The sequence below is a fragment of the Paraburkholderia aspalathi genome (assembly GCF_900116445.1).
Taxonomy (GTDB): Bacteria; Pseudomonadota; Gammaproteobacteria; order Burkholderiales; family Burkholderiaceae; genus Paraburkholderia; species Paraburkholderia aspalathi.
Window position 1 is genome coordinate 1 of record NZ_FPBH01000026.1, and the last position, 57,166, is coordinate 57,166.

The following is a 57,166-nucleotide window of genomic DNA, read 5'->3' on the forward strand; positions in this document are numbered from 1 at the left end:
GCCGACGCGGTACGAAGCTTCGACTTTTTAAAAATACCCTTTGCCGGTGTCCAGGATCGCTTGACCACTACAGTGCCGCCCCGCACAGGGGCAACGCTAATAGACCACTAACAATACAAGGAGAGGCACCAAAGCCAGAACAAGGAAAGCCCAAATCCCTAAGCATACTGACAAGAAGCGTCGCGCAGACAACCAAACCCCATATGACAAGCCCATCACCCAGCGCCCCGCGCAAAAGCATACTCATGCAGAGCATCGATCACCCGATCAAACTCGAACGACTTGTCGTAGAAGTGCCGAACGCCATACTGTTCACAGCGCTCCCGATAAGCCGGCAACGCATGATTCGTCAACACCGCAGCGAAAATCGACTCGACCATTCCCTCGCGCTGCAGATAAGCGAGCACCGGCACCCCCGAGCCCTGCTTCAACTGCAGGTCCACAATCACCGCATCAAAAGCCTCATCGCTCAACAAGGCAATCGCCTGATCAGCCGAATCCGCATATGCAGCCACCTGCAGCAAACCCGATGCATCGATGGCCTCGACGAGACTTCTTCGTATCAGCGGCGAATCCTCGATCAGCAGCACGCGCAACGGTGCGCGACTGGCTGGTCCGGCATCAATGTTCGATTCGCTGTTCATCGGTGTATCTCGACCATTCATTATTCGATCAAGCCGTTCTTGATCGCGTAATAAGTCAGATCGGCGTTGTTCGCCAACCGCATCTTCTCCAGCACGCGAGCCCGGTAAGTACTCACGGTCTTCACCGACAAATGCAATTCTTCCGCAATGTCGGTCGGAATCTGTCCCGCGGCGAGCTTGCAGAATATCTGGAATTCGCGCTCGGAGAGTGCTTCGTGGGGCCGTCCCACCGCCGGCTTGTCGAGGTTGTCGGCCAGCGTGTCGGCGACGGCCTCAGACAGATAACGATGCCCGCGCGCCACCGCGCGGATCGCCCGCACAATCTCCTCGGGCTCGCAGTCTTTATTCAGGTAGCCGTTGGCGCCCGCGCGCAGCAGGTTGATCGCGTATTGGCTCTCCGGATATCCCGACAGAATCAGTACGCCCTGCTCCGGGCGCACCTGCCTGATCACACGCAACGTGTCGATGCCGTTCTTGTCCGGCATCGCGATGTCGAGCAACACCACGTCGAACGCCTGCTCCCGCACAAGGCTGATGGTTTCGTCGCCGGTCGAGGCTTCGGCCGCAACGCACATGTCCGGCTCGTCAGCGACGAACTGCCGGAAACCACCTCGGACGATCGCATGGTCGTCAGCTATCAGCACTCGAATCATCAGTTTGGCGTCCGTGCTACAGGATTGCTCCAAAGCAGACATTGTAATGATCTCCGGCACCGTCTTTGCCGAAGACCGATGTGCACAGCGTAGCGGTGCATCGAGCCATACCGGCGCGGGAAAGCATCCAGCCCTTCCGCGCCGCCCGACCAGGCGTCCGCCTTTCAACCGTATTTACTCGCGGCCGTCAAGCAGGTCCGCCATATCATCGGCGTGCTCCTCTTCGACAGCAAGAATTTCTTCAAACAGCCGGCGCGTCGTCACGTCCTTCTCGCCGAGATAATGCACAATCTCGCGATACGTATCGATCGCAATACGCTCGGCAATCAGGTTTTCGCGAATCATGTCCGTCAGATTACTGCCTTCCTTGTATTCCGAATGCGAACGCGTCTTCAGACCGTCCGGTGCAAAATCCGGCTCGCCGCCAAGCTGCACGATACGCTCGGCGATGCGGTCGGCGTGTTCCTGCTCTTCCGCGGCATGCGCTGCGAATTCCGCCGCCACGCCCTCGGAGTTGATGCCCTTGGCCATGAAATGATGCCGTTTATAACGCAGCACGCAGACGATTTCAGTGGCCAGCGAATCGTTGAGCAGTTTCAGCACCGTCTCACGGTCCGCACCGTAGCTTTGCGTGACCGGACCATCCGACATATGCTTGCGGGCGTCTTCACGGATCTTTTTGATGTCCATCACGAACGATCCGCTGGATTGAGATGCTGCGCCTTGGGCGCCAGAAACCTTCGCCATTGAGATTCTCCTTTATCCGGTATTGGGGGAACTGCGTATCCCGCACGAATCGCGCCTGATACGCCGGTTTAAGGAAGGCGCATTCGTCTACGTTCGAAATACGCCGAGCAGCAGCGTAACCACGAACACGACAAGGAAGATGTAGAACAGGATCTTCGCGATTTCGGCCGCACCCGCGGCGATTCCGGTAAAACCGAACACGGCTGCGATGATCGCAATGACGAAAAAGACGATGGCATAGTGAAGCATGGCGACTCTCCTTGTTGGTATCTGCATCAAGAGACCCTGAGGCGAATCCGAAGCGAACCGTTCCCTCACAATCAACGGAAACAGCACGCAAGCGCCTCATCGAACGGCGCTAATCGACGATCTTCTTCGTGACCACGAAGCCGAGCACGAGAAACACCACGCACAGAATCACGAACACCATAAACAGGAACTTTGCGATCACCGCTGCGCCCGCAGCTACGCCGGTAAAGCCAAGAAGGCCGGCGATCACCGCCACGACGGCGAAGAACAATGCCCATTTCAACATGATGGCTTCCTCCAGAATCAGTCAATGAACGATCAGGTTCATCCTATCGATCGTCGACGCTGGGCGCATTCCGACGTGCTCCGTTTTTCGTGTGAGAATCCGCTTACACGGGATTACGGCGGCGTTACGCCGCCTGCTCCATCGTCGAGCCCGGCGGGCGTTACACTGATGCTCACCTCAGGAGCCAAAAGTGCTGAACGTGTCGAACACGCATAAATCAGGGGCCACCGTGCGGCTGGGCGACTGGATGCGCAATCGCAGTTGGGCCATCGCGATGACCGTGGCAATCGTCATCACCGTGGGCGGGCTCGTGATTCTCGAAACCGCGCGCCAACGCATTGCCGCTGAATACGAAACGGCACTCGAAGCGCGCGACGTCACGGTTCAATTGAGCACGCTCGCAAGCCAGCTATCCCGCCTCAACGCCCACCAAAGCGATTTTCTTCTGACGAAGCAGGACTCATCTGCTCAGGGCTTTTGCGCAACCGCCGTGCAGATACGGCAGAACGAACAGCAGCTAAGCCGGTTTTACCGCGGCGGCAAGGCGGACAGCGCCGAGCTCGCGAGCTTCACCCAGATCGTCGCGCTGATCGACGCACGCATCGGCGCGGGCGCTGCTGCATTGCAACGCGCGACAACGAATTCGCTCGATCTCTCCGCCTGCGGCAGTGCGGGCGAGGCCAATCCGGCGGATGCCACACTGGTCGACAGCACGCTCACGCTGCTGCGCGACAACGAGGAGCGCCGCGCGCAGCACGCGCTCGACGCAAGCCGCGCCGACCAGCGTATCTCCACGCTGTGCGCGGCGGCGCTGTCCGCGCTCAACATCGTGCTGTTCATCCTGCTGTTTCGCAATCTCGGCATCCAGATGAACCGGCAGGCGCGCGTGCAGCGTCAACTGATCACGCAACAGGAAGAGCTCGACCAGCTTGTCAACGAACGCACGCGTCAGCTCGAGGCGCTCGGCTGGCACTTGCAGGCCGTCAGCGAAAACGAAAAGACGCAGCTCGCGCACGAACTGCACGACGAACTCGGCGCCATTCTGACTGCGAGCAAAATGGATGTGGCCTGGGCCAACCGCAAACTGAAGGACAGTGCCCCGGATATCTCCGAGAAACTCAAGCGCGCGCTCGCCAATCTCGACCAGGGCATTGCGCTGAAGCGCCGCATCATCGAAGACATGCGGCCCACCGTGCTGGCGAACTTCGGGCTCGTTACTGCCTTGCGCACGCTTGCCGACGAAGCCGCGCAGCGCAACAACTGGACGCTCGAATCGCACTTGCCCGCCGACGATATCCAGCTCGACGAGCAAACCGAAATCGCGCTCTTTCGCGTCGCGCAGGAGTCGCTCACGAACGCCGCCAAGTATGCACGAGCCTCGAAGGTGTCGATCGCCTTGCAGGTCGGCGACGGCGAGGTGGCACTGCGTATCGCGGACAACGGCGTCGGCATCACGCCCGCCGATCTGCAGCGCACGCACACCCATGGGCTGCTCGGCATGCGCCAGCGGGTTGCCGCGCATGGCGGGCGCTTCGATATCCAGCGCGGCGCGCCGAATGGCACCGACATCCATGTGGTGATGCCGAGTGTCAGCACGGCCACGCCGTCAGTGGATCTGCCGCCGTCGACCCCGTCGCGAACAGCCGTCTAGCAGGGCCTTGCGGCACATTGCAATAGCCTGTGTAGGACTGCGCCGACGCAAACACCGGAGCACGCCTACAACAAAATCGCAGCGCAACCGACAGCGCCGCCTCCGCCCTTTTTTTAACATGCAATCAGACCGGATCGACTGGCGTAAGCCCCGGTCGGACGACAGCTAGCCGGGCTAGCGCGTGCCGTACAGGATGGGCACGTCAACCGATGCATTCTCGACAAGGAGAACTTTCATGAATCGACTGATCGCTTTGCTTCTCATTGCAGGGACGGCTGCGCTCGCCGGTTGCAACACGATGGCGGGGGCTGGGCAGGATATTTCGAAGGGTGGCAACGCCATCACGAATTCAGCCGAGCAAGCCAAGTAAGTTAGCGGCAACGCATCGACTGCGCGGCGCCTCACGGCGCCCTGTCATGAAGGAATTCCACAGCCCGTCGCGGGAAACCGCGGCGGGTTTTTTTTATAGTCGGCTCCGCAAACAAAACAAAGCGGCGACCCACTTTCGTGGATCGCCGCTCTGTCCTCCCTGAGACTGCCGCTTATCGTATCTATCGACTGCTATGCACGCATGCGGGTTCGCGAGCTTATTGACCCGTCAGCGTGTTCGTGAGTTCAACGCTCGGCGTGCCGGTGTTGCCGTTCTGTGCGATCAGCAAATGGATCTGCCCCGGCACGAGTTGGCTCAGCGCACCGGCGATCGGCACCGACGTCACCAGCCAGTCGGCGTTGTTCGCCAGCGAGAAAGCCGACGACTGGAAGATCGGCGTCTTGCTGCCCGCCACCGTCGCGATCAACACGTACTGGCCGCCGGACACATAGATCGAATCCTGGCCGCTTGCCGGCACCGCGTTCTTGAACGACACGCCCGCCATCGTCGGGCTGACATTGCTGATGTCAGTGCTGGTCGACTGAACCAGATACAGGTCGAGATTGGTCGCGTTAGCCGATGCATTGAAGCCGCGCAGGCGCGCGCTATTCGAGAGCAGCCCCTTGTCGAACGGATCGTCGATCAGGCCGATATCCGGCGCCGTTGCACCCGGCAGAGCCAGCACCGTGTATTCATGGCCCTTCGCAACATCGGGGAAGTTACCGCTCGCCAACGCGGTCGTCGTGCCGGTGTTCGAGTACGCGACGGAGGTCGAACCCGTGTTGATGTTGGTCAGGTTCGTTACGCCCTTATAGCTGATGTTCGTCTGTCCCGAAGGTGCGGTACCGTTCACGAGAAAGTCCACTGCTGGCCCGCCAGGAATTGCGTGGATGAAATGGATCTCCGGATTCGTCAGACCGAGTTCCTTGCCTACGTCGCTGCCGCTGCCACCGCATGCGGCAAGGACAGATGCAACAGCGGCCACAGCCGCCATGGTTCGGATCGTTTTCATTGTGTTCCACCTATATCGATGTTGGGCTCTCGAGCCGTTAATTTGCGAGCGCCCGGCCTCGGACATCGCGCCGCCTGGAAACCTTGTTCGTTGGTCGTTAGAACGGCTCCAGGCTGGCTCTCCGAAATGAAGCGCCCCCTCCCTCTCCCTGCTGCACATCGCGCCCGTGCTGGTGAGCGGCGTGGTCCGTGTCGATGGACGCTCGAACTCAGCAATGCGTGTGCCGCGGGTTCGATAGGGCTTCCGGCATCAGACGAATGGCTTACGGAGCAACGCGTTGCGCGGATTAGAATTTTTCCTCGGAGGGTTGGCACGTTTCGCGGTGTATTGTTCGCGCACAACCATACTTACACGGTCCCCTGCATGTCTTACCAACACTTACTCGCTGAACTCGACCTCGGCTTTACCCGCTTGCGCAATCGCGTGGTGATGGGCTCGATGCACACCGGCATGGAGGATCGCTTCTGGAATTACCCGAAACTGGCCGAGTATTTCCGTGAGCGCGCGAAAGGCGGCGTCGGTCTGATCGTCACGGGCGGCATCTCGCCGAACCGGCAAGGCTGGCTGCTGCCCTTCGGCGGCACGCTGAACTCGGTGTTCGATCTGCGCAATCACCGCTTGCTGACCGAGGCCGTGCATGCCGAAGGCGGCAAGATCGCGTTGCAGATCCTGCATGCGGGCCGCTATGGGTATCAGCCTTTTGTCGTGTCGGCCTCGGCGCTCAAGTCGCCGATCTCGAAGTTCAAACCACGCGCGCTCACTGAAGCCGGCATTGCGCGGACCGTGCGCGACTATGCCCGCTGCGCGCGCCTTGCCCAGCGCGCCGGCTACGACGGCATCGAGATCATGGGCAGCGAAGGCTATCTGCTCAACCAGTTCCTCTGCCCGCGCACGAACCGGCGTACCGACCGCTACGGCGGCAGCATCGAGAACCGCATGCGGCTCGCGCGCGAGATTGTCGAGCGCGTGCGCGCGGTGTGCGGCGAACGCTTTATCGTGGTGTACCGGCTCTCGCTGATCGATCTGGTCGAAGGCGGCAACACGTGGGAAGAAACCGTGCAGGTCGCCCAGGCGCTCGAAGCCGCCGGCGTCACGATGTTCAACACGGGAATCGGCTGGCACGAAGCGCGGGTGCCGACTATCGTGACCTCAGTGCCGCGTGCTGCCTTCGCTGCGTTGAGCGCGCGGCTGAAGGCGGCGGTCAAGGTGCCGGTGATCGTGTCGAACCGCATCAACACGCCCGAGGTCGCCGAAGAACTGCTCGCTCAGGGAGCGGGCGATCTGGTATCGATGGCAAGGCCACTCCTTGCCGACCCCGAGTTCGTGCTGAAAACCGCTGAAGGACGCGCGCACGAAATCAACACCTGTATCGCCTGCAATCAGGCCTGCCTCGATCACACGTTCAAGAACCAGCGTGCAAGTTGTCTCGTGAACCCCCGTGCGGGGCGCGAAACCGAGTTGATCTACCGGCCGGTCTCGGGCTCACAGGCCGCGCGTTCGGTTGCCGTGGTCGGCGCGGGTCCGGCGGGACTTTCCGCTGCGACCGTCGCGGCCTCACGCGGGCATCGCGTGACCTTATTCGATGCGAGCGCAACGATCGGCGGCCAGTTCAATCTCGCGATGCGCGTGCCGGGCAAGGAAGAGTTCAGCGAAACGATCCGCTATTTTCAGAGCCAGTTGGAACGGCATCGCGTCGACGTGCGGCTCGAGACGCGCGTCGATCCCGCCCTGCTCGCGGCAGGCGGTTACGACGATGTGATCATCGCCACGGGCATCGTGCCGCGGAGCCCGGCAATCGTCGGCATTAACGGGCCTAACGTGCTGTCTTATGTGGATGTGCTGCGCGGTGCGCCGGTGGGACGCCGCGTGGCGGTGATCGGTGCGGGCGGGATCGGCTTCGATGTCAGTGAGTTTCTGCTGCATCGTTCCGGCGACCCTCTGCCCGTGCCACGCGATACATGGCTCGATGAATGGGGTGTCGATCTTACGGTGAGGGAACGCGGTGGTTTGAAACCGCCGGCGCCGGCAGAGCCATTCCGTGAGATCTGGTTGCTGCAGCGTAAGGCCGGCAAGCTCGGTATGGGGCTCGGCAAGACCTCCGGCTGGGTGCATCGCGCGACGCTGGCCAGAAACGGCGTGAAGATGCTCGGCGGCGTGTCGTATCAGCAGATCAGCGAACGCGGGTTGAAGATCGCGCGTGAAGGGATCGAGGAATGGCTTGAAGTGGACACGATCGTCGTGTGCGCGGGACAGGAATCGCTGCGCGATCTGCATCCGGAGACGGCGGCACAAACTGCGGATAGGAAAAACAGCGCGAATGGTGCGAACGACTCAAACGCTCCGCGCTATCACCTGATCGGCGGCGCCAAGGTCGCGACCGAACTGGATGCGAAACGCGCGATTCGCGAGGGTGCGGAGGTAGCGGCGGCGCTCTGAGCCACTGTGGCAATGGCGAGCGGAGGCGGCCGCGCCGCCCTCCTTAAGCCAGCCCCTTCTTCCGGTAATCGAACCAGAAAGACAGCCCCACGCTGGCCAGAATCACGATCGTCGCGATGACCGTCGAACGCGTTACCGGCTCGCCGAGCAACAACGCGCCGAGCGCCACCGCCACCACCGGATTCACGTACATGCAACTGCTGGCGATGATCGGACTTGTATGCCGGATCAGAAAGCCGTACGCGACGTAGGCGGTCATCGTGCCGACCAGCATCAGGTAGACGAAGGCCAGCACCGGCAGAAAATGCACTTCCATCATGCGCTCGCCGGACACCCAGGCGACCATCGTCGACATCGCGCCGCCGAGGCCGATCTGCAGCGACGTCGACAGAAACAGGTCCGACGGCAGCTTCAGCCGCCCGGCCAGATGCGCGCCGCCGGCCCAGAAAAGCGCACCGCACAGGATCGCCAGACTGCCGCCCGCCGATCCCGGCGCAGTGTCGCCGTGACTCAGGATCGCGATGCCCACCAGCCCAAGGCCAACTGCGAACCACTCGCCTCTGCCGATCTTGCGCCCCGCCACCGCCGCGATCACCGTCGCGAACAGCGGCACGGTCGCGACCATCACGGCTGCGGTGCCGGTGCCGACCGTGCGCATGCCGTAGGCCAGCATGCCGCTCGACAGGCCGACCAGCATCGTGCCGACCAGGCCGGCATTGCGGATTTCACCCGCGCTCGGCCAGACCGGATTGCGGCGCGCCGCGAAGATGAACAGTCCTATCCCGGCAAACAGGTTGCGCAAGCCGGAGAGCAGCAAGGGCGGAAACGAACCCAGCGCGACATGCACGGCGAGATACGTCGAACCCCATACGAGATAGACGACGGCGAGCGCGAGCGCGATCTGTCCATTGCGGGACTGCGGCAAACGGATGGGGAAACCACGCGGGAAACTACGCGAAAAGCGGCTGGGGAGTTGCGGCGCCATACGTTCAAACCGCCCATGCCGCTCGAGGTGCTGCGCCCCCGCTGAAGACCCTGTGACGGGATGGCGGACACCGCATCGGCGATGCGGTCTGACGGGCGAGGCTGGCGGACATGTCGGTGGAACGGAAGGACGATAGATGGCCAATGGGGCCACAACGCCGCGGCAATCGATGGGAATCGAGCCACGGCTGACACACGCCAAATGTTGGGCGCGCATCGCATTATGCAGTAAGCGCCCACCGCGTCGCCTGAAAGAATCGTAACTTTTTTGCGTGCTTGCAACAGAAAAGCCGGGGACGTATCCCCGGCTTTGGGCTCAGCTGTGACACGGCGCTCAAGCTATGCAACCGGCATCGCCGGCAATGCTCAGTTGGCCATGGCGCCCGATGCCTCGTGCTTCATGCCCATCGCGTCGCTGCCCTTTTTCATCTTGTCGTGCTTCATCGTGTTCTTCTTCATGCTGTCCTTCGACATGGTGTCTTTGGACATCGAATCCTTCGACATCGTGTCCTTGGACATTGCATCGTTGGACATCGCGCCGCTGGCCTGCGCGAACGCGGCGCCGCCGCTGGTCAGGAGGGCGACAGCCATTGCTGCGATTGCGAACTTTTTCATGGGATGACTCCGTTTTGTAGTGGATAAACCTGAACCGGCTTCTGGCTTCTACCTTGCGCCGGGTACTTCCGAAGCTTCTGCCGCCCGGGGTCGCGCGTCCGGCATTGCACGCGCCGACCCGCGCGCGTCAGGAGCCTCCGAACCAGTTGTAGCCCTGGTCGACCCAATAGCCGCCGGGATACGTGTTAGTGACGAACATCTCGACGATGTGCTTCGGATTCTTGTAGCCGAGCTTGGTCGGCATGCGCAGCTTCATCGGGAAGCCGTATTTCGCGGGTAGTCGCTCGCCGTCGTATTCGAAGGTCAGGAGCGTTTGCGGATGCAGCGCGGTCGGCATGTCGATGCTTTCGTAGTAGTCGTCGGCGCATTTGAAGCCAACGTACTTCGCGCTCGTATCCGCACCGATGCGCCGCAGAAAATCGGCAAACGGCGTGCCGCCCCAGCGGCCGATCGCGCTCCAGCCTTCCACGCAGATATGCCGCGTGATCTGCTCGGCATGCGGCAGCGCGTACAACTCGGGCAAGGTCCAGACGCGCTGACCGGTGACGAGGCCGCTGATCTTCAGCTTGTAGTCGGAGGGGTCGACATCAGGGACGTCGTCGATACCGTAGAACGCATTGAACGGAAACGGACGCGTGATTTGCGCTTCCGTGTAGGTCGGCGCGAGCTGCTTCGGATCGAATAGTGCGGCCTGTGCGCGGTCGTTCAGGCGCGACACGGCCGTCAGGAATGCAGTGACCGAATCGTTGTCGGTGAGCGAGCAGCCCGTCAGCATCGACAGACCGCCGAGCGTCAGAAGCCGCTTGCCGAACAGGCGCCGCGACGGCATTGCGAGTTCGCGCCGGGCGTCGATCAGGATCGATTCGCGGTCGAGCTTGTTGTCAGGCATGGCGGCGAACTTTCGATCGGGTTGTGTATTGGGTCGGGTCATGATTCGATGTCCTTAGGCTTGGCGTGTCCGCTTATCCGTGTATCCGCGGCCTAGCGTCCGCGCAGCATCGCCAGCAGCGAGCGCGGCACTAGGGCTACCATCACCAGATGCACGACAATAAACGCAGCCATCAGCGACATGGCGCAGAAGTGGACGATGCGTGCGTTGTCGTAGCCGCCCATCAACTCGCGCAGCAGCGGAAACTGCACCGATTTCCAGATCGCGAGGCCCGAGAGCACCAGCACGATCAGATCGCAAACAACAAACAGATAAGCGAATTTCTGCACCGCGTTATAGACGCGCAGATCCGCGTGCGAGAGCTTGCCGGTCAGCGCGGCGATGAAGTCGTGCAGCACGGCGCGCGGCGAGACCGGCAGAAACTTGCGCACGAAGCGCCCGCTGGCCAGATTCAGCGCGAGATACAGCAGACCGTTGAAGACCAGCAGCCACATCGCCGCGAAGTGCCACTGCAGCGCGCCGCCAAGCCAGCCGCCGAGCGTGAGCGCCGGTGGAAACGTGAAGCCTTTGAAGATCGGCGAGGCGTCATAGATGCGCCAGCCGGACAGCATCATCAGGATGGCCGCGAGTGCGTTGAGCCAATGCGTGACGCGCACCCACACCGGATGAATCGTGCCGCTCCTCGGCATGACGGGCGGAGCGGTTTTGCTAAGAGCATGAGGCGTGGCCATGAGAATCTCCGATGAAATAGGGAGCGCTGCGGGGTCGTCGCGCGCTCAATTGCAAGCGGCGAGCTCGCCCACTTGCAGCACGTCGCCGGTCGCAGCGTTTTCGACAAAGGCGACGACGCCGAAGTGATCCGCCGGAGCATTCGCATCGGCATCGTCGATACGGATATCGCGGCGGATTTGCGCGTTACCGGCGACCAGCGGCACGGGTCCGATCCATTGCCGCACGACGCGTTCGTGATGCAGCGTTGCGCCGCTGTTTTCCCCGGCTCTGACTTGCGAGTTCAACGCGTTCTGGTAAACCGCGATGTAGGCATTCAGCGGGGCCGTGGTGTTTGCCGCCTTGCTGCTGAATTGCGCATCGACATTGAAGGCGCCTTTCGCCTCAGGTTTCAGTTCAAGCGCCACGTTCGCCTGCGCCGGTTCGGCGACGACCTGGCCGATGCGGTTCTGGAAACTGTCGCGTTGCGACCAGCTGCGCAGTTCGCGGCCTGATACGAAGATTTCAGGCGTATAGATGGTGTGGCCGCCGGCGAGGTCAGTGAGGGTTTGCTGACGTTCAGTAAAGCGATGCTGCGAGAAGCGGTCGGTCCAACCGAGGCTATTCCAGTAGTCCACATGCAACGCCAACGGCACGATGCTTTGGCTTGCGCCGCTGTTTTTCCACTGGCTCAACCAGTTGTCGGCGGGCGGGCAGCTGTTACAGCCTTCGCTGCTGTAGAGCTCCACCAGCGCTACGCGGTGCGATGGGCTGTGCGACGCACACACGGCGCCGGCCGCGCTTGCAAGGCCGCTGGCGAAGAGGGTTGTCAGCGCTACGGCTAGCGCGATTGCGCGAGTGACATACCGATTGTCTCGGCGGGTTCGTGCGGTTTGCATGGCGTGCTCCATCAGGATCTGCACGTTTGTCGAACCACAAGCCCGCTTATGACAGCCGGTTTTGAATTTTTATTTTTGTCTGCGTTGCTCGCCTACGGTCGAGACCGTTCCATGCTGTTTATCCCCGCGGGGCGCGGTGTGTCTGTACGCTTGCGGGCGAACCGCCCCAAAGCGCCCCGCGGAGGGTGTCTCAGTCGTAACTCACGACAACCGTCACCCGCGTATCCTGCCCGGCATTCTTCGGTGCGAGCGACAACACCCCGCCTTCGCGGCCAACGCGGTAATGGCCGTCGCTAGCCGCACGGAACACACGTCCGCGGCTGTCGACAAAACGCTCAGTCAGCGCGTCACCGTTACGCGCTGTCGCGGCGCTATTCACCTGAAGCGCGACATCGGCGCCCGTCGCCACGCCCGGCTCAGCGCTAAAGATCAGCGTGACCGCTGAACCCGACTGATCAAGCCGCGCGCTCCTGGCATCGACACGCGCCCCGGCGGGCGCCACCGAAATCTCCAGTTGCGGCGCCACGATCGCGCCCGAAAAACTGATCGTTCCGCCATTCGCGGCCACCGCCGGCATTGGCGCCGCAACGAGCGCAACCAGCGTTGCCGTCGCCGCGACCGCGCTGAGCCCCTCAAACCGCCCCATTCCAGTTTTCATCAGCACCTCTCCTTAAGCCGTCTCGAATCGCATCGCGCCATTGACGCGCTGCCCACCGCCGCTCACTCGACTGGGCAACGGCCGCCCCTACAGGCGGATTAACGGCAGCGCGACGGCGGTCTTGAACGACCCCGTGCGATATCGACACGCCGCAACGCGTATCCACGGCGCCTCCCAGCGGCGATTAAGAAGACGCCCGGCCCGTGCTAACATTCACCTTTCGATTGCGTCGATCAAGCTTGCTTTCCGACGCTCCCGCACTACTTTTCATACTCTGCCGGCTACCCCAATGCGCGTTCCGTTTTCCCGAGCCCTCACCCGTTTGCGCCCCCGCCGCGCAACCGGCTGCGCGCGCGTGGACATCGCGACGCCACACGCCGGCCAGCCGTCCCGAACGCTCCCGCTTCTCGCTGCCCGGCGCCCGATCTGACGCATTTCCCCTCCATTACCGGGGCCGCGTCGTCGGGCTCCGGGCTGATCTCATCCGTACGCCATTCCCTTACATGCAGATCAATTGGAGAACCCGTCATGAAAAAGACGAAAACCTGTTATCTCACCGAACTCGACGTCGCTCGTCTTGAAAAGCACGCAGCCGCGCCCGGCGCTGACACCAAATTGCAAGACATGCTCGACGACGTCCTGGAGCGCGCTGTGATCGTCGAATCGCGCGACATCCCCGCGAACGTCGTCACGATGAATTCGCAAGCCACCCTGGTCGATGAAACCAGTGGCGAGCAGATGACCTGGACCGTTGTCTATCCGCCCAACGCGGACTTCGCGCACGGCCGCCTGAACGTGTTTTCGCCGGTCGGTCTTGCGCTGCTCGGCGCCAAACGCGGCGAGCGCATCCGCTTCACGCCGCCGAGCGGCACGGAGAAGGTGTTGAAGCTCGAGAAGATCCTGTTTCAGCCCGAAGCCGCCGACGATTTCACGCTGTAAGCCAAAGCCATTCACGACGCAGAACGCTGCGCCGCATCATCCCCGGCAGCCCTATCACAATAAGAATAGTGCGTGGCTGACGGGCGTTATCTCCGACATCTGACTTTTTCAAGACGGGTTGCCAAGCAGCGCCCGGGCGGTGTATTGTGTGCGCTGCTAACGCGGGGGTCCTGCGTAGCGCGGAGGTTGGAGGTCCGTGTTGCGTGGGTGAGAAATACCCTTTGAACCTGATCTGGATAATGCCAGCGCAGGGAAGCGTACGGATTTCGCACCTGGTCTACCGTTTCATCTCTCGCGAATTCCGACAACTTCCGTCTCGTCTCCTGCTTAGCGGCCCCACATTGCTATGCCGAGGAGATAACGCATGAACGCCAACCCGAAGTTCCTTTCCGCCGACGCCCACGTCGATGCCGCCGCTGTCGCGCCGCTGCCGAATTCCCGCAAGGTCTACGTGACCGGCTCGCGACCCGATATCCGCGTGCCGATGCGCGAAATTTCCCAGGCGGATACGCCGGATAGCTTCGGCGGCGAGAAGAATCCGCCGGTCTTCGTCTACGATACGTCGGGCCCCTACTCCGATCCGGAAGCCAAGATCGACATCCGCGCCGGTCTGCCCGCGCTGCGTCAAGCCTGGATCGAAGAGCGCGGCGACACCGAAGCGCTGACGGGCCTCTCGAGCGACTTCAGCCGCGAACGCGCCGCCGATACCGCGACTGCCGATCTGCGTTTCAAGGGCCTGCATCGCACGCCGCGTCGCGCCATCGCCGGCAAGAACGTCTCGCAGATGCACTACGCGCGTAAAGGCATCATCACGCCGGAGATGGAATACATCGCGATTCGCGAGAATCAGCAACGCGCCGCGTATCTGGAAAGCCTGAAGACGAGCGGTCCGAACGGCGAAAAGCTCGCCGCGATGATGGGCCGCCAGCATCCGGGCCAGGCGTTCGGTGCGAGCGCATTCGGTCCCGATGGCCTGAAGGAAATCACCGCGGAATTCGTGCGCGAAGAAGTTGCGCGCGGCCGCGCGATCATCCCGAACAACATCAACCACCCGGAAAGCGAGCCGATGATCATTGGCCGCAACTTCCTCGTGAAGGTGAATGCGAACATCGGCAACTCGGCGGTGACCTCCTCCATCGGCGAAGAAGTCGACAAGATGACTTGGGCGATCCGCTGGGGCGGCGACACGGTGATGGATCTGTCCACCGGCAAGCACATTCACGAAACGCGCGAGTGGATCATCCGCAATTCGCCGGTGCCGATCGGCACGGTGCCGATCTATCAGGCTTTGGAGAAGGTCAACGGCAAGGCCGAAGATCTGACGTGGGAAATCTTCCGCGACACGCTGATCGAACAGGCGGAACAAGGCGTCGACTACTTCACGATTCACGCGGGCGTGCGTCTGCAATACGTGCCGCTCACAGCGAAGCGTATGACGGGCATCGTCTCGCGCGGCGGCTCGATCATGGCGAAGTGGTGCCTCGCTCACCACAAGGAAAGCTTCCTGTACGAGCACTTCGAAGACATCTGCGAAATCATGAAGGCGTACGACGTGGCCTTCTCGCTCGGCGACGGCCTGCGCCCTGGCTCGATCTACGATGCCAACGACGAGGCTCAACTCGGCGAGTTGAAGACGCTCGGCGAGCTCACGCAGATCGCGTGGAAGCACGACGTTCAAACCATGATCGAAGGCCCCGGCCACGTGCCGATGCAGTTGATCAAGGAGAACATGGATCTGCAACTGGAATGGTGTGACGAAGCACCGTTCTACACGCTGGGACCGTTGACGACCGACATCGCGCCGGGCTACGACCACATCACCTCGGGCATTGGCGCGGCGATGATCGGCTGGTTCGGCACGGCGATGCTCTGCTACGTCACGCCGAAGGAACACCTTGGGCTGCCGAACAAGGACGACGTCAAGACCGGCATCATCACGTACAAGCTCGCCGCGCACGCCGCCGATCTGGCGAAGGGCCATCCGGGCGCGCAGGTGCGTGACAACGCATTGTCGAAGGCGCGTTTCGAATTCCGTTGGGAAGACCAGTTCAATCTCGGTCTCGACCCGGACAAGGCACGCGAATTCCACGACGAAACCCTGCCGAAGGATTCGGCCAAGGTCGCGCACTTCTGTTCGATGTGCGGCCCGCACTTCTGCTCGATGAAGATCACGCAGGATGTGCGCGAATTCGCCGCGCAACAAGGTCTCTCCGACGACGACGCGCTGAAGAAAGGCATGGAAGTGAAGTCGATCGAGTTCATGAAGAAAGGCGCTGAGATCTATCAGCGGCAGTAAGGTAAGGATCGCGGGCGCACTAGCACGCGCCCGCCATTCGAACCGTCTGCGTCCGGTATTGCAGCACCGAAGCCCGCCACTGGCGGGCTTTTGCGTTTCTGAGCAGCCGGGCACGCCGCATGCTGACAGAAGGGAAACATTTGATTACGAAACCGACACCTTGCTGACAAGCTCACACATCCGGATACGGGCTGCGGCGATAAGATCAAATGTAAGGACGGGGGTGATTCATCCATTTCCACGAAGCATTGTCCAGACACAATGAATGGAGTCAGCATCATGAAATCGATTCGTCAACTCAGTACGTTCGCTGCGATCGTCGCGGTTGTCGCCAGTCTTTCCGCGTGTGACAACATGACCACGCGGCAACGCGATACGGTGATCGGCGCGGGTGTGGGCGGCGCCGCAGGCGGACTGATCGGCGGCAATGCACTGTCGACGATTGGCGGTGCGGCTGCGGGCGGCATCATCGGCAATCAGGTCGGCAAGTAAGCGCACGAACAGGACCAGCGTCATACAGGGGCTTCGCGAAATGCTTTGCAATGGCGTGAAATAAGCCGTTACGGTTTTGCAATCCTGTTGACGCTGCGGCGGCGTAAGCTCAAGCCACTACGCCCCGGATGGCGGCGTGTGATGTAACCAGGAGCACGTCATGAAGTCCCCCGTCGTCAAGTCCCTTCGCGCAATCAGCCAGCGGCTGCCGCGCGGCTTGCCCCGTCTTTCCCAAACCGGCATCACGCTGGCCGGCGTGGCCTGTGTGCTGACGCTGTCCGGCTGCTACTACCCGTACGGCTACTATCCAGGCGCCTACCCGTATTACGCTTACGGCACTGTTCCAGCGAATGGCGCCCAGCAGGATGTCCCCGTAGGGACGGCCGGGGATTCGGCCACTTCGCAACAGCAGGCGCAGGCTCAGGCGGCGCAGCAGGCGCGAGCCAATTCGCAATCCCAGCCGGCCACCTACGCAGTCGCTCAGCCGCCTCCCGTGTACGTTGCCCCCGCTTATCCCGTCTACTATCCGCCGCCGGTCTACCCGGCTTATTACGGCTATCCGGGCTGGTATGGCCCGTCGGTTTCGATCGGCGTCGGTTTCGGCTGCTGTTGGGGAGGCCATGGCGGCTGGGGTGGTCACGGTCACTGGCACTGAATCCCGCAGCCGGATCTTGCTGATCTGCTTTGTCCGTCGCGTGCCCGCTGCTATCGGGGCACGGGATGAACCCATGCCTTGCAGCATGCGTCCGCCGTTGCCCGAAAGCCGGCATACCGCCACTCAGCACGCGCCATGCCGCGCCGGACGGGCCTCACGCGCATCATGCCGCGACAATCCCGCCACGCAAGACGCGGCGCCTCCTTCCCTCCTTCGCCCGTACTTTCCCTTCTTGACGCGCTCCAATCGGGCCCTATGCTTGGGAAAGCCACACGCAGTACCTGTTTAAATAAGCGACCCGGCTCGTCTTCGACGCGCCGCCGGCGCCCATCCGTCCTGCCAGAGCGACGCGCCCCGTAGTGCGTAGTCCCGCGTCGAATCGAACAACAACGAAGGAGACGTGATGTTTCACCAACTACTCACACCCGTCGGCAATTCGCTACCGCTCTCGTTCCTCGTCGCCGCCTTGCCGATCATTGTCGTGTTGCTGTTGCTCGGCTGGGCCCGTCGGCCGGCCTGGCAGGCGTCGCTTGCGGGCCTGATCGTCGGGCTGATCGTGGCGATTTTCGTCTGGCAGTTTCCGGTTGGACTCGCGGCCGCTTCGGTCGCCAACGGTGCGGTGTTCGCCTGCTGGCCGGTGATGTGGATCGTGTTCGCAGCGATCCTGCTCTACAACATTTCGCAGCGCTCGGGCCGCTTCGCCGCCTTTCGCATGTGGATGATCGATAACCTGCCGAACGATCGCCGCGTGGTGCTGGTGGTGATCGGCTTTTCGTTCGGCGCGCTGCTCGAAGGGATTTCCGGCTTCGGCACGCCGGTCGCGATCACCAGTTCGCTGTTGATCCTGCTCGGTTTTCCGACCCTCGAAGCACTCACCTTCACGCTGATCTTCAACACCGCGCCGGTTGCCTTCGGCGCACTCGGCGTGCCGATCACGGTGCTCGGCGCGGTCACGCATCTACCGGCCGATTCGCTCGCCAAGATGGTCGGCCGCCAGTTGCCGTTCTTCGCCTTCCTGCTGCCGTTCTATGTGATCGGCGTCTATGCGGGCTTTCGTAACATGCTGCGCGTGTGGCCGGTCCTGCTGGTGTCCGGTGCGAGCTTCGCGCTGACCCAGTTCATCGCGTCGAACTATGTGAACTACAGCCTGACCGACGTGCTGTCGTCGATGGTGTCGCTGATCCTCACCATCGCGTTCCTGCGCGTCTGGAAGCCCGCCGCCGATCCGAAGTTCGCGATCAACATCGATCGGGTGGGCGAGGTGCGCGGCAAGATCAGCGGCGGCCAGGGCTGGTATCCGTGGATCATCGTCTCGGCGGTGGTGATCGTCTGGACCGTCGCCAAAATCTTCCTGATCGGCGACGTCAAGCTACCGTGGCCGGGCCTCGACAAGGCCGTGTTCATCACCCTGTACAACACGCCGTACGGCGCGGTGTGGGACTTCCAGCCACTCGCGACCGGCACGGCGATTCTGGTGGCCGCCATCATCACGACGTTCGTGACGGGGCTGAGCGCGCGCGAATTCGGCAAGGCCATTGCCGACACGTGGGTCCAGACGCGCATTGCCATTCTGACAGTGGCGACCATCGTGGCGCTCGCCTATCTGATGAACTACTCGGGGCTTACCTACACGCTCGGGCTTGGCGCCGCGTCGGTCGGACCGTTCTTTCCGCTGGTGTCGGCCTTCCTCGGCTGGGTCGCGGTGTTCCTGTCCGGCAGCGATACCTCGGGCAACGCGTTGTTCGGCAACTTGCAGGTGGTGGCGGCCAATCAGCTGAATCTGAACCCGATCCTGATGGCCGCGACCAATTCGTCGGGCGGCGTGATGGGCAAGATGATTTCGCCGCAAAACATCTCGACCGGCGTGGCGACGACCGACCTCAAGGGCAAGGAAGGCGTCGTGTTCGCCAAGACCTTCAAGCATTCGATACTGTTGACGGTGATCCTCGGCGTGCTGGTCTGGCTGCAGCAGAATTTCCTGCAGTGGATGATTCCGCATTGAGGCGCGCCTGGCCCATCGACGCAACTATTCGCGCCCACTAATTCCTTGGAGCGGGAGCGTGTGTGATGGGCCAGGATCACTGGTGCATTGCCGCAATATAATTCACGCTCCCCATGCGCCCGCCCCGCCGGGCCTGCACCGGGGGTACTCCCCGCGCCAGTCTCATCGCAATTTTTCTCACATTAGCGTGAGAATTGCTCGTTTTGCGGCCGGCGCGACCGCGCTTACGATAACGGCTATCAGACGTCCTCCATCCCCCGAATCTTGCCGTTTCATTCCAGCCTGAAACGTTTCGCGTGATCGCGCTGCTACGATGCGCAGGCGTCTCGACTCAACCGCGCGCGGCGCTACGACAATGAATGCCAAAAACCTGCTGCAACTGCTGATCCTGGCCGCCCTGTGGGGCGCCTCGTTTCTGTTTATCCGCGTCGGCGTAACCGACTTCGGCGTCGCGCCGCTGATGGCGTTGCGCGTCGGCATCGGCGCGGCCTTTCTCGCCGTCGTCCTGATTGCGCGGCGGCCGCTGCGCGAGTCCGCGACGATCCTGCGCGCGCGTGCTTTTCCCTTGCTGGTGGTCGGCATCCTGAATTCCGCGGCGCCGTTCTGCCTGTTCGCGTATGCCGAGTTGACGCTGTCGGCTGGCGTGACGTCCGTGATCAATGCGACCACGCCGCTGTGGGGCGGGCTCATTGGCTTCCTGTGGCTGCGTGACCGCCTGAGCGCGCTGCGCACGCTCGGTCTCGTGATCGGCTTTCTCGGCGTCCTGATGCTGGTGTGGGATCAGATCGCCACGCCGAACGGCTCGGCCGCCACACCGGCGACCACCGCGCTCGCGGCCGCCGCCGCGCTCGGCGCCACGCTGCTTTACGGCATCGCCGCCAATTACACGAAGCGCCATCTGACCGGGGTCGACGCATTGACCGTTGCGACCGGCACGATGACCGGCGCCACCATCGTGCTGCTGCCGCTCGCCGTGATCTACTGGCCAGCCGCACCGATCTCGCTGCACGCGTGGGCCTCGGTCATCGCGCTGGGTATCGCGTGCACCGGCGTCGCGTACATGCTGTTCTTCCATCTGATCGCGGTGGCCGGGCCGGCACGCGCGATTACGGTGACCTTCGTGATTCCGATCTTCGGCATTCTGTGGGGCGCCCTGTTTCTCGGCGAAACCGTGTCGCTGGGCATGCTGGAAGGCTGTGGCGTGATTCTCGTCGGCACCGCGCTTGCCACGGGCGTGGTCAAGCGTCTGCCGTGGTTCGGGCCGCGCCGCGCCGATACCTGAAAACCGTCTCACACGATCCGTTCGGCGCGATCGGTTTCCCGCCTCCGCGAGGGCCGCGCCGACACTGAACACCGCCTCGCGCGACGCCTTCAACGTCACGGCCTCCCAGTCCTGCACCGCCCGCCGCGTCAGCGGCCCGACAACCCATTTCAAGCACCCAAAAAAATAGCCCGCACTCCGTTGGAGTGCGGGCGAAACCGTCGCCCTACGAGGATAGGCGACGGGGCCACCGAGGCCGCGCGCCGTGCGCGCAGGCCATCATCGGGCTAAGCACAGGTTCGTTCGCCGGTGCTGAAAGGGTCTGGGAATCGCCGATTGGACACACGCCGCAAACTCACGTCGGATGTTACGAATCCGGCCCCATGAGTCTTTAAAAGCAGCTTGTGTGCCAGTTATAGCGAATTACAAGAAATTGTTCGCAAGGCATTGATTTTTATTACATTATTTTTCGAGCAAGGGAGCTGACAGGGTCTACGGAAGGGGCTTCGCGAGTTACGTCACCGGGGTAACGTCACGTTACATGCGGCCGCACACGGGCGGCCGCGCCGACTCGTTTCATGCGTTTGAAGCAAGCCGACCATCACCGCACCGGCCATTTCGTGCGTTGCGCGGCCGTATGCCGGACCCGCAAACCCGTTGGCCGCTGCGTCTCGCGCCGCTCCAGGGCTGCGCCGCAGACAAGCGCCAGGACGAGCAAGCTCGCCGCCCACATCCAGTAAGGAATCACGTCGAACATGGCCATCTCCCCGTTAAGCGTCGCCGGTTCATACCGGTGTTTCAGACAGAAAGCAAAACACGTGCGCGCTGCGATAACGGTCTACGGCTCACTGCCCCGACAATAAATTGCGGACATAAAAAAAACCCGCCCGGAATTGCCTTCCGGGCGGGTTTTGAGACAGCGTTCGCTGTTTGCTACAGCTTCGTTCAGTGCAACTGGTCGACCATCAGACCCATGATCTGCTTGGCCTGCGGGCTCTGATCGATAGATCCCTTGTCGTCGACCACTGCCACGCGGGTCTGGTCAGGCGTCACCGCGCGCACGTTCACGAGATACTGCTTGGCGACCTTTTCCTTCTTGCCGTGGAACACCTGGCTCCAGAAGCCCTGCTCCGCCGAGCTCAGATCCTTCGGATCGACGTAGCGCACGAAGTACAGGCCGCGGCTCGCGTCGCGATCGTCGACCGTGAAGTTGCTGCGATCGAGCGCGAGGCCCACGCGCAGCCACGCACGGTCATACGGCTCGCTGAGCGTCAGCTCGGTGGACGAGAACTGTGCCGCCGTGGTGTTCGCCGCGTCATCCGGCATAGGCTGTTGCGCCGACAACGCCACGTTTTGCGCCGCCGTGGCCGCAGCCGCCGATTTCGCGCCCGCCGTAGCCGCGTTCGGCGCCGTTTGCGTCCCTGCCGGCGAGAGCTGGGCGCTTTGCGTCGTGCGCGAATCGGCCAGCGCCAGCGCTGCCATCAAGCGCTTCAGATATTCCTGCTCCAGCCCCGGATCGTTCGGCTTGGCTTCCCACTTGGTCGACTCGTTGTTCGTCCCGGTGATCGCCTCGCGCATGCCTTTCTGGCTGATGAACACATAGGTTCCGCCGTTCGGCGCCGTTTCGAGACGCGTGCGGTACTTGTTGCGCTCAGAACTCACGTAGCTGTTGCCCATTGCCTTGGACAGCGTGTCGCGGATCAGCCCTTCATTGATCGAAGCGTGCGTTTCGTTCCAGTCCGTTTCCATCACGCCCTTGTCGCGCTGGTCGACCACCAGCAGGAAGCCCTGTTCCTGCCAGAAACGGCGGATCGGCGCCCACGCCTGGTCGGGCGCCTTGTTGTCGATCACAAGCCAGCTTTCCGTGCCGTCGCGCTGGATGTGCATGCCGGTCACCTGCGGCACCACCGTCAGGGTGTTCGCGGCCGGTGCTTGCGCCTGGACCTGCTGGAGCGTGGACAGCGAGGTTTCGCCGCCTTGCGGGGGCAACGAACGCTGATCGGCCGTCTCATCGATCATGTTCGGCGGTACGGCAAGTGACACTTGCTTCGATTTCGAGTCGCTTTTGTAGTCGATTTTGGTCGGCGACGAGGTGCCGCAGCCGGCGACCAGACCGCCTGCCATCAGCATTACTGCAAACCGCTTGGTAAGACGAAGATCAGTCATGTTCGGGGAATCCTTCCGCTACGCCACGGCAAGTTTCCGTGGATCAACCCAACATTTTACCGATCCCGGCGAGTCATGTGCAAAAACCCGGCTTTGCCCGTGAATTGAGCAGCGCGCGGACGGCAAATCCTGGGGTGCGTCGAAGGGTCTGGATACCGATGAATCGCTGCGCTGCGTGTCCCTTTCGTCTCGGAAAAACGCGCCGCTTCACGGCGGCGATCATGTCCTTCCGCGGCAAATTTAACAGTTCACAACGTTTCTCAAACGCCTGTAGGTCGTGACGTAGCTCCTTGTCAGATCATTGTTTTAAAAGACACTTTTCACCTTCGCCACAGACTATTTCCGAGATTCGCTGAAGCGCCGCGCGCCGCGCCTGACAACGATCAGGAAACCTGAGTGTTATCTTGAATTGAACATCTCAATAAAAATTTAGCGCCCCGGGTTTTCCAATAACGAGACAGGTTGCCATGCCAAATTCCTCTTTCTTACTAGCCTTCGCTGTCCCGGCAATGGTGGCTGCCCTGTTGTCTGTCAGTGCCGATGTGCGTGCCGAATTGGGCGGCACGATGCCCAGCCAGGCGAATTCGACGGCCGCGGCGCCCCAAACCTTGCTGAACGGCGCCTTACGCCTGCGCACAATGACCGACGCAGGCAACACCACCATCAACGAGTACGCGACGAATAGCGGCCAGATCATCGCTTATACGTGGCAAGGCCCGACCATGCCGGATCTGCGCGCGCTGCTCGGCCGGTACGCCGACTCCTACAGGGCGGGCGCCGCCGCCTCGGCTCCGGACGGCAATCTGCACGCCTCGCGGGTTGCCAGGCCGGATGTGATCGTGGAATCGGGTGGTCCGATGCGCGGCTATGTCGGACGCGCGTGGCTGCCGGCGGCGCTGCCCGCCGGTGTCACCGCCGACGACCTCCGCTGACGCGGGCAAGCAGGCAAAAAGCCGCCCCGAAAACTCGCCCCCCTACATGCCATGAAGACCTCTTCCCGTCTCCGCACCCTGCTCCTGACTTGCGCCGTGCTCGCTGGTTGTGGTGGCGGCGGTGGCAGCAGTACGCCGGCTGCCTCCACCCAGGCGGGCTCGACGAGCCCGGCCAGCAGTCCGAACGCCGCGAGCGCGCCATCCGGAAACGTTGGCGCCAGCGCAACGAACTCCGTGCCGCAGTCGAATACGCCGAATGTCCAGCCGATCACGGTCAGCGCCGCGCCGGGCCTGACGCGCAACATGCTGACCACCAGCGTCACCGTCTGCCGGCCCGGCACCAGCAATTGCGCGACGATCGACAATATTCAGGTCGACACCGGCTCACAGGGCTTGCGGATTCTCGCCTCGGCGCTGCCGGCTGATCTTTCGCTGGCGGCCGTGGCCTCGGGCCGCGGCATCGCGGGTGAGTGCGCGGTATTCGGCGGCGGCTATACGTGGGGCGCGGTGCGCGGCGCGGACGTGCGGATGGCCGGCCAACTGGCCACCTCGATTCCGATCCAGCTGATTGCCGACCCCACGCTGCCCAATGTGCCCACCGATTGCGCCGGTTCAGGCAGCGCGATGCTGACCGTCGCGAACCTGCGCGCCAACGGCATTCTCGGCGTCGGACTGTTTGCGGCCGATTGCGGCAGTGGCTGCGTCAACTCGGCGCTGCCACGCTGGTATTACAGCTGCGACGCCAGCGGCGCCTGCCTCGCGAGCACGCAAGCGCTCGCCCAGCAGGTGACCAATCCGGTCAGCCGCTTCGCGCTCGACAACAACGGCGTGGTGATCGATCTGCCGGCGATCGCCGACGCGGGCGCGCCCAGCGTGTCGGGCTCCTTGATATTCGGCATCGGCACTCAGGCGAATAACACGCTGGGCGGCGCGACCATCTTCAGGACCAACACGCAGACGGGTTATGTGCGTACTACCAGCGCCGGCCAGACTTACGGGCAAAGCTACCTCGACAGTGGCTCGAACGGCCTGTTCTTCAACAATAGTCAATTGCCCCGATGCGGTTACTGGTACTGCCCGAGTTCCACGCAAACGGCGAGCGCCTCGATTGCCGGCACGGATGGCGTGTCGAGCACGGTGTCGTTTTCGATCGGCAATTCGAGCGCACTGTTTGGCTCGTCGAATAACGCCTTCGACAACCTGGCCGGCATTGCGAGCAACAGCTTCGGCTGGGGCCTGCCCTTCTTCTTCGGACGACGCGTTTATACGGCGATTGCATCGAGCGTGACGTCGGCCGGGCCGGGACCGTATTACGCGTTCTGATTGGTTGATGTCGGGGCCTCCTTGCGCGGACAACCGCGTCGGGCGGATTCGATTGAGTGCCCGAGCAGACGTGGCCTATTGAGCGTCAACCCCCGCCTCAAACGGAAAAGTCCTACAGACAGATCGGATTCCCCTGCGAGGAAAATTCCCAAACTCACATCTCGCGCTTATTTGATACGCCCTGACAGCAATAATCGTCGTTTCCGGCTAGCGTCATCTCGATATCGTTAGCTCTGCATACTCTAATAACAGTGAAACGATGGAAGTCACCTTTTCGCTCGACAATTTCGAGCAACTCGTCTACACGCGGCAGCATACGCAAGCCTCACTTCAGCTCATCGCGGCACTCGCACTCCTCCAGCAAACGCGCGGTGAGTTGAACGCGAGCTTCAAAGCATCGGGCATGACCGACCTGTCTCCCAATGAGCAACGCGAGCGTTTCTGCACACGTCTGACAAGTGCGGCGTCTACGTTGTTCGCCGACCCGGATTTCCGGCCGCCCACCGCGTGCGTCAGATTGTTTTTCACGTTGCATGAATGGATCGGCACGCTGTTCTCGGCCACGGCGTTCGGCAATGCGGACCACGTCGTCCGTCATCTCAATCCTCGCGGCGCGGCGGACACGCAGTTTCTGCCGGGAGACAGCTTCATCGAGAAGCTGTGCGTGCTCTATTCGACCGAGTCCGAACTGGAACTCGATTTCGCCGCACTCTGGGCCTACGACAAAACGATCGCGGCCTGTCTCGCCCTCGCTTTGCTGGCACCGGTCTTCAATGGCTCGCCAAGCGCGCATCTCAAGCGCGAGGCGCTGCTGGAGTGGCTGCCCGGCAAGCTGCAGCTCATCGACGATCTCGACGATCTGCCATCGGCCGTGCTGCACAACGCCTATATGTTCTGCAGCTATGCCGATACGCCGCGTCGGCACGCGATCAAGCAGGACATCAACGTGCTGGTGCGCCGCAAGCTGGCACAACTCGGCCTGACCGACTTGCCCGCACCAAAGCGTGTGCCTGCCAGAGCCAAAACGCGGCGCGGCAAGAAACCGCTGATGGTGGTGGTGCTGGAATGGTTCAGCGGCGCCCATTCGATCTACCGCACGCACTCGCGTACGCTCGAAGCCGCACGCGAACATTTCGAGGTGGTGGGCTTCGGCTTCGGTTATGCGCTCGACGAAGTGGGGCGGGACGTTTTCGACCGTTTTATCGAACTGGAAGAGCCCGACTACATCGGCGAGTGCCTGAAAAAGATTCGCGATTTCGCCGATGCCGAGCAACCGGACGTGTTGTACATGCCGAGCGTCGGCATGTTCGTGCTAACCGTGTTCATGTCCAATCTGCGCATCGCGCCGTTGCAGATCGCTGCGCTCGGCCATCCCGCTACCACGCACTCAGACAAGATCGACTACATCAGCGTCGAGGAAGATTATGTTGGCGACCCGGCCTGCTTCAGCGAGCGTCTGATGAAGTTGCCGAAAGACGGGCAACCGTACCGCCCGTCCGTCGCGTTGCCGGACATCGTCGCGCAGATTCCGTCGCGGCGCGAGACGCTGCAGATCGTCATCACCGCCAGCGCGATGAAACTCAATCCCGGCTTTCTCGACGCGTGCCGCGAAATCGGCGCGCGTGCGGCCACGCCCGTTGAGTTTCACTTCATGACCGGTGTGCCGTCGGGTCTGCCGTTCGACCGTCTGCGCGACGCCATCGTGCGTGCAGTACCGGGCGCTGTCGTGCATGACTTTCACGACTACGCCGCGTATCTGGCGCGCGTCAACCAGGCCGATCTGTTCCTGAGCCCGTTTCCGTTCGGCAACACCAACGGTATTGTCGATGCACTGACGCTTGGCTTGCCAGGCGTATGCAAACGCGGGCCGGAAGTGTTCGAGCAGATCGACGGGGCGCTATTCGAGCGCGTGGGCATGCCCTCGTGGACCACCTCGGACAGCGTCGAGACGTATATCGCTGCGGCCGTGCGCATGATCGACCAGCGCGACGAGCGCACGGCGCTGCGCCAACGTCTGATCGACACGCAGGCGGTGCAGCGCTGCTTCGAAGGGCGGCCGCAGGCGTTCGGCGAAAGCGTGCTGAAACTGATGCGCCAAAACAAAAGCCGCCTCGCGGATGGGGCGGCTTGAGCTTTGTGTTTCGCGATTCGCGGTTGAGCAGGCGTTAGCGAAAGCTGCCCGCGCCCGTTGCGAGCAAGGCTTTATTCAGCGGCGGCTTCGCTCGCAGCAGTGGGGGCCGGCGTGGCGAGCTTTGCCGGCGCCAACCAGCTGAATACGCTCAGCGCGGAGCCGTGGAATGTGCACTCAGCGGCGGCTGCCGTATTGACCTTCTTCGGCTTGGCCGATTTGAGCGAAGCTGCGTCACTCGCCGAAGCAGCGAGGCTCGCTGAAGCGGCCGTCGCATCCGAAGCCGCTGCAGCCGTCACGCGTGAGGCAGCAGCCGCGGCCGAAGCCGAGGAAGCCCCCTGCGCCACGGACACGCCGGACGCCGCGCGCACGCCCGAAGCCGGGTGAGGCGCATTCGCCAATTTCGCCGCGGACGCCGCCGAAGCGGCCGCAACCTCCGAAGCCGTCATCACATGCTCGATCGATCCCTCGACGACCACCCGCGAGCCGTCGATAGCGGTGCCCGTATGAGCGATCCTCAGCGTATCCGGCGACGACGTTTCAGCCAGCTTGCTTCGCATCAACTGCTCGCATGCATCCGAGTTCTTGTAGACGGCCGTGCAGGCCGCCAGCAGCGCTGCAGCAGTCGTGACGCAGGCGATAGAGAGAATCCGAACTTTCATTGGTGTTCCGTTTTGCAAGCCGTCGGCAATTGTAGCTTACGGGCTGGCGGATCGGCACCGCCGCCGCTCACGGGGACCGCACAGGGAGAAGAACGGAGACAGTGGCGCGGCACCTCGCAAGGACGTGCCGATCCGCACATCACACAAGACAAAGAGACGGCTTGACCGCGACGCCTTGCATCGGCATCGTGTTGACCGGTCGCCATACCTGCGGCACGCCACCTCTTCAGCCAAACCCGCTTGATGGGTGCGGAACCGTTTTCCCACTGCGCATTGACCGGCTTTTCCGCATGTTCAGCCTTGCCCTGCTCGCCGTCGCCGCCTACGCCGCGACTAACATCGACAACCTTTTCGTGCTGCTCGCCTTCCTTGCGGAAACGGGCGGCCAGCGTCGGCGCGTGATCGCCGGGCAGTTTGCCGGTTCGCTGACCTTGATCGTAGGGTCGATTCTGCTCGCCGCACTGTTGACACGCCTACCTTTCGGCTACGTCGGTCTGCTCGGTATCTTGCCGATCGGCGTGGGCCTGAGCAAAGCATGGGCGCGCTTTCGCCCCGGCCACGTGGATCAGGTGCAAGAGGCGCAGGCCACGGCGGGCACGCGTGCACCAGCCACGCCAACTAAGGCCGGCGCAGGCTCGTCATGGTGGACAGTGGCATGCGTGGCGGTCGCCAACGGCTCGGACAATCTCGCTGTCTACGTGCCCCTGTACGCGAGTCATTCGCATAGCGAGGGCATGTTCATCTCGCTGGTGTTCGTCGTCATGATCGGCCTCTGGTGCGCAGGAGCGGTGTGGCTGGTGGAGCATCCTTTGCTGGGCGCGCCGATCCGGCGCTATGGCACCGCGTTGCTGCCGCTGATCCTACTGGTCATTGGCGTCTCGGTGATCGTGAATAACGATACCTTGCGGATCGTGTTCGGTATCTGAGGCGGACCGACGGCCGAAGATCCGATCGCCGGGCGGTGCGATGGTCGCGCCTCGCACCTGAAAGGCTGAGTCTGAGCCAAAGCCTGAATCCGGGTCCAAACCAGAAACCTTACAGTCCGTGCCGGGATGCGCTGCTGCCAGCGCGCGATGCAGCACGACCGACTGTCGCCCACGCCAACGGTCAGTTCGACGGCATTTGCGGCTGCACGTAAGTGCGCACGCCGGCGAGCGGCGACCCGTAACCGCCCGACTGGGTATTATTCGGCAATCCATTGACCAGTTGCGCGCGCGGATCGGTCGGATTCAGATTCAACTCGCCCGCCTGCTGGTTGCCGTGCGTCGGATATTCGCTGCCGCGCGCCGCGCTCGGCATCACGCGCGTACTGTTTTGCGGCGCGTTGATGTCGTCCTGCACGCTCAGGCCCTGTGCGCCAGCCTGCGCGGCGACGCCGCAAGCGAGCGCATACAGCAGAACCCCCACTACCCTCGACGTCCTCGATGTTCGCTTCATACCGACCTCCGGCAAGTGCAAAGTGAAATGAAAGGCGATCATGTCCGCGATTCCAGTACAGGCGCGGCAGACGCTGATCACATCATTTATACGCGCTACCTCCTCTTTCGGATTCGGCACAATCTGCCCGCCCACCGTAAAAGTGCCGACCCGGCATGCCCCGTGCGCTCACCAAAGCCACGAGGGACACGGGATCACAGCAAATACCCCAAGCGCATATCGTTATGCCGATTGGCGCTTTCTTTCCAGGACGATCGCGCCCGATAATGGCTGCCATGAACACCCACCCCACTCCCCAAGCCCGCGCGCTGCGTTCCGCGCTCGCGGCACTGAGCGCGGCACTGCTGCTAGCCGCCTGCGCCGCTCCAACGGCATCGACCTCTCTCTCGGCGGCTGATTCCGCCTCGCTCGATGCCGCCATTTCGGGGCCGCAGCGTAGCGACAGGAACCGTGCACGCGATGTCTACCGCCATCCGAAGGAAACGCTGCAGTTCTTCGGCGTGACGTCGTCGCAAACCGTGCTGGAGATCGCGCCCGGTGGCGGCTGGTACACGGAGATACTCGCGCCCTATCTGCACGACCACGGCAAGCTGTACGAGGCGCAATACGACAGCCCGGACGCCGCGTCGTTGGCAGAAGAGCAGGCTGGCCGGGCGTCGTTCGCGCGCAAGCTGGCGGCCACTCCCGCTGTCTATAGCAATGTCGTGGTCGGCACACTGCGAGCAGGTCAGTTCAGCGGCTTTCCGGCCGACGGCAGCGTTGACGAGGTGCTGACCTTCCGCAATATCCACAACTGGATCAAGGACGGCCAGATCGACGCCAATCTGCGCGCCTTTTACGCGGCACTCAAGCCGGGCGGCATCCTCGGCGTCGAGGAACATCGCGCGGCGCCGGGCACTTCGCTGCAACAGACCATCGACAGCGGCTATGTCACCGAAGCCTATGTCATCGAACACGCCCGAGCGGCAGGTTTCGAATTGGCGGGCCAAAGCGAGGTGAACAGCAATCCGCGCGACACGAAAAACTATCCGCACGGTGTGTGGTCGCTGCCGCCCACGTATGAGGGCCACGACGTCGACCGGGCGAAGTACGCCGCGATCGGCGAGTCGGATCGCATGACCTTGCGCTTCGTGAAACCCAGGTGACACGTATGACCGGCCCGGGTTTCAGCGCGCGCCGGCCGGTATAAGCCCTTCCGGCCGGTACGCGCTTCGCCGCACCGGCGCTTGACGGGATCCCAATAATATGTTCCTATTGCGCACTATGTACCGCGCCCAGACCATCCTATCGCTACTACTAGCCCGCTCTACCGGGCTAGGTCTGCTGCTGCGCGCTTCCATCTGATACACCCGAAGCACCGCTCAATTCCCCAGTAACTGACCCAGCCCCGGTTTCCGACCGGCGGCCATGCTTTGTCTTTTCGTCGTCCGGTCGACAACCCAGGTTGTTCGATCCCAAGGATGATGAAAATGTTGAAGAACCCTGCTACCAAGTACCACTCGTTCAAGCCCATCAATTTGACGGACCGCCAGTGGCCGTCGCGGGTCATCACGCGTGCGCCGATCTGGATGAGTACCGATCTGCGTGACGGCAACCAGGCGCTGTTCGAGCCGATGAACGCGCAACGCAAGATGCGCATGTTCAAGACGCTGGTGCAGATCGGCTTCAAGGAAATCGAAGTCGCATTTCCGTCTGCCTCGCAGACCGACTTCAATTTCGTGCGTGAGTTGATCGAAGGCGGTCACATCCCCGACGACGTCACCATCGAAGTGTTGACGCAAGCCCGCGACGACCTGATCGAACGCACCTTCGAGTCCTTGCGTGGCGCGCCGCGCGCCATCGTCCATCTGTACAACGCCACCGCGCCGGAATTCCGCCGCATCGTGTTCGGCCTCGAAAAGAGCGGCGTGAAAGAACTCGCGCAAAACGCCGCGCGTACGATGAAGCGTCTCGCCGACGCTACGCCGGAAACGCACTTCACGTTGCAATACAGCCCGGAAGTGTTCAGCGGCACCGAACTCGAATTCGCCAAGGAAGTATGCGACGCCGTGTTCGATATCTGGCAACCGACGCCCGAGCACAAAGCGATCGTCAACCTGCCCGCTACCGTCGAAATGGCTACGCCGAACGTCTACGCGGACCAGATCGAATGGATGCATCGTAATCTCGCGCGTCGCGATTCGTTGATTGTTTCCGTGCATCCGCACAACGATCGCGGCACGGCCGTGGCTGCCGCTGAACTGGCGGTGATGGCGGGAGCGGATCGGGTCGAGGGGTGTTTGTTCGGCAATGGCGAACGTACCGGCAATGTCGATCTCGTGACGCTCGCGTTGAATCTGTACACGCAGGGTGTCGATCCTGAACTCGATTTTTCGAATATCAATGAAGTCGCGCGGACTGCTGAGGAATGCACGCAGTTGCCGGTGCATCCGCGCCATCCGTATGTCGGCGATCTGGTGTTCACCGCGTTCTCCGGCTCGCATCAGGATGCGATCAAGAAGGGTTTTGCGGTGCAGAAACCGGACGCGGTCTGGGAAGTGCCTTATATGCCGATCGATCCTAGCGATCTTGGGCGCACCTATGATTCAGTTATTCGCGTGAATAGCCAGTCTGGCAAGGGTGGGATTGCTTATTTGCTCGAGCAGGGCTATGGGGTTGTGTTGCCGCGGCGCTTGCAGGTTGATTTCAGTTCGGCCGTGCAGCGCTATACGGATGATAGCGGGCAGGAAGTGACGCCTTCGCAGATCTGGGAATTGTTTCAGCAGGAGTATGTGCATAGTGTTGAGCCGATTCGCTATATCGGGCATAGCCTGTCTGAACGCGGCGATCGGGAGCATATCAAGCTCACTGTCGATATTCATGGCTCGCGGCGCGTGTTGAGCGGTGAAGGGAATGGGCCTCTTGATGCGTTGATGCATGCTATGGGGGTGCCGGTGCGGATTCAGCATTATGAGGAGCGTGCTTTGACTCAGGGCGCCGATGCTCGGGCTGTTGCTGTTGCTGAAATGGCCGGCGCTGATGTGGCTGGGAGTGCGTTTGGGGTTGGGATTGATGCCAATCTGGTGACGGCTTCTATTCGGGCTGTTATTAGTGGGGTTAATCGCGCTTATGAACGCGCTAGTTCCGGTGCGCAGGAGCGGTTTTTTGAAGTCGCGCTTAGGGATGACGCGGAGCGTGTGGCGGTTTGAGTTTCTTTTCTTTGGTCTGGCTTTGGTGCCTTTCCTTGATTTGTTAGTGGTCTATTAGCGTTGCCCCTGTGCGGGGCGGCACCTACTTTTCTTTGCCGCCGCAAAGAAAAGTAGGCAAAAGAAAGCGGCTCAAACCGCTAATGCTAAGTGGGCACCGTGGTTTGCGCAGGGTAGTGGTGCATCTGGAATCTGGGTTCGTGCTCCCGCATACGCTAGTGACAAGGGAGTCATACTTCCCGACTTGCACTGTGTGCTCGTCGGAAGAGTCTGCTAGAAAACCAGTGGGCTCGGATTGGGACTGTTGTGTGTTTTACTTGAGGGGCGCTTTGGCGCCCCTCTTTTTTTGTACTGCGTTACCGGAGATCGATACGCTGGCTTTGCTCCCGCCCTTCCCTCTCCCAGGTTAGCCTCGCTCTGTCCATGCGTCCGGCAAGCTGTGCGTCAGTGTCGATACGAAACGCTCTGTTTCCGGTTGGCTCGGGTTCATGAAAATATCCCTTGATGGGCCGGCCTCGATCACTACGCCGTTGTTTAGAAACACTACGTCTCGTGCGATTGTCGCGGCGAGGCGCAAATCGTGCGTCGCCATTAACATCGTCATGCCTTCCGTCGCGAGCTGTTTCAGTACGTCTACTACCTCCGCGGCTAGTCCGGGGTCCAGTGCCGAAGTCGGTTCGTCGCACAACAATACTTCCGGCGATGGGGCTAGCGCCCGCGCTATCGCTACGCGTTGCTGCTGGCCGCCGGAAAGTGTTGAGGGCCATGCGTCTGCTTTTTGCGCGATGCCGACTTTCTCCAGCAATTCGTCTGCTCGTACGCGCGCTTTTTCCTTGTCCCACTTCTGTACGGTCAGCAAGCCTTCCATGACGTTCTGGCGGACCGTCAAGTGCGGAAACAACTGGAAGTTCTGGAATACCATGCCGGTGCGGCGGCGGATCGTCAGCACCTCCTCGCGCGGGGGCTTGTGGTCGCGGCTGAATTCGAGGCGTTGGTCGCCAACTTGAAGTGATCCAGATTCCGGGATTTCCAACAGGTTCACGCAGCGCAACAGCGTACTCTTGCCACTGCCAGATGGGCCAATCAGCGCGGTGACGTTGCCCGAGGCGAGTTGCAGATCCACCGAGTTCAACACCCGGTTCTCGCCGAAGTACTTGTCGATTTTTTCCAGTCGAATCATCAGTTGCCCGCATGGAAAAGTGCGTGACGGCCGAACTTGCGCTCGAGCCGGACTTGCGCCGACGACAATACCGAACTGAACACAAGATAAACCAGCGCCGCCTCTGTGTAGAGAATCAGCGGTTCATAGGTCACGGATGCGATTCGCTGCGCTGCCTGAAATACCTCAGGTACCGTCAGCACCGCCGCTAGCGATGTGTCCTTCACCAACGCGATGAACGAGTTCGACAGCGGCGGTAGCGCCACACGCGCCGCCTGCGGCAAGATCGCGCGGCGCAGCGCCTGCTCGCGTGTCATACCCATCGAGTACGCTGCTTCCCACTGGCCCTTCGGGATCGACTCGATCACGCCGCGTATCACTTCCGAGTTATACGCGCCGACATTCAGCGAAAAACCAATGATCGCCGCCGTCAACGGATCGAGCACAATGCCCACGTTCGGCAGTCCGTAGAAAATCACGAACAGTTGCACGAGCAACGGCGAGCCGCGGAACAGCCATACGTAGAAACGCACGCACGCGATCGCCCACTTCGGCCCGAATAGCCGGACCAGTGCGACGATAAACGCGAGCACGATTCCGATCGCGAAGGATGCCAGCGTGAGCGGCACGGTAAAGACCAGCCCCGCATACAGCAGGGGCCACAGCGACTGCGCCATCAGATGCAACCATGCCGGCATGATTCAGACTCGCAGATGACGCTTATTGGGAGACGTCTTTACCGAAGTACTTCTGCGAAATCTTCGCGTAAGTGCCGTCTTTCTTCATGTCAGCGAGCGCCTTGTTGATGGCCGCCTGCAATTCCGGGCTGCCCTTGCGGATCAGCACCGCGGATTTGTCGCTGCTGTCAGCCGACGTGTCGAGCGCGGCGATCTTCACCTTCGCGTCCGGCTTATGCTTCTTGAAGTCGAGGAACGACAGCGAATCGTTGACGGTCGCATCGACGCGCCCCGAGGTCAGCAGGTCGACCGATTCGTTGAAGCCCTGCACGGGAATCACCTCGGCGCCGTGCGCAGCCGCAATCTTGCCGAAGTTGCTGGTCAGCGTATTCGCCGATTTCTTGCCCTTCAGGTCGTCAAACGTCTTGATCGTGGTGTTGTCCGAACGCACGATCAGCGCCGCGTGCGATGTGATGTACGGGTCCGAGAAATCGTATTTCGCTTTGCGTGCGTCGGTGACAGCGACTTCGTTGATCACCGAGTCGTAGCGGTTCACATCGAGACCGGCGATCAGGCCGTCCCATTTCCCTTCGACGAATTGCGGCTTGACGCCCAGGCGCTTGGCGATCTCGGTGCCGATCTCGACGTCGAAGCCGGTCAGCTTGCCGGATTCATCGTGGTACGTGAACGGTGCGTAGGTGCCTTCGGTGCCGATCTTGAACACGCCCGCGGACTTGATCTGCGCGAGCTCGTCAGCAGCGAATGCCGGGCTCAGGGTCACCGCTTGCAGCAGCGCGATCAGCAGAATGGAACGAATCGACTTCATCTGGTGGCTCCGTAAAGTTTGCTACGTCAGTTGCATGGTTTTGTGTGCGGCATCCCGCCGGCGGTCAGACCCGGCAGAGTGGGCGGACTGTAGCAAACGGTTTGCGTTTTTACAAAGGATCAGGTTTCCGATCAATATGCGCTTGCGTGCTAAGCGGACAGCCAAGGTGGCTCATACAACGTCGAATTCGACTTTACAGCAGATATGGCAGACGCGGCATGCATCGCACCACGGAACACGTGCCGGGCGCCATCGGGGAAAACGCGGGAGGGGTATCGCCGCGGCGAACGCGCGGCGTTGAAAAATGGTCGGTACGGGCGGCATTGCGAGGCCGCCCGTCAGTTTGCAAACGGCTTACCGTTCTACCGGATGCGGCTCCTTGCGCTTATTGGCCACCCGGATCGCGTCGAAGTAAGCCGGATTCGGCGGGCGCTTCAGATAACGCCCTGCGCCACGCACTGCCCGCAGTTCGCCTTCGGTCCATGCGAGCGCGCCGCGCGTGAGCGTGTGCTTCGCCACGCCCTGCACCGTCATGCCTTCGAACACGTTGAAGTCGACCTTCTGGTGATGCGTCTTCACCGAAATCGTCTTGCTTGCCTGCGGATCCCACACGACCAGGTCTGCATCGGCCCCCACCTGAACCGCACCCTTCCGCGGATACAGGTTGAAAATCTGCGCGGCGTTAGTTGAGGTAATGCGCACGAATTCGTTCGGCGTGAGACGCCCCGAATTCACGCCGTGATGCCAAAGCACCGCCATACGATCTTCCACGCCGCCGCAGCCGTTCGGGATCTTCGTAAAGTCCTCACGACCCATGGCCTTCTGCGACGCGCAAAACACGCAGTGGTCAGTCGCGGTGGTGTGCAATTGGCCCGCTTGCAAACCCCGCCACAATGCTTCGCGATGCTCCGCGGAACGGAACGGCGGGCTCATCACGTGCGCCGCCGCGCGGGTCCAGTCGGGATCGCGATACACCGCTTCATCGATCACCAGATGGCCCGGCAACACTTCGCCGAATACGCGAAGGCCTTCGCTGCGGGCACGCGCAATCGCGTCGACCGCATCCTTCGCGGACACGTGGACGATATATACCGGCACGCCGAGCACTTGCGCAATGCGAATCGCCCGATTGGCGGCCTCGCCCTCCACTTCAGGCGGCCGCGACAACGGATGCGCCTCGGGTCCCGTAAAGCCCTTGGCAAGCAACTGACGCTGCAGTTGAAACACCAGTTCACCGTTTTCCGCATGCACGGTGGGCAGCGCGCCGAGTTCGAGCGAGCGCGAGAAGCTGTTTACCAGCACTTCGTCGTCGGCCATGATGGCGTTCTTGTAGGCCATGAAGTGCTTGAAACTCGACACGCCGTGTTCATGCACCAGCGTGCCCATGTCCCGATAGACCGAATCGTCCCACCACGTCACCGCAACGTGAAAACCATAATCCGCCGATGCTTTCTCAGCCCAGCCGCGCCATTCCTTGAAGGCCTCCATCAGCGATTGCTTCGGGCTCGGAATCACGAAGTCGATGATGCTGGTCGTGCCACCGGATAAACCGGCGGCTGTACCGGTGTAGAAATCGTCGCTGGCCGTGGTGCCCATGAACGGCAATTCCATATGCGTATGCGGATCGATGCCACCGGGCATCACATACTGCCCGCCCGCATCGACGATCGTCGCGCCGGCCGGCGCCTCCAGGTCCGCTCCGATCTGCAGGATCGTGCCGCCGTCCTGCGGGTCCGCACACAACACGTCCGCACGATACGTGTTCTCCGCGTCGATAATCGTGCCGCCGCGAATCAGGGTCGTCATGGTGCCGCCTCCTTATGAACTGCTGGTTTCGGTGCTACGTGCTTCATCTGCTTCGTGCGTGGCTTATGGACACTCTCAGGCACTCGCCACGCGCGCACTCGGTCCTTTGCTCAACCTCATCCACGCGCTGTATACGATCGACGCCAACGCGAGTCCGACAAACCATGCATACGTATAGAGCGTGTTGAAAATCGCCGGCACGTTCGGAAACGATGCCGGAAACGCGGTGTGCAGGAAGCCCGGCAGATTCGGCAGCACGCCGACCACGAGCGCCACCACCGCGCCGATATTCCAGCCGCCCGTGTAGCTGTACTCGCCATGCTCGTCGAACAGTTCGCGCGTGTCCAGTCGTGTGCCGCGAATCAGGAAGTAGTCGACCATCAGAATTCCCGCCACCGGACCGAGCAAAGCCGAGTAACCGACCAACCAAGTAAAGATATAACCCTGCGTGGTGGCGAGAATCTTCCACGGCATCATCACGATGGCAATGGTCGCGGTAATCATGCCACCGACGCGATACGAAATACCCTTCGGCCACAAGCTCGAAAAGTCATAAGCCGGGCCGACGAGATTCGCCGCCAGATTGCAGCACATCGTATCGAGCGTCAGGATGATCAGTGCAATGCCGACGCCTATGCCCGTCATGCGGCTCGTCAGATCGATCGGGTCCCAGATCGCCTTGCCGTAGATCACCACGGTCGCCGATGTCACCACCACGGAGATCACCGAGAGCAAGGCCATCGGCACCGGCAAACCAATCGACTGGCCGATGATCTGGTCGCGCTGCGTTTTGGCAAAGCGCGTGAAGTCGGGAATGTTCAGCGCGAGGGTCGCCCAGAAGCCCACCATTGCCGTGAGGCCGGGCCAGAAAGTCGCCCAGAACATTCCTTCTTTCTTGCCGCCCGGCACGAATTGCGACGGCGCCGACAACATCGAGCCGAGACCACCCGCCTTCGAGGTGGCCCACCACACCAGCGCGATACACATCACGATCTTGATCGGCGCGGACCAGCTTTCGAGCCAGCGGATCGAGTCAGTGCCGTGCACAATAAAATAGATCTGCAGCGCCCAGAACACGAGGAAACACGCGAGCTGCGTGAGCGAGATGTCGAGGAACGGCAACGCCGCGCCGTGCAGCGCGTTGCCGGTCAGAATATTCAAGAGCGTGTAGATCGCGCTGCCGCCAAGCCATGTCTGAATGCCATACCAGCCACACGCGACGATCGCCCGCAGCATCGCCGGCAATTTCGCACCCTGCGTGCCGAAGGAAGAACGCACGAGCACCGCGTACGGAATGCCGTGTTTCGCGCCCGCATGCCCGATCAGCAACATCGGCACCAGCACGATCAGATTGCCGAGCAGTACCGTTGCCACCGCCTGCCACGGCGACATGCCCTCTTCCGTCAAACCGGCCGCGAGCATGTATGACGCGATGTTCATCACCATCCCCACCCACAGCGCGGCGAAGTGATACCACCGCCACGTGCGCTGTGCGACGCCGGTCGGCGCAAGGTCGTCGTTGTAAAGACTGCTGCCCTGCGCGCCGGCCGCAAACTGCGGATCGACGGGTTGCGCTGTCTGCTTCATCGAAAGATCTCCACTGATCGTTGAGGCCCGCGCGGCTTCTGATGGCGCGTCAGGCCCTAAGGGAAAATTACAGGTTCAGTACAAGCGCTTCGCTTCGCTTCGTTTCTTTTCCTACAGGTCGCTCACGTTTCAGGCTGCTTTTGCTGCGTGGGCATCGGCATGCTCGGCGGTTTCAACGGCGTCCGACTTGCCGCCTTCACCGGCATCCACCCGCGCTGGGTTGTTCGGATGCGTAGTCCAGTTCGCGTACTCGTCGCTGTCCACGCGTTCCATCGTGATGCACTGCTCGACCGGGCACACATGCATGCACAGATTGCAGCCGACACATTCGGAGTCCATCACTTCAAAATGCCGGACGCCATCTTTTTCTTTCATGATCGCCTGGTGCGCAGTGTCTTCGCAGGCGATATGGCAGATGCCGCACTGAATGCACTTGTCCTGATCGATGCGCGCCTTGATGTCGTATTTGAGGTTCAGGTACTTCCAGTCGGTGACGTTCGGCACGGCGCGGCCGCGAATGTCGTCGAGTGTCGCGTAGCCTTTTTCGTCCATCCAGTTCGAGAGACCATCCGCGAGATCGGACACGATGCGGAATCCATAGTGCATTGCCGCCGTGCAGACCTGCACGCTGCCTGCTCCGAGCACCATGAATTCGGCCGCATCGCGCCACGATGAAATGCCGCCGATGCCGGAGATCGGCAGATTCGGCGTTTCGACGTCGCGCGCAATTTCAGCCACCATGTTCAGCGCGATCGGCTTCACCGCCGGACCGCAATAGCCACCATGTGTGCCTTTGCCGTCGACCATCGGCAGCGGCGACATCGCATCGAGATCCACCGCGACGATCGAATTGATCGTGTTGATCAGCGACACGCCGTCGGCGCCGCCCTTATAGGCAGCACGCGAACCGAGGCGGATGTCGCTGATATTCGGCGTGAGTTTGACGAGGCAAGGCAGCTTCGAGCCTTCCTTGACCCAGCGCGTGACCATCTCGATGTACTCGGGCACCTGGCCCACTGCCGCACCCATGCCGCGCTCGCTCATGCCGTGCGGACAGCCGAAATTCAGTTCCACCGCATCGGCGCCCGTATCTTCGACGAGCGGCAAAATCCACTTCCAGTCGCGCTCGTTGCACGGCACCATCAGCGAGACGATCATCGCGCGATCCGGCCAGTCGCGTTTGACCTGGGCGATTTCCTTAAGGTTGACGTCGAGCGGACGATCGGTGATCAGTTCGATGTTGTTCAGGCCCGCCATGCGCTGGCCGTTCCATTGCACCGCGCCATAGCGCGAGCTGACGTTCACTACATGCGGGTCGAGGCCCAGTGTCTTCCACACGACCCCACCCCAGCCTGCTTCGAACGCGCGGTTCACGTTATAGGCTTTGTCGGTCGGCGGCGCGGAAGCGAGCCAGAAAGGATTCGGCGACGTAATGCCGGCAATCGTACAGCGCAGATCGGCCATGTTCGGCTCCTTGGGGACTGCTTGTTTTATCTTGGTGTGATACGCGGCTTAAGTGGCTCTGTCCTGTCTTACGCGGCTTTGACTGCCGTGCGGGCGAACTGGGCGTCGATCGCGGCGGCGGCAATCTTGCCGTCCTGCACCGCTTGGACTGTCAGATCGATCCCGCCAGTCGCTGCACAATCGCCACCCGCCCATACGCCTGGCAGCGAGGTTTGTCCGTTTGCATCGACCGCGATGCGGCTGCCGTCCAGCGTCAACAGTTCGCGCTCGATGCCGACCGGCACCAACGTCTGTCCGATTGCCTTGAGCACCATGTCGGCTTCGGCCACGAAGCGCTCCTGACTGCCATCGCCTGACGTGCGCTCGAATTCGACGCCCGTCACCACGCCGCCTTCTCCGATCAAACGCACCGGCTTTGCATGCGTGACGAGCGTGACGCCGTTGGTCTGCGCGAAATCACGCTCGGCCCACGTCGCGCTCATCGACTCGACGCCGCGCCGATACACCATCGTCACCGAGGTCGCGCCGAGCTTGTGGCTTTGCACGGCGGCATCCACTGCCGTATTGCCGCCACCGATCACGACAACTCGCCGGCCCACCGGCACCGTTCCGAAGTCGCTCGCCGTGCGCACCTGTTCGATGAAATCCACTGCGTTCATCACGCCGCTCAGGTCCTCGCCTTCCATCGCCAATGCGCGCACGCCCGTGAGACCGATCGCGAGGAAAACCGCGTCATGCTGCTTGCGCAGCGCGTCGAGATCCACGTCACGTCCAAGCGCGACGCCGTTTTTTATCTCGATGCCGCCGGTCGAGCACAGCCACGCCACTTCGCGCTGCGCAAAATCGTCGACGGTTTTATAGGCAGCGATGCCGTATTCGTTCAGGCCACCCGCTTTCTCGTGGGCGTCATAGATCGTCACGTTATGGCCGGCCAATGCAAGCCGATGCGCACAGGCAAGTCCGGCCGGTCCCGCACCGACCACTGCAACATGCCGACCCGTTTCAGCCGCGCGCTTGAACAGCACTTCACCGCGCGCCATCGCCCAATCGGTCGCATGACGTTGCAACGCGCCGATCGCCACCGGCTTCGCATCCTGATGGTTGCGCACGCAAGCACCCTCGCAAAGAATCTCGGTCGGGCAAACGCGCGAGCACATGCCGCCCAGCGGATTCGCCGACAGAATGTCGACAGCCGCGCCCTTCAGATTGCCGTTGCTGATCTTGCGAATGAAACTGGGAATGTCGATCTGTGTCGGACACGCGTTCACACACGGCGCGTCGTAACAGTAGTGACAGCGGCTCGCTGCTGCGGCCGCGGCACTCGCGTCGAGCAACGGTGCGATATCGGAGAACTCGCACGAGAGTTGATCGGCCGATAGGCGCTGAGGCGCAATATCGCCGGTTTGCTTGATGGCCATACACGTTCCTTCTTCGATGTGAGGACGTAGCCGGTCCCGTCGGCTGCGCTGAAGCGGAGCCGGGGCGGCATGTTTTATAGGCACTACGGTGAGGCTAGGGAATAACTAAAACCCGCCACAGCTACCGCTAAAGCGTTATGAAACCGGCTCGCACGCTCGTCCGAGCATGGCGTGCAGCAAGACGTTCGCGCCCGCTTCGATCCATTCGAAGGTCGCGTCCTCGATCTCGTTGTGACTGATCCCGTCGACGCACGGGACGAACACCATCGAAGTCGGCGCGACTTGCGACAGATAGCACGCGTCATGTCCCGCACCGGACACCATGTTGCGATGCGGATAGCCGAAGCGTTCGGCCGCGGCGCGCACTGACTTCACGCAGGCTTCGTCGAAAGCGACCGGCGCGTAGTAAAAGATCTGCTCGAGTTCGGTTTCCAGACCGATGGTGCTGGTGATTTTCTTCACGCCCTCACGTAACGCGGCATCCATCTTCGCGAGTACCGCGTCGTCCGGATGACGGAAGTCGACGGTGAAGAACACGCGGCCCGGAATCACATTGCGCGAGTTCGGATAGACCTGCATCATGCCGACCGTCGCGCAGCCGAACGGCGCGTTATCCAGCCCGATGCGATTGACCAGATCGACCACACGCGCGGCCCCGAGCAACGCATCGCGACGGCGCGGCATCGGCGTCGGACCCGCATGCGCCTCCTGCCCCGTCAGCGTGATCTCGTACCAGCGTTGACCTTGCGCATCGGTCACCACGCCAATGGTTTTGTGCTCGGCTTCGAGAATCGGCCCTTGTTCGATGTGCAATTCGAACGCGGCATGCAGGGGACGTCCACCGCAAGGCAGATCGCCCGCATAACCGATACGTTTGAGTTCCTCGCCGATGGTCTTGCCGTCCACATCCTTGCGCGAGAGGCCGTAGTCCAGTGTGAAGACGCCGGCGAACACCCCCGAGGCAACCATGGCGGGCGCAAAGCGCGAGCCCTCCTCGTTGGTCCAGATCACCACTTCAACCGGATGCTCGGTCTCGATGTCGTGATCGTTGAGACTGCGGATCACTTCGAGCCCGCCTAGCACGCCGTAGATACCGTCGAAGCGGCCGCCGGTCGGCTGCGAGTCCGCATGCGAACCGGTCATAACCGGCAACGCATCAGGGTTGCGCCCGGCACGGCGCATGAACACATTGCCCATCTGATCGACACTGACCGTGCAGCCCGCTTCTTTCGCCCAACTGACGATCAGGTCACGCCCCTGTTTGTCGAGGTCGGTCAGCGCCAATCGGCAAACGCCGCCTTTGGGCGTCGCGCCGATCTTCGCCATCGTCATCAGGCTGTCCCACAGCCGCTTGCCGTCGACCTTGATCGACGTAGCGGGTTCTGCGTGCTTCAGCGCTTCGGATACCGCGTTCATTCGTCTCGCTCCTTTCGGTGAACCGACATGAAACTGGTGCATCGGCGGCGGGTTTTGGGGCGTGGCCGCACGGCGGCGGTGCACACTCGATGCCTTTGATCGCCTCTTATACAGAGGGCAAACCCTGGGGCATCTCCCGCTCTCTCAATCCTGTCCAGTTGGACAGGTTGTAGACGATTAAGCCCGCCAAATCAACACCTTTCGTACGGTGACAAACATAGCGAGAAGCGTGCCATTGCACTGCACCACGCATTTTTCGACGGCCTCGAATGCGCGTGTCCATCCGCGCTCAAACGACTAGAATGAAGCGCGACGCGGCACACATGCCGATGAAGGCCAACATGAGAGACGACAACGTGGCTGCCGACATCACGGAAAACGACGAGACACTGGACGAAACTCGCGCGCCTTTGCGGCGGCGCAAGGCGCACATTCGCGAGTCGAATGAAGCGCATTTGCTGGCGTGCGCCGAAGCGGTTTTCGCCGAGCGAGGACTCGATGGAACCAGCACGGCGATGATCGCTGAGCGTGCAGGCTTACCGAAAGCTAACCTGCATTACTACTTCCCGACAAAACTCGCGTTGTACCGGCGCGTGCTGGAAGACCTGTTCGAAGACTGGCATCGCGCGGCGGATACCTTCGAATGCAGTGACGATCCGGTCGAAGCGATTGGCGGATACGTACGCGCGAAAATGGAGTTATCGCGCCGCCGGCCTTTAGGTTCGAAGGTGTGGGCGAGCGAGATCATTCACGGCGCAGAGCATATGGAGGACATTCTCACCGGGCGCGTGAAGCCTTGGCTGGATAGCCGGGTGAAGGTGATCGACGACTGGATTGCGCGCGGGCTGCTGGCGCCGGTGGATGCGCAAACGCTGATGTACATGATCTGGGCAACCACGCAGCATTACGCCGACTTCGACGCGCAGATTCGCGCGCTTAAAGGCAAACGCGCACTGACACAGAAGGCGTTTGAGGTGACGACGGAGGAAGTCGTGCAGTTGGTGATTCGTGCGTGTGGGGCGGTGTCGCCGGCGCAAGGGAAAGGGTCAGCCGTTCAATGACTACTTCCATCTAGTCATTTTGGAGTACAATAGTGACTATAGGCAAATGACTATAGGAGCTACTGTGCAAGGCAATCTGGTATCGAAGTCTGAATTCAAGGCCAAGGCGCTCGAATTGTTCCGGCAAGTGGAGGCGTCCGGTGAAAGCTTGATTGTCACCGACCACGGCAAGCCAGCGCTTGAAGTCCGGCCCTATCGCGGTGTAGAACGCAGTCCGCTAGACGTGCTACGCGGCTCGGTCGTGCGTTACGACAATCCCACCGCTCCCGTTGGAGAGGATGACTGGGAGGCGACGCAGTGATCGTTCTGGATACCCATACTTTGGTCTGGTGGGTCACCGGCGATCCGACGTTAAGCAAGAAAGCAAAGACTGCCATCGCGCACGAAATGGCCGGCGGGGAAATCGTCGTGTCGGCCATTTCCGCATGGGAAATAGCCATGCTGGTGGAGCGCGAGAGGCTCCTACTCTCGATGGATGTCAGCAGTTGGCTCGCCACCGTCTCGGCAATCGAAGCTGTGCGCTTTATACCTGTCGATGTGGAAATCGCAACGAAGTCCGTCGATCTTCCCGGTGAGTTCCACAGAGACCCAGCCGACAGGATGATCGTCGCGACCGCTCGCAAGTTTGCCGTACCGCTAGTGACAAAAGACGAAAAAATTCGCGCGTATCCACACGTCAAAACGATCTGGTAAAGACCATGAGGCCCGCAGGCATGCGGGCCAATTCATGGCCAGACATCAGTCAATCAATACGTCTCCAGATGCAACCGCCCTTCCCGCTTCAGCTTCATCCATAGCGCTTCCCAGTCGAGCTGGTGCTGTTCGCCGATTTCCTTGAGCGCTTGCAGCACGCCGTCTTCCATCCCCTTCAAGCCGCACACGTAGATATGCGTGTTGTCGTCCTTGAGCATCTGTGCGACATCGACCGCACGCTCACGCATCGCGTCCTGCACGTAGCGTTTGGGCTGCCCCGGCGTGCGAGAAAACGCCAGATTCGTGTCGATGAAATCCTTCGGCAGATTCGTCAATGGACCAAAGTACGGCAACTCTTCTTTTGTACGCGCGCCGAAGAACAACATCAGCTTGCCGGTCGCGCCTTTCAGACGACGCCGCCTACGATATTCGGTCATCGCGCGCATCGGCGCCGAGCCTGTGCCCGTGCAAATCATCAGCAGATGCGAGTTCGGATGGTTCGGCATCAGGAAGGTGCCGCCGAACGGGCCTATTACGCTGACCACGTCGCCCTTCTTCAGATCGCACAGATAATTCGAGCAGACTCCATCGAGCGCATCGCCGTGCTGCTGGGACACGCGCTTCACGGTGAGAGAAACATTGTTATAGCCGGGCCGTTCGCCATCGCGCGGGCTCGCAATCGAATACTGCCGCGCGTGATGCGTGCGGCCATCTGCGGTCGCGCCCGGCGGCAGGATGCCGATCGACTGCCCCTCCAGCACAGGGAAAGGCATCGAGCCGAAATCGAGCACGATGTGATGGATGTCGCTATCCGTCGAGCCGTCCGTGAGCCGGTAGTTGCCGACCACCGTCGCGGTAGTCGGCGCCTTGTGAGTGTAGAGATTCACGTACGGTTTCGCTGCGGACCACGGCGGGACGACCGAGCCGCGCACGGTATCGACTTCAATACCGCTTGCATCCGCTGGCGTATCGCCTGACGCTCCGGCCGCGACCGATTCATCTTCAGCAGCAGGTACTGCCATCGTGTTCTGCTCAGGCAACACGTCCCACTTGAACTGCTCGTCGATGGAATACGCATCGGCTTTCAGCACGGTGCGCCAGTTATCGATCGAGCCAGTCGGACACGGTGGCACGCACGCCATGCAGCCGTTGCAGACATCCGCCTTGACCACATAATTGTTCTCGTCGTGCGTGATCGCATCGACCGGGCAAGTCTCTTCGCAGGTATTGCAGCGAATGCAGATTTCCGGATCGATCAGATGTTGCCTGAGAACTTCGATCGATACTGGGCCGTTCATGACTTCCTCCACCAGATATTCGTGCGAATACGACGCCGCACGTTTTCAATCGCCGTGCTCAGTTAAAGCGCACGTATTCGAAATCGACCGGCTGACGGTTCACGCCCATTGCCGGCGGCGCAATCCAGTTCGCGAACTTGCCCGGTTCGACGACGCGACCCATCAGCGAGGCGACATACGCACGATCTTCCGGCGAGGCGAGCCACTTCGCTTCATTGGCGGCCCATTCGGTCTCGCTGATCACGCGGCCGTCCGGCGACACACGCGTACCTGCAAACGTGCCGATCTGCCGGTTGAACGCTTTATGCGGCACTGTCATGCGGAAATCGATGCCAGCCTTTTCGAGCACCTTGTTCCAGCGGCCGACACCCGCCACCGAATCTTTAATGTAGTCGTCGCGCAGCACTTCATTCATCGCGTTGAGCATCGGCACTTCGCGCTCGACCAGTTTGCCGTCCTGCACGTCGAGCAGCTTGTAGCTTTGACCGTTCAATTGATGATCGTCGTCGCGCTTGTTCTCTTCATAGCGGCCCTTCAGGCCCGAGCTGTAGAACGTGGCCGCATTAGACGAATGATCGGCGCCGAACAGATCGATCGTCACCGAGTAATGAAAGTTCAAGTAGCGCTGGATGGTCGGCAGATCGATCACGCCGGCCGCGCGAATCTTCGCGACGTCGTCCGTGCCCAGTTCGTTCATCACTTGCGCCGTGCGCTGGATCACGCGCGACACACCCGATTCGCCGACGAACATGTGATGCGCTTCTTCGGTCAGCATGAACTTGGTGGTGCGTGCAAGCGGATCGAAACCCGACTCGGCGAGCGCCGACAACTGGAATTTGCCGTCGCGGTCGGTGAAGTACGTGAACATGTAAAACGCGAGCCAGTCCGGCGTTTTCTCATTGAAGGCGCCGAGAATACGCGGATTATCTTCGTCACCCGAACGGCGGCCGAGCAGTGCCTCTGCTTCCTCGCGACCATCGCGGCCGAAGTAACGGTGCAGCAGGTACACCATCGCCCACAGGTGGCGGCCTTCTTCCACGTTCACCTGAAACAGGTTGCGCAGGTCGTACATCGACGGCGCGGTCAAACCCAGATGCCGTTGCTGCTCGACCGAAGCCGGCTCCGTATCGCCTTGCGTGACGATAATGCGGCGCAGATTCGCGCGATGCTCGCCGGGCACGTCCTGCCACGCAGCCTCACCCTTGTGCTCGCCGAAATGAATCTTGCGGTCCTGTTCACCGGGCGTGAGGAAAATGCCCCAGCGATAGTCCGGCATCTTCACGTGATCGAAATGCGCCCAGCCGCCCGCGTCGACGCTCACCGCCGTGCGCAGATACACGTCATAGCCATGCGAGCCTTCCGGGCCCATATCGCCCCACCACGACAGAAAATTCGGCTGCCATTGTTCGAGCGCGCGTTGCAATGCACGGTCGTCGGCGAGATTGACGTTGTTCGGAATCTTTTCGCTGTAGTTGATCGTTGACATGGTCGGTTCCTTGGTCGGAATACAGAGCTTGCGGATGAGAGGCGCGTATCAGGCAGGGGGCGTCGGTTTCAGTTACGTTGTGTCGCGTCGAAAGAATCAAACGCGCGAGACGTCGAATTGCGCCTTGCTGCCTTTGCCGTACACCTTGAGCGCGCCCTTCTCGCCCACTGCGTTCGGCCGGTTGAAGATCCAGTTCTGCCATGCGGTGAGACGCCCGAAAATACGCGTCTCCATCGTTTCCGGGCCGTTGAAGCGCAGATTCGCTTCCAGTCCGGTCAATGCATCCGGCGACATCGCCGCGCGTTCTTCGAGCGCGATGCGGATTTCGTCGGCCCAATCGATATCGTCGGGCGACGCGGTCACGAGACCCAGGCGCTCGGCTTCAACAGCTTTGATCGCCTGGCCGATCTTCGAGCGCACCGCGTCGAGCGGTTCGGCTTCTTCATAGAAGCGACGAGCCAAACGTGATTGATGCGTGACCATCGGATAGAGACCGAAGTTGACTTCCGAGAGCGTGATCGCCGGCTCTTCGTCTTCGTTGCTCGTCAGTGCCGCCATATAGCTGCGGTCGCAGGCAAACGCGAGTTCGGCGAAGGTGCCGGCAAAACACGAACCCGGCTCGATCAGCGCGAACAGCGAACGCGACGACACGTCGATACGTGCCAGCGTGCGGCGCAAGAGGCCGATCGTCTCGCGCACGAACCAATGGTCCTTGTGCTGCATCAGGGTAGCGTCGGTGGCGAGCAGATTACGGGCATCGCCTTCGGTCTTGAAGACCCAGGTGCCAACCTCGAGCTCGTTAGTGCGCATCGAGAGGATCGCGTCGTCGAGTTCGCGGGCGAACTGCAATGGCCACCAGCTCGTGCCGGCGGCGACGATCGCGTCGATCTCGGTAGGTTGTCCGGCTTGTGGCGCTTTCGCCGTGAAGGTGGCGATGCGCTTCGCACGATCGATCGTAACGTCGAGTGTTTTATAAGTCAGGCCGTCTTCGCGGTTGGTGCGTTCGATACGCGTGAGCATGACGCCTGGTGCGTCCGACGGGCGATCGCTTTGTTCGGCGAGTTCAAGCGCGCGCGCCTGAATCGTCTGATCGAACTGATTCGGCTTCACGACTTCATCCACGAGACGCCATGCTTTCGCCCGCTCACCGCGAATGCCTTCGACCACAGTACAGAAGATGTCCGCACGATCGTGACGCACCTTGCGTTTGTCGGTAACACGCGTCAGGCCGCCCGTACCCGGCAGCACGCCCAGCAGCGGCACCTCCGGCAGCGAAACCGACGACGAGCGGTCATCCACGAGATAGATCTCGTCGCAAGCGAGCGCGAGTTCGTAACCACCGCCGGCGCATGCACCGTTCACGGCGGCGAGAAACTTCAGACCTGAATGACGCGATGAATCTTCGAGACCGTTGCGCGTTTCGTTGGTGAATTTGCAGAAGTTGACCTTCCAGGCGTGCGTGGACAAACCCAGCATGAAGATATTCGCGCCCGAGCAGAACACGCGATCCTTCAAGCTCGTCAGCACCACCGTTTTGACTTCAGGATGCTCGAAGCGGATGCGTTGTATCGCGTCGTGCAGTTCGATGTCGACGCCAAGGTCGTATGAATTCAGCTTCAGCTTGTAGCCGTCCCGGATCCCGCCGTCCTCGGCGATGTCGATGCCAAGGGTCGCGACAGGACCGTTGAAACTCAGCTTCCAATGCTTGTACTGCGAAGGATCGGTGCGGTAGTCGACCGGCGCGATGGCGGTTTCTGCTGTGGACATGGGGCGTCTCCTGACTGGACGATGCAAAACTTGTTTTTTGAACAATAGTGCATCGTCATCCCCGAGTAAAGCATTTTAGTGCATGTTTGCTAGTAAACCCTAGGCTCGCACTGCATTTCAGCTCACCCGTACTTCATCCGGCGATTCTGCAGCGAGCCTTGCAGCCAGCCGGTCGCGCAGCTGCAAGTAGGCGTCGGCCAAGGTTTTTTCGCTGGTGTCGAAGGTCATGTCGGCGCGGCCGTACAGTTCGCTACGCCCGGCCAGGATGCGCTTCAGGTCATCCATCGCCTCCTTGTTACCGGACATCGGCCGCAGATCGCCCTGCGCGACGACGCGGCGCATATGCTCTTCCGGCGTGGCCTGCAGCCATACGGTAAAGCAGTGTGACAGGAGTGCATTGAAGGTGCCCGACTCCGACACCAGCCCGCCCGGCGACGCGATCACAGCGCGCTCATGCTCGTGAATCACCGCCTCCAGCGCGCGGTGCTCATAACGCCGGTAAGCGCTCGCACCGTAAAGCGAATGAATCTCCGACGGCGGACAGCCGGCGAGTTGCTCGATCACCCGCGTCAGCTCGACGAACGGCACTTTGCGCTCCTGCGCCAGCATCCGGCCGAAGGTCGACTTGCCGGCCCCGCGCAGGCCGATCAGCGCGATCCGGTCCTTGCGATGCGGGTCACGCGGCGCCTGCGCGAACATCTCGGCAAGCGCCACGCGGGCGCGCTGCAGCGCCGCCTGGTCGCGACCCTGCAGCAGTTCACGGATCAGCAGCCATTCGGCGGAAGCCGTGGTTTCGTCGCCGATCACTTCGGCCAGCGGGCAGTTCAGCGTCGCCGCGATTTGCCGCAACACCAGCACCGATGCGTTGCCCATGCCCGACTCCAGATTCGCCAGATGACGCTCCGACAAGCCGGTTTCAGTCGCCAGCGTCTTGCGTGTCATGCCACGGCGCGCGCGCAGCAAACGCACGCGATCACCCATCGCGGTTAGAAAAGGATCGCGCTCCGCCCCACGCTCAGCCCCGCTGTCGGCACCGCGGCTGGCCCCGGTGGCGCGGCTCGCGTCCTCATCGGCAGGATCGTCCAGCGGCGCGGAAGAGTAATTTTGGTTCATGTTTAACTGCCTATTGAATACGTTACATGTACTATAGTGCTTGACATGGCATTGGTGAACAGTTAATTTTCGCCAAATATTGATCCAATAACAAACGCTGTCGAGGTTTTTCGGCGGCGTCACGGAGACGGCGCAACGGCACGCATGAATTAAGGTGCGTGCGCGTGCTGATCTGGAGGCTTGCATGTCCCCACATGACTTTCAACGCCTGATTGCGGGCGTGACAGAGCAACTCGCCGGCCGCCCGCTCGACGGCACGCTGACCACGTGGCTCAACGACACGTATCCCGCAAACGGCGCGACCTTCCGCGAACTGGCGGATGCCTGCCGCACCGGCGTGGCCGAAGGCTGGCTGTGCAATCGCGAAGGCGGCGGCATTCGTTATGGCCGGATCTTCAAGGCCTTGCCGGAAACCCACGGCTTTTCCGTCGACGTGGTCGATATGAAGGATATTGCCGGTCCGCATCATGTGCATCCGAACGGCGAAATAGATCTGATCATGCCGCTCACCGAAGGCGCTACCTTCGACGGTCATCCGGCAGGTTGGTGCGTGTACGGTCCCGGCAGCGCGCATCGGCCGACCGTTGCGAATGGCCAGGCGCTGGTGCTGTATCTGCTGCCGCAAGGCGCGATCGAATTCACGCCCACCGCAGCGTAGCGGCACGAGACAAGCTTCACACGATCAGACAGTAAGCATCGAGCGGATCAAGAGCACATAACCGCCAGACCGCCCCCACCCGATGGAGGAGACATATGGAAGCCCTGCTGGAAACGGCTGCGAGTCGGCCCGCGCCGACTGTCGAAGCGCCGCCCGCGATATTCAATTTCGCGGCCTACCTGTTTGGATTGAATGAAGCGCGCGCCGCCAAGACTGCCTATATCGACGACACCGGCACGACCACCTACGGCGAACTCGAAGAACGGGCCCGGCGCTTCGCAAGCGCATTGCGCACGCTTGGTGTGCATCCGGAAGAACGCGTGCTGCTGGTGATGCTCGACACCATCGAACTGCCAATCGCCTTTCTCGGTGCGCTCTATGCGGGCGTCGTGCCGGTCGTCGCGAACACCTTGCTCACCACGGCCGACTATGTGTACATGCTGACGCACAGCCATGCGCGCGCCGTGATCGCATCCGGCGCATTGCTGCCGAATGTCACGCAGGCGATGGATACCACCGAACACGACGGTTGCCAGTTGATCGTTTCACAGCCCCTTGACGGCGAGCCTTTGACGGCGCCGCGCCTCAACGATCTGATCGACGCGGCCACACCGGCCACCAAGCCTTCTGCGACAGGTTGCGACGATATCGCGTTCTGGCTGTATTCGTCCGGCTCGACCGGCAAGCCGAAAGGCACCGTCCATACGCACGCGAATCTGTACTGGACCGCCGAGTTGTACGCGAAGCCGATTCTTGGCATCGTCGAAAGCGATGTAGTTTTCTCGGCGGCCAAGTTGTTCTTTGCATACGGTCTGGGCAATGGGTTGACGTTCCCACTTTCGGTTGGCGCCACGGCTGTATTGATGGCCGAGCGCCCCACCGCCGACGCGATTTTCACGCGCCTCGTGCGGCATCGCCCGACCATTTTTTACGGCGTACCGACGCTCTACGCGAGCATGCTCGTCTCGCCCAACCTGCCCGAGCGCGCCGCTGTCGCGATGCGCGTGTGCACGTCGGCGGGCGAAGCGCTGCCGCGCGAAATTGGCGAGCGCTTCACCGCGCATTTCGGCTGCGAAATTCTCGACGGCATCGGCTCGACCGAGATGCTGCATATCTTCCTGTCGAACCGCACGGGTGAAGTCGAGTACGGCACCACGGGCCGCCCCGTGCCCGGCTATGAAGTCGAACTGCGCGACGAAGCCGGACATCCGGTGCCCGACGACGAAGTCGGCGATCTGTTTATCAAAGGACCGAGCGCGGCACTCATGTACTGGAGCAATCGCGAGAAGTCGCGCGCCACGTTCCTCGGCGAGTGGATCCGCAGCGGAGATAAGTACCGTCGTCTCGCGAACGGCTGTTACGTGTACGCGGGCCGCAGCGACGACATGCTGAAAGTGAGCGGTCAGTACGTATCACCCGTCGAAGTGGAGATGGTTCTGGTGCAGCACGACGCGGTGCTGGAAGCCGCGGTGGTCGGTGTCGATCATGGCGGCCTCGTGAAGACCCGCGCGTTCGTGGTGCTGAAGCGTGAATTCACACCGTCTGAGATACTCGCGGATGAGTTGAAGAATTTCGTCAAGGGACGGCTCGCGCCGCACAAGTATCCGCGCGATATCCTCTTCGTCGACGATTTGCCGAAAACCGCTACCGGCAAGATTCAACGCTTCAAACTGCGCGAACAGTCATAAGGTGATCCATGCAGAACCCCGCAACCGCAACCCTTGCTAGCGAATTCGCAGAACTGCCCGCCACGGCATCGCATGGGCCCTTGCGCATCGAATATCGCTGGGTGAATGAAGCGGCGGCCAATGCACCGATCGCCGTCTTCCTGCACGAAGGACTGGGTTCCATCGCGATGTGGCGCGACTGGCCGCAAGCCTTGTGCGAGCGGCTCGGCATGCGTGGTCTCGTTTATTCGCGACCCGGCTATGGGCTATCCACGCCGCGTGCGCACGACGTCAAATGGCCGGTCGATTTCATGACCTCACAAACGCGCGACATCCTGCCCGCTTTGCTCGATGCGCTCGATATCGGCGCACAGGAACGCAAGCGCATGTGGGTGATCGGCCATAGCGACGGCGGCTCGATCGCGCTGCTCTATGCGGCGCAGCATCCGGATGAATTGGCAGGCGCGATAGCAATCGCGCCGCATGTATTCGTCGAAGACATATCTGTGGAAAGCATCGCGCAAACCAAGCAACTCTACGAGACCACCGATCTGCGCAGCAAGCTAGCCCGCTATCACGCCGACGTCGATTCCGCGTTCTATGGCTGGAACGATATCTGGCTGAATCCGGCGTTCAGGGAATGGCGCATCGTGGATGAACTCGCCGCCATCCGGCAACCTTTACTCGCAGTGCAAGGCCACGACGACAACTACGGCACCATGGCGCAGATCGATACGATCGGCGAGCGCGTGCCGCATGCGCAATTGGTGAAGCTCGATGCTTGCGGACACTCGCCACATCGCGATGCACCGGATGCGTTGAATGACGCGATTGCGGGGTTCGTTGCAAAACAGCGCTAGCCCGAAACGACCGCACCGAAACGCCGTACAACTGCGCCGCCCCCGGCGCAGTTTTTTATGCGACATAAATAGAAAAGCGTGCCACTCGCAAAGCACCTCCACGATCAAGCGCTTTAATCCCCCGCTCTAAAAGATACCGTTGCGCAAGCATTCAATATGCTTGTAGACTTCGCCACAACCTCGCTGATTTCTTTAATCGCCAGAAACATAAAAAACAACAAATTCGCTTAATGATTTCGCACCGCTTCAATGCAAACGAACAAACTGGCGTTCTTTGATAACACTCGGCCATACGGTCTATTGAGTGCGCTCATCGCGCTGCGTCGGGCGGCTCAGCCAGTTCGTTCCCATTTCAGATTCGCCAAACGCTCTTTCCGCTTTCCGTCTCACCTCCGCATGAGGCCGGTCGAACGACGTGTGTAACCAACCGGTCATTCTCTCCTTTTGTGTTCTCTCACCTGAAGATCATCGACATGGGCCAGATTATTGTTGTTCTTTTCTTCGCCGCCATTATCGGCGCGGCAGCTGTATTCGCTTCTAAATCGCTGCGCAAAGACCATGAGCCGCAAATGCGCTACGGCGTTATCACATTCGTCCTGGTTGTAGCTGTCGGCATGCTGTTTTCGTGCTTTACGCAGGTCTCGCAATCGCGCATCGGCGTAGTCACAACCTTCGGGCATATCGAATCGGACACGCTGTCCGAGGGCCCTCACCTCGTCAGCCCGGTATCGCGCGTGCATGAGGTATTCATTGGACTCGACGTCGCCAAGGTAGAAGGCGCGCAAGCTGCATCGAAAGACCTGCAGTCGGTGCATACCGACCTGACGATGAACTATCGCGTTGATCCCAACAAGGTTCGCGCACTGTTTGCGATGGCGCCGTCGCTCGAATATGAGGCGTCGTATGTGCAGCCTGCGATGTTCGAAGTGTTCAAGGCGGTCGCCGCGCGCTACACCGCGGAAGAACTCGTCACAAAGCGCCAGCAGGTATCGACCGACATCATGAGCGGCTTGATCACCAAGCTCAAAGGCTACGGCTTTCTGATTCAGGACATCAACATCACCAACTTCAAGTTCAGCGCCGCATTCGATCAGGCGATCGAGGCGAAGGTCACCGCCAGCCAGCGCGCCGAACAGGCCGAGCGCGAACTCGCGCGCGTGAAGTTCGAAGCGGATCAGCAGATTGCCAAGGCACGCGGTGAAGCGGAATCGATCGCGATTCAGGCGCAGGCCGTCAAGACCAACGGCGGACAGGAGTATCTGCAGTTGCAGGCGATCAATCGCTGGGACGGCAAGCTGCCGACCTATATGGGCGCCGGTGCGCCGCTGCCTTTTCTGAACATCGAGAAGTAAGGCGCAACGTGGCCGCTGCCCGATGGATGGGCAGCGGCGTTTCTACCTCTCCCCGCTCAAATCACGGTCGAAAGTCCCAACGTCAATACGAGCGCCGTGACCGAAATGATCGTTTCGCAAACGGTCCACGTCTTGAAGGTTTGCGGCACAGTCATCCCGAAGTACTCCTTCACCAGCCAGAACCCGCCGTCGTTCACGTGCGACAGAATCAGCGATCCCGCGCCGGTGGCCAGCACCAGCAACTCGGGCCGCACACCGCCCGCCGTACCCACCGCCGCTGCCGCGATCGGTGCAATGATGCCGGCCGCCGTTGCCATTGCCACAGTCGCCGAACCCGTCGCCACACGAATCAACGCCGCCACCAGCCACGCGAGAATCAGCAGCGGCACATGCGCGCCCGTCGCGACATCGACGATCGCCTTCGACGCGCCGCTATCGATCAGGATGCGCCCGAAGCCCGCGCCCGCTCCCACCACCAGCGTGATACTTGCCGTCGGCGCCAGACACTCGTTGGTGAACTTGAGGATCTGCTCGCGATTAAAGCCACGCGACTTGCCGAACGTGTAGAAGCTCAACAGCACGGCCAGCAACAGAGCCATGTCAGGATGGCCGATCAGACGCAGCGCGTTGTTCATCGACGATTTGGCCGGCACAATCAAATCCGCCCAACTGCCGACCAGCATCAACAACACCGGCAACAGCACCGTCAACAACGTAATGCCGAAGCCCGGCAGTTCCTGATGCGAGCGCTTCGCGTCCTGTTCGATGAACTGCTGCGCCATCGGGTTAAAGCCGTCGAGCACGACAAAGCGCGCGATCAGCTTCGAGAACAGCGGGCCAGCCACCGCCGCGGTCGGAATACCGACAATCAGCGCGTAGAAAATCGTGTGACCGATATCCGCGTTGTAGGCCGTGACCGCGAGCAACGCAGCCGGGTGCGGCGGAATCAGACCGTGGACGACGGACAAACCCGCCACCATCGGAATGCCGACGCGAATCATCGACGTACCGGTGCGCTGGGCGACGTTGAATGCGATCGGAATCAGCAGCACGAAGCCGACTTCAAAAAACACCGGCAAACCGACGAGAAACGCGATGCACATCATCGCCCAGTGCACGTTCTTCGGGCCGAACAGGTCGATCAGCGTACGCGCGATACGTTCCGCACCGCCCGATTCAGCCATCATCTTGCCGAGCATCGTACCGAGCCCAACCACGATGGCAATATGGCCGAGCGTGCCGCCCACGCCAGTTTCGAACGACTTGAGAATCGATGTCGCCGGCATGCCGACGGCGAGTGCCAACGCCACCGACACCATCATCAACGTGATGAACGGATTCATCTTGAAGCGCGCGATCAGCACGACCAGCGCGATGATGGCAATCAATGCATAGACGAGTAACAGACTTCCTTGAACGGTCGCCATAAGTGCTCCTGAAGAGAAAGAACCGCGCCGCAGCTTCCGTTAAGCGGAATGTTGTACGCAGCGGCGCGGGCGGCAGACTTAGAACTTGTGGCGAATGCCGGCGACGGTCACGAACTGGCCGTTGTTGCTCGACGGATTCGAAATGCCTTCGACCCATGCGTGCGAACCGGACGCGCGTTGGTAGATGCCGTTCAGGTAGAGGTCGGTGGTCTTCGACAGGAAGTACTCGCCGCCCACGCTCAGTTGGTTGTAGTGAGCGTTGGTCGCCGTAGTGCCGCTGGTGTTCTGCGTCGTGTAGATGTAGCCGAGCGCGAGCAACGTGGCCGGCGTGAACTGATACTTCAGGCTGGCTTCGTAGTTCGCGAAACGCAGGCTGCCGCCGCTCAGCAACTGGAATTGCGAGTTCGTGTACAGCAGCGCGACGGTTGCCGGGCCGAACACGTACGAACCGCCCGCGCCCCACACCTGGTTGCGCTTCACGCCGCTGATGATCGACGAGCTGGTGCTGTAGTAGTTGTCAGACGGCGCCGCGCCTGTGGTGTTGGTCGCCGGCCGATTGACCAGCGAGTAAGCTGCGTCAAGGTGCAGCGGACCGTTCACATAATCGGCGCCAACGCTCCATGCGCGATTGTTGGAGAACTCGCCCGCCGTATTCGAGAACGCGTACATCGCATTCGCCGTGAAGCCGGCATAGGTCGGCGTGGTGTACTTGACCGCATTGTTGGTGCGGTACGTGTTGTTGATATCGTCGTTGTCGTAGATCGCGTTGCCGTACTGGCTCATCGCGCCGACGCCATTGATCTGCATGTTCGACAGATAGTCCTGCACGCTGTTGTACTGACGGCCGAGCGTGATCGTACCGGCCTTGCTGTTGGAGAGCGCCACCCATGCGCTACGGCCAAAGATGCGGCCGCCCTGACCGGCTGCGCCACTCTCCAGGCTGAAGCCGTTTTCGAGCTTGAACAGAACCTTGTTGCCGCCGCCCAGATCTTCGCTGCCGAGCAGGCCCCAACGCGAGCCCTGCACATTACCCTGCGTCGCCTGATAAGCCTTCTCACCCTTCTGATTATTGGTGAAGGTAAAGCCGGCATCGACAATGCCGTACAGCGTCACGCTGCTTTGTGCGTGGGCGGCCTGCGCGGCGAGTCCGGC

52 protein-coding genes and 1 riboswitch (1 of these 53 cut by a window edge) are annotated in these 57,166 nt (G+C 61.3%); of the genes, 22 read left to right on the top strand and 30 right to left on the bottom strand.

What is annotated here, in order from left to right; all coding sequences use genetic code 11:
• Window positions 1-215: 215 nt before the first annotated feature.
• From BM438_RS31590 to BM438_RS31610, 5 genes are all read right to left on the bottom strand, one after another.
• On the bottom strand, window positions 216-644 hold the full coding sequence (locus BM438_RS31590) for a response regulator (RefSeq protein ID WP_093643012.1): 429 nt from the start codon (window positions 642-644) through the stop codon (window positions 216-218).
• A gap of 20 nt (window positions 645-664) precedes the next feature.
• Complete coding sequence (locus tag BM438_RS31595; protein ID WP_054039761.1) at window positions 665-1,297, bottom strand: response regulator; 633 nt, start codon at window positions 1,295-1,297, stop codon at window positions 665-667.
• Window positions 1,298-1,471: 174 nt separating this feature from the next.
• Window positions 1,472-2,044, bottom strand: coding sequence for a ferritin-like domain-containing protein (locus BM438_RS31600; protein WP_093643015.1), 573 nt, complete (start codon window positions 2,042-2,044; stop codon window positions 1,472-1,474).
• Between the two features lie 87 nt (window positions 2,045-2,131).
• Window positions 2,132-2,293 (bottom strand): DUF1328 domain-containing protein, encoded by a 162-nt coding sequence (locus BM438_RS31605; RefSeq protein WP_006052455.1) that lies wholly within the window; start codon window positions 2,291-2,293, stop codon window positions 2,132-2,134.
• Between the two features lie 109 nt (window positions 2,294-2,402).
• Window positions 2,403-2,579, bottom strand: coding sequence for a DUF1328 domain-containing protein (locus tag BM438_RS31610; protein ID WP_093643018.1), 177 nt, complete (start codon window positions 2,577-2,579; stop codon window positions 2,403-2,405).
• 247 nt (window positions 2,580-2,826) lie between these two features.
• On the opposite strand from BM438_RS31610, the gene BM438_RS31615 reads away from it, so the two are divergent.
• Complete coding sequence (locus BM438_RS31615) at window positions 2,827-4,230, top strand: sensor histidine kinase (protein WP_244179512.1); 1,404 nt, start codon at window positions 2,827-2,829, stop codon at window positions 4,228-4,230.
• A gap of 235 nt (window positions 4,231-4,465) precedes the next feature.
• Entirely contained in the window at window positions 4,466-4,600 is a 135-nt protein-coding gene (locus BM438_RS31620) for an entericidin A/B family lipoprotein (RefSeq protein ID WP_012433647.1), read from the top strand.
• Between the two features lie 217 nt (window positions 4,601-4,817).
• On the opposite strand, the gene BM438_RS31625 is transcribed toward BM438_RS31620, so the two are convergent.
• Entirely contained in the window at window positions 4,818-5,612 is a 795-nt protein-coding gene (locus tag BM438_RS31625; RefSeq protein ID WP_093643024.1) for a DUF4397 domain-containing protein, read from the bottom strand.
• A gap of 363 nt (window positions 5,613-5,975) precedes the next feature.
• Between BM438_RS31625 and BM438_RS31630 the strand changes: the two genes are divergently transcribed.
• The gene (locus BM438_RS31630; protein ID WP_093643027.1) at window positions 5,976-8,048 is read left to right on the top strand and encodes an NADPH-dependent 2,4-dienoyl-CoA reductase; all 2,073 of its coding nucleotides are present in this window, start codon (window positions 5,976-5,978) and stop codon (window positions 8,046-8,048) included.
• Window positions 8,049-8,091: 43 nt separating this feature from the next.
• On the opposite strand, the gene BM438_RS31635 is transcribed toward BM438_RS31630, so the two are convergent.
• The 6 genes from BM438_RS31635 to BM438_RS31660 all read right to left on the bottom strand — a co-directional run bounded on the left by BM438_RS31635 (window position 8,092) and on the right by BM438_RS31660 (window position 12,801).
• Entirely contained in the window at window positions 8,092-9,033 is a 942-nt protein-coding gene (locus tag BM438_RS31635) for an EamA family transporter (RefSeq protein ID WP_093643030.1), read from the bottom strand.
• Between the two features lie 365 nt (window positions 9,034-9,398).
• Window positions 9,399-9,647 (bottom strand): pentapeptide MXKDX repeat protein, encoded by a 249-nt coding sequence (locus tag BM438_RS31640; RefSeq protein ID WP_054039770.1) that lies wholly within the window; start codon window positions 9,645-9,647, stop codon window positions 9,399-9,401.
• 127 nt (window positions 9,648-9,774) lie between these two features.
• Window positions 9,775-10,578, bottom strand: a complete 804-nt coding sequence (locus BM438_RS31645; RefSeq protein WP_244179506.1) for a molybdopterin-dependent oxidoreductase — start codon at window positions 10,576-10,578, stop codon at window positions 9,775-9,777.
• A gap of 50 nt (window positions 10,579-10,628) precedes the next feature.
• Complete coding sequence (locus BM438_RS31650) at window positions 10,629-11,267, bottom strand: cytochrome b/b6 domain-containing protein (protein ID WP_093643036.1); 639 nt, start codon at window positions 11,265-11,267, stop codon at window positions 10,629-10,631.
• Window positions 11,268-11,312: 45 nt separating this feature from the next.
• Window positions 11,313-12,143 carry a DUF1223 domain-containing protein gene (locus tag BM438_RS31655; RefSeq protein WP_093643040.1) on the bottom strand — a complete coding sequence of 277 codons (831 nt, stop codon included), beginning with the start codon at window positions 12,141-12,143 and terminating at the stop codon, window positions 11,313-11,315.
• 190 nt (window positions 12,144-12,333) lie between these two features.
• A complete protein-coding gene (locus tag BM438_RS31660) occupies window positions 12,334-12,801 on the bottom strand; it encodes a hypothetical protein (RefSeq protein ID WP_244179507.1) in 468 nt (155 codons plus the stop codon).
• Window positions 12,802-13,329: 528 nt separating this feature from the next.
• Here BM438_RS31660 and BM438_RS31665 point away from each other — a divergent pair.
• From BM438_RS31665 to BM438_RS31690, 6 genes are all read left to right on the top strand, one after another.
• On the top strand, window positions 13,330-13,740 hold the full coding sequence (locus tag BM438_RS31665; protein WP_093643048.1) for a GreA/GreB family elongation factor: 411 nt from the start codon (window positions 13,330-13,332) through the stop codon (window positions 13,738-13,740).
• Between the two features lie 153 nt (window positions 13,741-13,893).
• Window positions 13,894-14,012: riboswitch (TPP riboswitch) on the top strand.
• A gap of 92 nt (window positions 14,013-14,104) precedes the next feature.
• Complete coding sequence (thiC, locus tag BM438_RS31670; RefSeq protein ID WP_093643051.1) at window positions 14,105-16,036, top strand: phosphomethylpyrimidine synthase ThiC; 1,932 nt, start codon at window positions 14,105-14,107, stop codon at window positions 16,034-16,036.
• A gap of 279 nt (window positions 16,037-16,315) precedes the next feature.
• The gene (locus BM438_RS31675) at window positions 16,316-16,528 is read left to right on the top strand and encodes a glycine zipper 2TM domain-containing protein (RefSeq protein WP_093643054.1); all 213 of its coding nucleotides are present in this window, start codon (window positions 16,316-16,318) and stop codon (window positions 16,526-16,528) included.
• A 160-nt stretch (window positions 16,529-16,688) separates the two neighbouring features.
• Window positions 16,689-17,183 carry a hypothetical protein gene (locus tag BM438_RS31680; RefSeq protein WP_093643057.1) on the top strand — a complete coding sequence of 165 codons (495 nt, stop codon included), beginning with the start codon at window positions 16,689-16,691 and terminating at the stop codon, window positions 17,181-17,183.
• Between the two features lie 403 nt (window positions 17,184-17,586).
• Window positions 17,587-19,185 (top strand): L-lactate permease, encoded by a 1,599-nt coding sequence (locus BM438_RS31685; RefSeq protein WP_093643060.1) that lies wholly within the window; start codon window positions 17,587-17,589, stop codon window positions 19,183-19,185.
• Between the two features lie 355 nt (window positions 19,186-19,540).
• Window positions 19,541-20,467, top strand: coding sequence for a DMT family transporter (locus tag BM438_RS31690; protein WP_093643359.1), 927 nt, complete (start codon window positions 19,541-19,543; stop codon window positions 20,465-20,467).
• A 580-nt stretch (window positions 20,468-21,047) separates the two neighbouring features.
• On the opposite strand, the gene BM438_RS45690 is transcribed toward BM438_RS31690, so the two are convergent.
• Window positions 21,048-21,203 (bottom strand): hypothetical protein, encoded by a 156-nt coding sequence (locus tag BM438_RS45690; protein WP_167378496.1) that lies wholly within the window; start codon window positions 21,201-21,203, stop codon window positions 21,048-21,050.
• A gap of 188 nt (window positions 21,204-21,391) precedes the next feature.
• On the bottom strand, window positions 21,392-22,612 hold the full coding sequence (gene bamC, locus BM438_RS31695) for an outer membrane protein assembly factor BamC (RefSeq protein WP_093643063.1): 1,221 nt from the start codon (window positions 22,610-22,612) through the stop codon (window positions 21,392-21,394).
• Window positions 22,613-23,121: 509 nt separating this feature from the next.
• Between bamC and BM438_RS31700 the strand changes: the two genes are divergently transcribed.
• The 3 genes from BM438_RS31700 (at window position 23,122) to BM438_RS31710 (ending at window position 26,998) form a co-directional block, all read left to right on the top strand.
• Window positions 23,122-23,544 (top strand): DUF2844 domain-containing protein, encoded by a 423-nt coding sequence (locus tag BM438_RS31700; RefSeq protein ID WP_425270754.1) that lies wholly within the window; start codon window positions 23,122-23,124, stop codon window positions 23,542-23,544.
• 51 nt (window positions 23,545-23,595) lie between these two features.
• Entirely contained in the window at window positions 23,596-24,867 is a 1,272-nt protein-coding gene (locus tag BM438_RS31705) for a DUF3443 domain-containing protein (RefSeq protein WP_093643069.1), read from the top strand.
• Window positions 24,868-25,126: 259 nt separating this feature from the next.
• A complete protein-coding gene (locus tag BM438_RS31710) occupies window positions 25,127-26,998 on the top strand; it encodes a glycosyl transferase family 1 (protein WP_093643073.1) in 1,872 nt (623 codons plus the stop codon).
• A 71-nt stretch (window positions 26,999-27,069) separates the two neighbouring features.
• Here BM438_RS31710 and BM438_RS31715 read toward each other — a convergent pair whose 3' ends face one another.
• A complete protein-coding gene (locus BM438_RS31715; RefSeq protein WP_093643076.1) occupies window positions 27,070-27,657 on the bottom strand; it encodes a hypothetical protein in 588 nt (195 codons plus the stop codon).
• A 290-nt stretch (window positions 27,658-27,947) separates the two neighbouring features.
• Between BM438_RS31715 and BM438_RS31720 the strand changes: the two genes are divergently transcribed.
• A complete protein-coding gene (locus BM438_RS31720; RefSeq protein ID WP_093643079.1) occupies window positions 27,948-28,583 on the top strand; it encodes a cadmium resistance transporter in 636 nt (211 codons plus the stop codon).
• A gap of 181 nt (window positions 28,584-28,764) precedes the next feature.
• On the opposite strand, the gene BM438_RS31725 is transcribed toward BM438_RS31720, so the two are convergent.
• Window positions 28,765-29,094 carry a hypothetical protein gene (locus BM438_RS31725; protein ID WP_093643360.1) on the bottom strand — a complete coding sequence of 110 codons (330 nt, stop codon included), beginning with the start codon at window positions 29,092-29,094 and terminating at the stop codon, window positions 28,765-28,767.
• A gap of 266 nt (window positions 29,095-29,360) precedes the next feature.
• Between BM438_RS31725 and BM438_RS31730 the strand changes: the two genes are divergently transcribed.
• The gene (locus BM438_RS31730; protein WP_093643082.1) at window positions 29,361-30,239 is read left to right on the top strand and encodes a class I SAM-dependent methyltransferase; all 879 of its coding nucleotides are present in this window, start codon (window positions 29,361-29,363) and stop codon (window positions 30,237-30,239) included.
• Between the two features lie 324 nt (window positions 30,240-30,563).
• Window positions 30,564-32,282, top strand: coding sequence for a 2-isopropylmalate synthase (leuA, locus tag BM438_RS31735; RefSeq protein WP_093643085.1), 1,719 nt, complete (start codon window positions 30,564-30,566; stop codon window positions 32,280-32,282).
• A 403-nt stretch (window positions 32,283-32,685) separates the two neighbouring features.
• On the opposite strand, the gene BM438_RS31740 is transcribed toward leuA, so the two are convergent.
• The 8 genes from BM438_RS31740 to BM438_RS31775 form a co-directional block, all read right to left on the bottom strand.
• Window positions 32,686-33,459 carry an amino acid ABC transporter ATP-binding protein gene (locus tag BM438_RS31740; RefSeq protein WP_093643088.1) on the bottom strand — a complete coding sequence of 258 codons (774 nt, stop codon included), beginning with the start codon at window positions 33,457-33,459 and terminating at the stop codon, window positions 32,686-32,688.
• Window positions 33,459-34,136 carry an amino acid ABC transporter permease gene (locus tag BM438_RS31745; RefSeq protein ID WP_054040530.1) on the bottom strand — a complete coding sequence of 226 codons (678 nt, stop codon included), beginning with the start codon at window positions 34,134-34,136 and terminating at the stop codon, window positions 33,459-33,461. The genes BM438_RS31740 and BM438_RS31745 overlap by 1 nt, the downstream gene beginning before the upstream one ends.
• A 22-nt stretch (window positions 34,137-34,158) precedes the next feature.
• Entirely contained in the window at window positions 34,159-34,941 is a 783-nt protein-coding gene (locus BM438_RS31750; protein WP_093643093.1) for an amino acid ABC transporter substrate-binding protein, read from the bottom strand.
• 354 nt (window positions 34,942-35,295) lie between these two features.
• Window positions 35,296-36,747 (bottom strand): dihydropyrimidinase, encoded by a 1,452-nt coding sequence (gene hydA, locus BM438_RS31755; protein ID WP_093643096.1) that lies wholly within the window; start codon window positions 36,745-36,747, stop codon window positions 35,296-35,298.
• 75 nt (window positions 36,748-36,822) lie between these two features.
• Window positions 36,823-38,334: an NCS1 family nucleobase:cation symporter-1 gene (locus BM438_RS31760; RefSeq protein ID WP_093643098.1), complete on the bottom strand. Its 1,512-nt coding sequence runs from the start codon at window positions 38,332-38,334 to the stop codon at window positions 36,823-36,825.
• A 129-nt stretch (window positions 38,335-38,463) separates the two neighbouring features.
• On the bottom strand, window positions 38,464-39,798 hold the full coding sequence (gene preA, locus BM438_RS31765) for an NAD-dependent dihydropyrimidine dehydrogenase subunit PreA (protein WP_093643101.1): 1,335 nt from the start codon (window positions 39,796-39,798) through the stop codon (window positions 38,464-38,466).
• Window positions 39,799-39,866: 68 nt separating this feature from the next.
• Window positions 39,867-41,216, bottom strand: a complete 1,350-nt coding sequence (locus BM438_RS31770; RefSeq protein ID WP_093643104.1) for an NAD(P)-dependent oxidoreductase — start codon at window positions 41,214-41,216, stop codon at window positions 39,867-39,869.
• A gap of 135 nt (window positions 41,217-41,351) precedes the next feature.
• The gene (locus BM438_RS31775; protein ID WP_093643107.1) at window positions 41,352-42,632 is read right to left on the bottom strand and encodes a Zn-dependent hydrolase; all 1,281 of its coding nucleotides are present in this window, start codon (window positions 42,630-42,632) and stop codon (window positions 41,352-41,354) included.
• 302 nt (window positions 42,633-42,934) lie between these two features.
• On the opposite strand from BM438_RS31775, the gene BM438_RS31780 reads away from it, so the two are divergent.
• From BM438_RS31780 to BM438_RS31790, 3 genes are read left to right on the top strand one after another with little or no spacing between them, the layout of a single operon-like run.
• Window positions 42,935-43,693: a TetR/AcrR family transcriptional regulator gene (locus BM438_RS31780; RefSeq protein WP_200622333.1), complete on the top strand. Its 759-nt coding sequence runs from the start codon at window positions 42,935-42,937 to the stop codon at window positions 43,691-43,693.
• A 46-nt stretch (window positions 43,694-43,739) separates the two neighbouring features.
• On the top strand, window positions 43,740-43,994 hold the full coding sequence (locus BM438_RS31785; RefSeq protein WP_200622331.1) for a type II toxin-antitoxin system Phd/YefM family antitoxin: 255 nt from the start codon (window positions 43,740-43,742) through the stop codon (window positions 43,992-43,994).
• On the top strand, window positions 43,991-44,386 hold the full coding sequence (locus tag BM438_RS31790; RefSeq protein ID WP_093643113.1) for a type II toxin-antitoxin system VapC family toxin: 396 nt from the start codon (window positions 43,991-43,993) through the stop codon (window positions 44,384-44,386). Before BM438_RS31785 ends, BM438_RS31790 begins: the two co-directional genes overlap by 4 nt.
• A 53-nt stretch (window positions 44,387-44,439) precedes the next feature.
• Here BM438_RS31790 and boxA read toward each other — a convergent pair whose 3' ends face one another.
• From boxA to BM438_RS31810, 4 genes are all read right to left on the bottom strand, one after another.
• On the bottom strand, window positions 44,440-45,684 hold the full coding sequence (boxA, locus tag BM438_RS31795; RefSeq protein ID WP_093643116.1) for a benzoyl-CoA 2,3-epoxidase subunit BoxA: 1,245 nt from the start codon (window positions 45,682-45,684) through the stop codon (window positions 44,440-44,442).
• Between the two features lie 58 nt (window positions 45,685-45,742).
• Entirely contained in the window at window positions 45,743-47,170 is a 1,428-nt protein-coding gene (boxB, locus tag BM438_RS31800; RefSeq protein WP_093643119.1) for a benzoyl-CoA 2,3-epoxidase subunit BoxB, read from the bottom strand.
• A gap of 96 nt (window positions 47,171-47,266) precedes the next feature.
• Complete coding sequence (gene boxC / locus BM438_RS31805; protein WP_093643122.1) at window positions 47,267-48,937, bottom strand: 2,3-epoxybenzoyl-CoA dihydrolase; 1,671 nt, start codon at window positions 48,935-48,937, stop codon at window positions 47,267-47,269.
• Between the two features lie 117 nt (window positions 48,938-49,054).
• A complete protein-coding gene (locus BM438_RS31810; RefSeq protein WP_093643125.1) occupies window positions 49,055-50,050 on the bottom strand; it encodes a helix-turn-helix transcriptional regulator in 996 nt (331 codons plus the stop codon).
• 184 nt (window positions 50,051-50,234) lie between these two features.
• On the opposite strand from BM438_RS31810, the gene BM438_RS31815 reads away from it, so the two are divergent.
• The 4 genes from BM438_RS31815 to BM438_RS31830 all read left to right on the top strand — a co-directional run bounded on the left by BM438_RS31815 (window position 50,235) and on the right by BM438_RS31830 (window position 54,587).
• Window positions 50,235-50,708: a DUF4863 family protein gene (locus tag BM438_RS31815; RefSeq protein ID WP_093643128.1), complete on the top strand. Its 474-nt coding sequence runs from the start codon at window positions 50,235-50,237 to the stop codon at window positions 50,706-50,708.
• A 95-nt stretch (window positions 50,709-50,803) separates the two neighbouring features.
• Window positions 50,804-52,396, top strand: a complete 1,593-nt coding sequence (locus BM438_RS31820) for a benzoate-CoA ligase family protein (RefSeq protein ID WP_093643131.1) — start codon at window positions 50,804-50,806, stop codon at window positions 52,394-52,396.
• 8 nt (window positions 52,397-52,404) lie between these two features.
• Window positions 52,405-53,235, top strand: coding sequence for an alpha/beta fold hydrolase (locus BM438_RS31825; RefSeq protein ID WP_093643134.1), 831 nt, complete (start codon window positions 52,405-52,407; stop codon window positions 53,233-53,235).
• A gap of 473 nt (window positions 53,236-53,708) precedes the next feature.
• The gene (locus BM438_RS31830; RefSeq protein ID WP_093643137.1) at window positions 53,709-54,587 is read left to right on the top strand and encodes a prohibitin family protein; all 879 of its coding nucleotides are present in this window, start codon (window positions 53,709-53,711) and stop codon (window positions 54,585-54,587) included.
• A gap of 56 nt (window positions 54,588-54,643) precedes the next feature.
• Here the strand turns inward: BM438_RS31830 and BM438_RS31835 are convergent, their stop codons facing one another.
• Together BM438_RS31835 and BM438_RS31840 are read right to left on the bottom strand one after the other, a co-directional pair.
• Entirely contained in the window at window positions 54,644-56,014 is a 1,371-nt protein-coding gene (locus BM438_RS31835) for a GntT/GntP/DsdX family permease (protein ID WP_093643140.1), read from the bottom strand.
• 78 nt (window positions 56,015-56,092) lie between these two features.
• Window positions 56,093-57,166, bottom strand: partial view of a porin gene (locus BM438_RS31840; protein WP_093643143.1) — the 3' portion only. The gene runs 45 nt beyond the window's last position; only the last 1,074 of its 1,119 coding nucleotides appear in the window; the start codon falls outside the window, past its right edge; its stop codon occupies window positions 56,093-56,095.

Coding starts and splice junctions, on each gene's coding strand:
- BM438_RS31590 (WP_093643012.1), bottom strand. CDS start 644: ATGAACAGCGAATCGAACATTGATGCCGGACCAGCCAGTCGCGCACCG.
- BM438_RS31595 (WP_054039761.1), bottom strand. CDS start 1,297: ATGATTCGAGTGCTGATAGCTGACGACCATGCGATCGTCCGAGGTGGT.
- BM438_RS31600 (WP_093643015.1), bottom strand. CDS start 2,044: ATGGCGAAGGTTTCTGGCGCCCAAGGCGCAGCATCTCAATCCAGCGGA.
- BM438_RS31605 (WP_006052455.1), bottom strand. CDS start 2,293: ATGCTTCACTATGCCATCGTCTTTTTCGTCATTGCGATCATCGCAGCC.
- BM438_RS31610 (WP_093643018.1), bottom strand. CDS start 2,579: ATGTTGAAATGGGCATTGTTCTTCGCCGTCGTGGCGGTGATCGCCGGC.
- BM438_RS31615 (WP_244179512.1), top strand. CDS start 2,827: ATGCGCAATCGCAGTTGGGCCATCGCGATGACCGTGGCAATCGTCATC.
- BM438_RS31620 (WP_012433647.1), top strand. CDS start 4,466: ATGAATCGACTGATCGCTTTGCTTCTCATTGCAGGGACGGCTGCGCTC.
- BM438_RS31625 (WP_093643024.1), bottom strand. CDS start 5,612: ATGAAAACGATCCGAACCATGGCGGCTGTGGCCGCTGTTGCATCTGTC.
- BM438_RS31630 (WP_093643027.1), top strand. CDS start 5,976: ATGTCTTACCAACACTTACTCGCTGAACTCGACCTCGGCTTTACCCGC.
- BM438_RS31635 (WP_093643030.1), bottom strand. CDS start 9,033: ATGGCGCCGCAACTCCCCAGCCGCTTTTCGCGTAGTTTCCCGCGTGGT.
- BM438_RS31640 (WP_054039770.1), bottom strand. CDS start 9,647: ATGAAAAAGTTCGCAATCGCAGCAATGGCTGTCGCCCTCCTGACCAGC.
- BM438_RS31645 (WP_244179506.1), bottom strand. CDS start 10,578: ATGACCCGACCCAATACACAACCCGATCGAAAGTTCGCCGCCATGCCT.
- BM438_RS31650 (WP_093643036.1), bottom strand. CDS start 11,267: ATGGCCACGCCTCATGCTCTTAGCAAAACCGCTCCGCCCGTCATGCCG.
- BM438_RS31655 (WP_093643040.1), bottom strand. CDS start 12,143: ATGCAAACCGCACGAACCCGCCGAGACAATCGGTATGTCACTCGCGCA.
- BM438_RS31660 (WP_244179507.1), bottom strand. CDS start 12,801: ATGAAAACTGGAATGGGGCGGTTTGAGGGGCTCAGCGCGGTCGCGGCG.
- BM438_RS31665 (WP_093643048.1), top strand. CDS start 13,330: ATGAAAAAGACGAAAACCTGTTATCTCACCGAACTCGACGTCGCTCGT.
- thiC (WP_093643051.1), top strand. CDS start 14,105: ATGAACGCCAACCCGAAGTTCCTTTCCGCCGACGCCCACGTCGATGCC.
- BM438_RS31675 (WP_093643054.1), top strand. CDS start 16,316: ATGAAATCGATTCGTCAACTCAGTACGTTCGCTGCGATCGTCGCGGTT.
- BM438_RS31680 (WP_093643057.1), top strand. CDS start 16,689: ATGAAGTCCCCCGTCGTCAAGTCCCTTCGCGCAATCAGCCAGCGGCTG.
- BM438_RS31685 (WP_093643060.1), top strand. CDS start 17,587: ATGTTTCACCAACTACTCACACCCGTCGGCAATTCGCTACCGCTCTCG.
- BM438_RS31690 (WP_093643359.1), top strand. CDS start 19,541: ATGAATGCCAAAAACCTGCTGCAACTGCTGATCCTGGCCGCCCTGTGG.
- BM438_RS45690 (WP_167378496.1), bottom strand. CDS start 21,203: ATGTTCGACGTGATTCCTTACTGGATGTGGGCGGCGAGCTTGCTCGTC.
- bamC (WP_093643063.1), bottom strand. CDS start 22,612: ATGACTGATCTTCGTCTTACCAAGCGGTTTGCAGTAATGCTGATGGCA.
- BM438_RS31700 (WP_425270754.1), top strand. CDS start 23,122: ATGGTGGCTGCCCTGTTGTCTGTCAGTGCCGATGTGCGTGCCGAATTG.
- BM438_RS31705 (WP_093643069.1), top strand. CDS start 23,596: ATGAAGACCTCTTCCCGTCTCCGCACCCTGCTCCTGACTTGCGCCGTG.
- BM438_RS31710 (WP_093643073.1), top strand. CDS start 25,127: ATGGAAGTCACCTTTTCGCTCGACAATTTCGAGCAACTCGTCTACACG.
- BM438_RS31715 (WP_093643076.1), bottom strand. CDS start 27,657: ATGAAAGTTCGGATTCTCTCTATCGCCTGCGTCACGACTGCTGCAGCG.
- BM438_RS31720 (WP_093643079.1), top strand. CDS start 27,948: ATGTTCAGCCTTGCCCTGCTCGCCGTCGCCGCCTACGCCGCGACTAAC.
- BM438_RS31725 (WP_093643360.1), bottom strand. CDS start 29,094: ATGAAGCGAACATCGAGGACGTCGAGGGTAGTGGGGGTTCTGCTGTAT.
- BM438_RS31730 (WP_093643082.1), top strand. CDS start 29,361: ATGGCTGCCATGAACACCCACCCCACTCCCCAAGCCCGCGCGCTGCGT.
- leuA (WP_093643085.1), top strand. CDS start 30,564: ATGTTGAAGAACCCTGCTACCAAGTACCACTCGTTCAAGCCCATCAAT.
- BM438_RS31740 (WP_093643088.1), bottom strand. CDS start 33,459: ATGATTCGACTGGAAAAAATCGACAAGTACTTCGGCGAGAACCGGGTG.
- BM438_RS31745 (WP_054040530.1), bottom strand. CDS start 34,136: ATGCCGGCATGGTTGCATCTGATGGCGCAGTCGCTGTGGCCCCTGCTG.
- BM438_RS31750 (WP_093643093.1), bottom strand. CDS start 34,941: ATGAAGTCGATTCGTTCCATTCTGCTGATCGCGCTGCTGCAAGCGGTG.
- hydA (WP_093643096.1), bottom strand. CDS start 36,747: ATGACGACCCTGATTCGCGGCGGCACGATTATCGACGCGGAGAACACG.
- BM438_RS31760 (WP_093643098.1), bottom strand. CDS start 38,334: ATGAAGCAGACAGCGCAACCCGTCGATCCGCAGTTTGCGGCCGGCGCG.
- preA (WP_093643101.1), bottom strand. CDS start 39,798: ATGGCCGATCTGCGCTGTACGATTGCCGGCATTACGTCGCCGAATCCT.
- BM438_RS31770 (WP_093643104.1), bottom strand. CDS start 41,216: ATGGCCATCAAGCAAACCGGCGATATTGCGCCTCAGCGCCTATCGGCC.
- BM438_RS31775 (WP_093643107.1), bottom strand. CDS start 42,632: ATGAACGCGGTATCCGAAGCGCTGAAGCACGCAGAACCCGCTACGTCG.
- BM438_RS31780 (WP_200622333.1), top strand. CDS start 42,935: ATGAAGCGCGACGCGGCACACATGCCGATGAAGGCCAACATGAGAGAC.
- BM438_RS31785 (WP_200622331.1), top strand. CDS start 43,740: ATGACTATAGGAGCTACTGTGCAAGGCAATCTGGTATCGAAGTCTGAA.
- boxA (WP_093643116.1), bottom strand. CDS start 45,684: ATGAACGGCCCAGTATCGATCGAAGTTCTCAGGCAACATCTGATCGAT.
- boxB (WP_093643119.1), bottom strand. CDS start 47,170: ATGTCAACGATCAACTACAGCGAAAAGATTCCGAACAACGTCAATCTC.
- boxC (WP_093643122.1), bottom strand. CDS start 48,937: ATGTCCACAGCAGAAACCGCCATCGCGCCGGTCGACTACCGCACCGAT.
- BM438_RS31810 (WP_093643125.1), bottom strand. CDS start 50,050: ATGAACCAAAATTACTCTTCCGCGCCGCTGGACGATCCTGCCGATGAG.
- BM438_RS31815 (WP_093643128.1), top strand. CDS start 50,235: ATGTCCCCACATGACTTTCAACGCCTGATTGCGGGCGTGACAGAGCAA.
- BM438_RS31820 (WP_093643131.1), top strand. CDS start 50,804: ATGGAAGCCCTGCTGGAAACGGCTGCGAGTCGGCCCGCGCCGACTGTC.
- BM438_RS31825 (WP_093643134.1), top strand. CDS start 52,405: ATGCAGAACCCCGCAACCGCAACCCTTGCTAGCGAATTCGCAGAACTG.
- BM438_RS31830 (WP_093643137.1), top strand. CDS start 53,709: ATGGGCCAGATTATTGTTGTTCTTTTCTTCGCCGCCATTATCGGCGCG.
- BM438_RS31835 (WP_093643140.1), bottom strand. CDS start 56,014: ATGGCGACCGTTCAAGGAAGTCTGTTACTCGTCTATGCATTGATTGCC.